Origin of the sequence: Synechococcus sp. CB0101, assembly GCF_000179235.2 — a bacterium.
Taxonomy (GTDB): Bacteria; Cyanobacteriota; Cyanobacteriia; order PCC-6307; family Cyanobiaceae; genus Vulcanococcus.
In genome coordinates this window covers 2,581,062-2,635,399 of record NZ_CP039373.1, presented here as the reverse complement: position 1 = coordinate 2,635,399, position 54,338 = coordinate 2,581,062, and the positions used below count along the sequence as shown (strand labels likewise).

Genomic DNA, 54,338 nt, shown 5'->3' with positions numbered 1-54,338 from the left:
GATTCCGGTTCACGAATCAGCGGCTTGATGCGCTCTACCCAGCCGCGACGCGTCTCCGATTGCAACCAGCGATCGAGATTCTTGCAGGTATCAAATTGCACCACGATGACGTGGTCCTCTGTCACGCCCAGCTCGGGCCGGAGGATATGGGCGCCAAGGTATCCGTCGAAGCGGCGTGCATCGACGGAAATACCTTTGATCCATGTTTCGTAGCCCGGCTCTCGGCCTGGCCGGACTCGATGGGTGATCACTGCCGTGACATGAACGCTTGGGTCCAGCACGGGCTGATCGTCGACAACGTTTTTACAATATGGCCCCTTAAGTGATCACGGTTGGCTGATCCATGCCGGTTCGCGTTTTGATCTCCGCTAACGCATCGATGGCGGCGATCAGATCACCCAGCGCTTGCTGTGGATCCTGTTGCAAGTCACCACTTGGGGGGACATAGCTTTCGAGATAAACCCGCAGCGTTGCACCCTGCGTGCCGGTGCCAGAGAGACGCAGCACCACGCGGCTGCCGTCATCGAGCAGTAAGCGCAACCCCTGGCCGCTGGTGAGGGAGCCATCCACCGGATCGGTGTAGGCGAAGTCGTCGGCGGTGGCGATGGTGCGGCCGGCGAAGCTTTGGCCCACCAGCGTTGGCAGCATCTCCTTCACACGGTTGTAGAGCCCGTGGGCTGCTTCGCTGGCGATGGCTTCATAGTCGTGGCGAGAGTAGTAGTGGCGTCCGAAACGGCTCCAGTGCTCCGCCATGATCTGTGCCACGGGCTCCCGCCGCTTGGCCAGGATGTTGAGCCAGAACAGCACGGCCCAGAGACCGTCTTTCTCGCGGATGTGATCGGAGCCGGTGCCGAAGCTTTCCTCTCCGCAGAGCGTGATGCGGCCCGCATCGAGCAAGTTGCCGAAGAATTTCCAGCCGGTGGGGGTTTCGAAGCAGGGAATCCCGAGTTCTTTGGCCACCACATCAGCGGCAGCGCTGGTGGGCATGGAGCGGGCGACCCCGGCCAGACCGGAGGCATAGCCAGGCACGAGCGTGGCGTTGGCGGTCAGCACCGCCAGGCTGTCGCTGGGGTTCACGAAGCAGCGCGTGCCCAGGATCATGTTGCGGTCGCCATCGCCATCACAGGCGGCGCCGAAGCGGTAGGCGTCGCTGCCCATCAGCAGCTCGGCGAGCTCGTGGGCGTAGGTGAGGTTGGGGTCGGGGTGGCCGCCGCCGAAATCCTCCAGCGGTTCGGCATTGCGCACGCTCCCCGCGGGTGCCCCCAGTAATCCCTCGAGCAGCCGCTTGGCGTAGGGGCCGGTCACGGCATGCATCGCATCGAAGGCGATTGGGAAATCGCTTTGCAGCAGATCCCGGATCTCATCAAAATCGAACAGCTTCTGCATCAGGGCGACGTAGTCGTCGACCCCGTCGATCACCTCAACCTGCAGGTTGCCGAGGTTTTGCTGGCCAGGAGCATCGAGATTCAGGGCTACCTCATCCCAGATTCGGTAGCCATCGAGGTTCTGGGTGCAGGCGTAGATGGCATCGGTGAGGGATTCCGGTGCAGGCCCACCGTTGGCGCCATTCACCTTGACGCCGAAGTCGCCATTGGGGCCGCCGGGATTGTGGCTGGCCGAGAGGATGATGCCGGCAGTGGCCTGGCGCTGACGGATCAGGTTGGACGCTGCTGGGGTGGACAGGATTCCCCCAGTGGTGGTGATGATGCGGGCCACGCCATGGGCGGCGGCCATCCGGGCAATCACCCCGATGGCATGGCGGTTGCCGTAGCGGCCATCGCCGCCCACCACGAGCGTGCCGCCCGCGACGCCAGGCACCGTGCGCAGGATCGCTTCGACGAAGCTCTCCAGGTAGTGCGGTGTTTCGAATTGGCGGCTGCTTTTGCGCAGGCCGGAGGTGCCTGGCTTCTGGTCAAGGAAAGGCTGATCGAGCGGGATCTGCTGCACGCCGCTGGTCATGGGGGGGCTGCCGAGGCGGCACCAAGTTAGTCCGCTCTTCCGCTTTCTCTCGCTGTCGAGATCACCCCTCAGCGTTGGCTGCCCCCAAAGTTGATTCCACCGGCCGCGGGCTTGCCTGCAGGGGCTTCCGTCGCTTCAGGTTTTTCAGAGCTGCGGCACACCAGCAGCAGCCGTTCGGCGGGATCGCTGATCGCCTGGCGGCGAGCGAAGCTGTTGGTGGGAGCTGGTTGAGACTTCGCCAGCATCTGCCAGATCAAATCCTTGCAATTGGCCGGCAGACGTGGGTGGTCCATCAACGGATCACCAAGCTTGCGTGCCTGGTTGCAGGTTTCGCTGGTGTTTTCTCGGGCGCAGGCCAATGCCGCCAGTTGCACTTGCCGCAGGGTGTCTTGGCTGGGGAAGGGCACATAGGGGACGGCATAGCCGATGTTCGGCAGTGCAACACCAGACCCAAAAGCTAAGGAGGCCAATGCCAATGCAGCTGGCGAGGGCCAGCCCCGAAGAGCAGTCATCGCAACCGGAACGATGCCCCCATCATGCAATGGGTTCTATGGCTGTGTCGTAACCCAGGGCCTCCAGTTGATCGGCGTAGGGCTGCAGCAATTCGCGGTAGTGCTGCCACCGTCCCACGGAATGGCTGTTGATCGGTGCCCGGGCCTGCACAACACTCGCGGTGTGAATTTGGCGCCGGCCCCGTTCAGGATGCAGGTACGCCTCATCCCAGTTGAAACCGCAATGCTCGATTAAGCCGGGAATCACCTGCTCAGGCTGCCGCGTGAGCTGGTCATAGTTGAGGTGATAAATCTTTCCTGGCATCTGCTCCTCGTGGGCGGCCATCATCTGGCGATAGAAGTGATAGAAAGCCACTGAGTGGTCCAGGTTGTAGGTCCATTCATTGCCCGTGGCAAAGTGATTGGTGAAGGTGGACCACAGGTTGTCCATCGGATTGCGGTAAACGTGCAGGATTCGGCAATCCGGGAAGGCCGCCGCAAGCAGTGGTGCATAGGCAAAGTTGTAGAGAAACTTGTCGCTGCAGGCTTCTGCGTCGGCGCTGTAATCGGATCGGTTTTCGATTGAGGATCGATAGTGCTGGCGCACAGCCTCGAGATTCTCTGCGCCAGTCATGGCTTGATTGAGGTAAGCCACTTCGCCCAGGTCGATCAATCTGCTGTTTTGACTGAGGATTGTTTCCACCAAGGTGGAGCCCGATCGTGGCAACCCCACGATGAAGATCAGCCTGGGTTTGGTTGATGTAGGAGACGATTGATTGCTATGGGCTGCCTGCTGCTGCAGCAAGGTCTCGTTTTGCTGGAGCAGATCGTTCACATTCGGCAGGCTCCAGCTGCTGTCAAATTGTTCGGCTCGCATCCGATTGGCTTTGCAAAACCATTCAGCAGCTCCTGGATCCAGGCGATCCAGCTGGTATTTGCCGATGCAGAACGACAGGTGATACGCCTTCGGGTGATCTTGGAGCTCTTCTAGGCAGGCGCGTGCAGCTTGTTCCGGTTCAGCATCATCTCGCCCATGAACGCAATAGGCCAAATGCCGATGCGCTTCGGGGTAGAGCGGGTTGTAGTTCAGCGCTTGTTGGAAGCAGGTTTTGGCTTGATCAATACGCCCCTGCTCCATCAGCGCTAGTCCAAGGTTGGAGAGGATTTCGGGGTGCTCGGGGGTGAGTGCCAGGGCTTGCTCAAAGCAGTTCAGGGCCTCTTCGAGTTGCCCCGCTTCCTGCAGGCTCAACCCGAGGTTGTTCAATGCTTCGGGATAGGGGGATCGCTGATTGATGGCCTGCTGCAGCGATGCAATCGATTCGTTGATGTGCCCTTGTTTCCGCAAGGCCACTCCCCGTGCTGACAGCACCTCTGGGTAAAGCGGCTGCAGACTGAGGGCTTGGCTGTAGGCCTGCAAGGCGCCTGGCAGATCATGGATCGCTTGCAGGGCATGGCCAAGGTTGGCGTATGCCTTGGCCATGGTTGGTTTGAGGGATGCCGCCTGCCGAAAGCTCTCAACGGCCTTGGCGCTACGGCCGAGCGCGTGTTGCGCAGTTCCGAGATTCAGCCAGGCTTCAGCGTTGTTCGGAGCCAGCCGCAAGGCATGCTCTAGCAACGCAGCTGCGGCTTCAATGCGGTTGGATTGAAGTTCCAGGGCCGCCAGGTTGCTGTAAGCCGCTGCTGTGGCATCGCCTTGAGCGACAGCCTGCTGATAGAGCTCAGCTGCAACCGCATAGTTCTGAGCCCTGATCGCTTGCAGAGCCAGTTGCTCCAGTACGGCTGTTGGTTGCGCAGCGCCGGAGAGGGAGAACGTCATGCCGCAATGGGGCGTGCTGGGGGCTGCTCGTGAGGATGACTGATGCTCAGCCCAACTCCGTGAGCACCACCAACACAGGCATCAGCATCAGGGTGACCGCAGCAGCGGCAATCAGCGCAGTGGCAGTGAACATCGCCCCTCCGTTGGCTTCAAATCACCCTAGAAGCAAAAAAAGGGTCTGGTGTGGCGTCGGTCACGGAATGCGTCTGTCAGGCGCCTAGGTCCGCTGGATCCCGCTGCCACAGCGCCTGCGGTTCTCGTTCAGTTTCCGCTGCAGCTGCTCTGAGATCCCCAGCTCTGCGCCCTTCCAGAGGCGATCCGTCTCCCTGGTGAAGTGTGCCGCAACTTGCTCTGAGTGGATCAGCAGCAGCACCTCGTCGTTTTGGTGGGCGGCAGAGGGGCTCCAATTGAAGCTGCCTGTGATCACGGTCTTGCCATCGATCACGGCGAACTTGTGGTGCAGCTTGTCCCCACGTGCCAGTCGGGGGATGCCCACGCCTTCGGCAGCCTCCTGCAGCGGGCGGTTACCGGCTTCCAGCTTGCAGTGGCGATCCGCCATGGACACACCAAGCAGATCGAGCACTTCGGAAAAGGAGCGGCTGGCAAAGCCCGGGTCGGCCAGCAAACGCAGTTTCACGCCCTTGGTCTGCAAATCAGCGATCACGTCGGTGAGGGCTTGGGCTGAAAACACAAACAGCGCCAGGTCGACCCGCTGTTCAGCGGCGGCCAGGGCGCTGCCGATCAGCTGGAGGCCGTGGCTGGGATCACGGCGCGGATGAGGGGCAAACAGCACCTCCACGGGAATGTCGCCCACCAACACCCGCGTGGCATGGCCGGATTGTTTGGCCAGCCCGAAGCGGCTGTCGGGCTCTCCGCCGGGGCCATCGCCCCACATGCAGTTGAAGTCGCTTGCAAATAGCTCCGCCAGGGCTGCACTCTCCAGCTGGAGCAGATGGTTCACGTTGCCGCGGGTGCGCCGATCCGCGGCATCACCATGCATGCCGGAGGCGGTGAAGTTGGCCGATCCGGTGACCACCAGCCGGCGATCCACCACCACATATTTGCTGTGCATCAGGCCGCTGCCTTTGCTCCCATCGGCGGTGTCGTCGAGCCAGGGCACCCCTGCCGCGTTCAGCAGCGCCACGGCATCGCCGGCCTGTTGTTCCTCCAGGCTCACCACCCCATCACGGTTTTGATCGGCGAGTGCCATCAGCAGCTGACGCCGTTGGCGGGCATGGCCATCGAGCTCGGCGTCGTGTTGCTCACTCCAGGGGGAGCTGTAGGTGTTCTCGAGAACCACCTTCACGTGCACGCCCTTCCGGTGTTGACGCACCAGGGCCTGTGCGATCGATGGCAGTGATAGCTCCTGCACCGCCACCAGCACCTCCTGCTCGGCGGCCTCGATCGCACCGATCACGAAGGCTTCGAGGTTGTCGCCGTTGCGGTGCTCGGCGTGGATGGGGCTGCGGTAGTGGCGGTCTTCGCGGTGGTTGAACGCCACCTCAATCCCATCGGGCAGAGGCAGATCAGCTGCCTTGGCTCCCACCAGCCGCCCACTCTGGTGGCCGCAGGCTTGAAGCAAGCCAACACAGAGAGCCAGAACAGCCCGCCCGCGCAGCCGGTGTGCCATGGAGTTGCCCCTGCCACTACCAGGAGCATTCCCCGATGGTCTGGGGCTCAGCCGTGTTCTGGCAGCTCAGAGGTGCGCAGCATGGCCACAAACCACAGGCTGCTGATCACCACAGCTGCTGCAACGCCGGCGCCGATGCCCACTTTGGCCATCAAAAAAACCACCAGCAGCGGCAGGGCGACTGCACCGGTGATCGGGGTGAGGGCCACGAGTGCTTTCATCGCCGGGGCTTCAGAACCATTCGGCCACAGCCTGGTCGCTGGGATTGCTGTTGTCTTCCGGAGTGGAGCGTTCGAAATCGAGCGTGATGTTGCGCTTCTGCTCGCCATCGGCGGCCACGGCCTCAATGGCATACACCTGCTGGCCATCGCGGAAGGGCACCTGCACGCGGAAGGTGCCGTCGCTGGACAGGGGGACTTCCTCCCCACCGATGGTCAGCTTGGCGGAGGGGTCGGTGGCGCCGTAGACGATCAGCTCTGCATCGGCCACCAGCCAGAAGGAGCGCTGCCGCGGTGCCACCACGCCGGAGCCGGATTCGCTGCGGCCGCTGGCCCAGAGGCCTGCACCGGAGGCGTTCAGGCCAGCACCACTGCTCTGATCCAGCTCATGGAAGGCTTCGGAGCCACGGCCGAGGCGGCGGGTTCCAACGGTGGCGGTTTGGTAGAGCCGCTCGTGGAGGCCGTTGTCGCTGCTGGGAAGGGTCTGCGGGGTGATCGTGCTGGGGGGCGTATCGAGCGAGAACGGCACGAATTGATCGAGGATCTGCTCGCTGGGGTGCAGGGCCGGCACCCGGGCCACGGACGAAAAGGCCAGGGAGATCCAGCCACCACCGCTGACGCGATACCCCAACTCCACGCGGTAGTCGCGGTCGCTCAGGGGCACTGGCAGGTACCACTCGGTGGCATGGCTATCCACCGGCACCTCCTGGAGGGTGTGCGGATGGCTGGCGCCGTTGCTCATGCCGGTCACATCAGCCACCCGCAGGCAGAGCTGGCTGGCACCGGCCTTAAAGGCTTGCTGGCGATCGCGCTCGCTGATTTCCCAGAACACATAGGCCCACTGCGGATCGCGGGGCAGGAACACCACGCGGGTGTCATCAGCCTGTTTGCTGGGGGCGTGTTCTTGCTCCAGGCTGGAGAGGTCGGCTTGGCGTTCGCCGATCGCACTCACCAGTTCGTCTTTGGTCTTGCGGCTGTAGAGGGTCACACCCAGCTCGCTGGCCACCTGGCGCAGTTGGCGCAAGGTCATCCGGGCAAGCGATGACAGGGTCTGACTCACAGCGCCTCCGGATTGTGTTCGGGATCAGTCTGACCAACTCTCACAGGTCCGCCCTGATCTGTGATCCCGCAGTCAGCATCCCAAGACTGCGCGGCTGGCGGCGGGCACAAAAAAGCGGGGGTTGCCCCCCGCAGCGTGTTTCGGCCAGAGCGGCCTGAATGATCAGCGGCCGAGGCTGCGGTAGGGCACCTTGGCCAGGTAATCGATGTCGGCGCTGCCCGCGGCGCTGGCGCCACGCAGAGCAGGCAGGGTGCGCACCCAGGGCATGTAGTCCTGGGGGAAGCCGCCGCGGCGCTGCAGGGAGCGCTCGGGCAGTTTGCGGGCTGTGCCGGTGTACACGATCTGGGGGAAGCCCAGGATGCCGCGGTAGTAGGCGTCGTAGCGGGGGCTGGTGATGTTGAAGGGGGTTTCGCCAAGATCACGGCTGCCCACCACGCGGTTGCGGTGGTAGGGAACGGTGTCGTAACCGAAGGCGTTGAGGTACTCCTCGCTATCGAGGATGTCGTCAACCATGCCCTTCACGCCGCGGGTCATCAGCACCGCAGACCAGGCGATTTCCTCAGACTTGCCGTGGGTCTGGCGGCCCAGCAGCTTTTCCACCAGGTGGCGGGCCACCTTGTAGTTGCTGTTGAGGGTGTAGAAGCTGCGGTTGAAGGTGTCCGACAGACACAGCGAGCGAATGAAATCGCGCACGGTGATCTGGCCGTTCCGCAGCTGCGACTCCAGGGTGGCGTCGCGATCCACCTTGAAGGCGTGGAAGAAGATCTGGCGGTAGGCCGCCTCAATCACGAAGTTTTGGTCTTCGCGATCCATGGCCTTGTCCATGGACACGGCTTTGGGATCCTCGTCCGAGCCCACGCGAAGGGGATCCACACGCGAGTTCTGCGTTGTGGGCGCGTACTTCAGGAGGGGGAGGGCCACTCGAACTTCGGCATCCGTCGCTGTTGATCGTAGAAGTGCCGTCACGGCTCCACTGATCCGCCTCAGGCAGGACTCACAGTCCGTAACGTTCGAGACAGTGCGGGCCTACCAGCCCAGGAGCGAAAGGGCCGGTTCGCTGGTGCTGTTGCCGGCAGCGGCCGATGCCGTGGGCCGATCCTGCTGAACGTCGTCGCAGCGGGTTTCGATGCAGAAGGAGGCGTTGTTAGAGAGGCCCTCCACCGTGCTGCTGCGCACGCGCACGTTGGGTCCCTGGAAGGCGAAGCGCTCCCACACGTTCATCGTTTCGTACTCGGTGCTGAGCAGCAGTCCATCGCGCTCATCCATCGAGAAGCGTGAGCTGGCAGGTGCCTTCTCGGCGTAGCCGAGGTCGCGCAGCAGGATGCCTTCGCGGCCGCGTTCATCGGTGGGGATCAAGCCGATCACGCTCTCACCGGTGTGGTCTTCGCCGGCTTTGTCCCAGGCCATTGAGGCGCTCCAACGCACCCAGCAGCCCCCCACGAGCCCGGCTGGATCTTGCCCATGCAGCTGGGCCAGCTCCACGAGCCGTTGATCGCGCGGCTCTAGTTCTTCCACCACGATTAAGGAGCCACCGGCTTCGGCGCGGCGATGCAGCAGATGGTGCACGCTGCGCTGGGAGCGCCAGCGGCCGCAGCTCAGCTGAAAGAAGCTGAGGGCGTTCTCGAGGGAGAGGCTCACGGCGGCGCGGCGGGTGCAGCGATGATCGCAAGCCGCCACCGCCGGTTGAGGTTGTGCTGTTCGGTGCTTTGGCTGCCCTGGCTGCGGCCCTGTGCTGGACCCTGGCCAGCGGCCTGTGGCGGCGCCTATCCACCTCGTTGAGCGGCGCTGAGCTCAACCTGCTCAAGAACTGGCTGGCGCTGGTGATGTTGCTGCCGCTGGTGCTGGGTCGCCCCTGGCCGGCGGCCCCTGGCGCATTGGTGTTGTTGGCGCTCAGTGGTGTGTTGGGCATTGCGCTCGGCGACAGCCTTTATTTCGCCGCCTTGCGACGGCTTGGCACGCGCCGCACGCTCACCATCGACGCGGGCGGCCCTGCGGTGGCGGCCCTGGGGGGACTGGTGTGGCTGGCGGAGGTGCCGGCTCCTCTGCAGTGGATCGGGCTGGGCCTGATCACCTTGGCTCTGCTGCTGGTGGCGGTTCAGCGGCCGACCAGTGCTGCAGAAGGTCGCTTGCAGCTCCAGGGCGTTGCGCTGGCTGTGGGGGCTTTGCTCTGTGGCAGTGGTGGAGCTCTGATGTCGCGGGCGGCCTTGCGGGATGCCGCCCTGGATCCGTTGCAGTCGGCATGGGTGCGGCTGCTGGCGGCCGCGCTCGTGCTTCTCCCTTTGCTGCGCGGTTGGCGGCATCGGGGTTGGGGGCCGCGCCCCTCTGCTCGGCGTTGGCCCCTGGGCTTGCTAGCCACCCTGCTCGGCACGACGGCGGGGATTGCGCTGCAGCAGATGGCCCTGCAAAGGCTCCCCGGCGGAATTGCGGTAGCCCTGTTGGCTACAGCGCCGCTCATGGCCATTCCTCTGGCTCATCTGGAGGGAGATCAGCCTGGGTGGCGGGGCTGGCTGGCGGCCTTGCTGGCGTTGGCTGGGGTTAGTGCTCTGGTGGTTTGAGCGTGTCACCGATTCGTTGATCGGCCTGCTGCTGTCCCCAGCGCACCAGATCACTGATCTCGAGGGCCAGCGGTGCTTTGCCGGCGTCGACGCCGATGGCCTCCAGCTGCACAGCTGCTTTAGCCAGCTGTTCCACCAGCACAGGAATGAATGTGGGATCTACGGCCAGGTTGGGTTGCTGCTGGGCCCAGGTCATCAGCCCCTCTTGCGCAGGCATGGCGGTGCTGCCTTGGGCGGCTTGCTGCAGGCAGCGCAGGCTGTGAGCGAGTAGGCGCAGATGGTGGCGCTCCAGGGCTGGCAGCAGCGTGCTCTCCAGCTCTTGGAGATCCTGCTCGCTCAGCACGGCTCCAGCAGAAAGCCGCAGGCATGGCCGCCATCCAGCAGCCAGTGCACCCGTTCGACGGCGCAATCGGGGAAGGTGTGGCGGATCAGCTGAAGTTCCTGATCGCACACGCAGGGGAACTGTTCGGCGATCTTCATCACGGAGCAGTGGAATTCACTGATCACCCAGCCCTCGCCATCGGGGTTGGGGCGGTATTCGGCTACGTATCCCTCGCGCCGGCGCAGATCCACCAGCCGCTCGAGGCGCTCCTGGAGGGTGCCTTCACCGATCAGGCGCCGGTAGTCAGCCGCCTTTTCTGAAGCCTGACGCTGCAGCAGCTGATCCACCATCTCGGTGGGCAGGCTCGTGGCCATCGAACTGAGCAGCCCTAGAGCGAAGTGCTCGCTGCCATTGGGGAACTGGCGGCGTCCTGCTGCCGTGAGTCGCCAGCGGTTGGAGGGGCGCCCAGGGCCTTCGGTGGTTGGGCTGGCTTCCACCAGGCCCTCCTCTTCCAAGGAGCGCAGGTGCCGGCGCATCACCTGCACCGACACACCAAGGGAGTCAGCCAGCTGAGCCGCCGTGAGCTCCCCCTGACGCAACATCAGGGTGAGCGCTGCCTCTCGGGTGGGTGCCTGCGTGGAGGCGCTCATGACTAACTCTTTATCACCACACCATGCCACGCCTGGCCGTGGGGTGACGAGTTTCGGGTTGGGAGCGCCCACACGTCACAATGCAGCGTCACCCCCGGGTGCTGCCCGTGTGCTTTAGGGTCGACTTGCGAAACCAATCGGTTTCGTAACCGCTGGCCAAGCCTGCACAGGCATTTCGCTCCGCCTCGCCTTTGCCCTCATGTCTGAAGCTCCTGCCCCCCAAGCCAGCGACAGCCTTGAGGTGATCCGCAAATTTGCGGAAACCTATGCCCAGCGCACCGGCACCTATTTCTGCAGTGACCCCAGCGTGACGGCGGTGGTGTTGGAGGGTCTGGCTCGTCATAAGGACGAGCTCGGCGGCGCCCTGTGCCCGTGCCGCCACTACGAAGACAAGGAAGCCGAGGTGGCTCAGGCCTTCTGGAATTGCCCTTGCGTGCCCATGCGTGAGCGCAAGGAGTGCCACTGCATGCTGTTCCTCACCGAAGACAACCCCTTCCGCGGCGAGAAGCAGACCATCACGCTCGAAGAAGTGAAAGCCCACTGCGCCGGTTGAAGGTCATTCCATGAGCAACGCACAGGCTGTTGGTGATCTGGTGAGCCAGCCGTACAAGTACGGCTTCGTCACCGATATCGAAACCGAAAAGATCGCCAAGGGCCTCAGTGAGGACGTGGTCCGCCTGATTTCCAGCAAGAAGGAGGAGCCTGCCTTCCTGCTGGAGTTCCGGCTGCGGGCCTACAAGCAGTGGTTACAGATGAGCGAGCCCGATTGGGCTGCCCTCGGTTATCCACCGATTGATTATCAAGACGTCGTTTATTACGCCGCCCCCAAGCACCAGCAGAAAAAAGCGAGCCTCGATGAGGTGGATCCCAAGCTGCTCGAAACCTTCGACAAGCTCGGCATTCCTCTGAGTGAGCAGAAGCGGCTCTCGAACGTGGCGGTGGATGCGGTGTTCGACAGCGTTTCGATCGCCACGACCTACAAAGAGAAGCTGGCCGAGCACGGCGTGATCTTTTGCTCCATCAGCGAGGCGGTGAAGGAGCACCCCGAGTTGATCGAGCGCTACATCGGCACAGTGGTGCCCAGTAATGACAACTATTTCGCTGCGCTCAATTCCGCAGTCTTCAGCGATGGCTCGTTCGTGTTCATTCCCAAAGGTGTGGAATGCCCGATGGAGCTCTCTACGTATTTCCGCATCAACTCCGGCGATACCGGTCAGTTTGAGCGCACCTTGATCGTGGCCGAGGAAGGTGCATCCGTGAGTTACCTCGAGGGCTGCACTGCCCCGATGTTTGACACCAACCAGCTCCACGCGGCCGTCGTGGAATTGGTGGCGCTCGACGATGCCTCCATCAAATACTCCACTGTTCAGAACTGGTACGCCGGTGATGAGAACGGTGTGGGTGGCATCTATAACTTCGTGACTAAGCGCGGTCAGTGCCGCGGCGACCGCAGCAAGATCAGCTGGACCCAGGTGGAAACCGGATCAGCGATCACTTGGAAATACCCCAGCTGTGTGCTGCAGGGGGCGGATTCGGTGGGTGAGTTCTATTCCGTGGCCCTCACCAACAACAAACAGCAGGCCGATACCGGCACGAAGATGATTCATGTGGGGCCCCGCAGCCGCTCCACGATCGTGAGCAAGGGCATCAGTGCCGGTCGCTCCGCGAACAGCTACCGCGGTTTGGTGCAGATCGGCCCCAAGGCTGTGGGCGCGCGCAACTACAGCCAGTGCGATTCGATGTTGATCGGCGATCAGGCCGCCGCCAACACCTATCCCTATATCCGCTCCCAGCAACCTCAGGCGTCGGTGGAGCACGAGGCCAGCACCTGCCGCATCTCGGAAGATCAGCTCTTCTATCTACAAAGCCGTGGCATCGGCTTTGAAGAGGCGGTGTCGATGATGGTGAGTGGCTTCTGCCGCGATGTGTTCAATCAGCTGCCGATGGAATTTGCCGCGGAAGCTGACAAGTTGCTGGCCCTGAAGTTGGAGGGCTCCGTGGGTTGAGATTCGCCCTGTTGCCGCCTGGGCGTTGATCCGCCTGCTCCCCTTCCGTTTCTGATTCCCTTCTCGCTCGCTCCTCCGCCGTGATTCGCCCCGACGCTCCCGTATTGCTTGAGATCCGTGATCTCCATGCCCGGGTGGAGGACAAGGCGATCCTCAAGGGCGTGAATCTCACCATCCGCGCCGGTGAGATTCACGCGGTGATGGGTCGCAACGGCAGCGGTAAAAGCACCTTGTCGAAAGTGCTGGCTGGCCATCCGGCCTACACGGTGACCTCCGGCAGCGTGCACTACCGCGGAGAGAATCTGCTCGATCTGGATCCCGAGCAGCGGGCCCGGATTGGAGTGTTTCTCGGCTTCCAATACCCGGTGGAGATCCCCGGTGTGAGCAACCTGGAATTTCTGCGGGTGGCCACCAATGCCCGCCGCCAAGAACAGGGCCATGAGGAGCTCGACACCTTTGCTTTCGAAGACCTGGTGCGCGAGCGCCTCAAGGTGGTGCAGATGGATCCCGCCTTCCTGGATCGCTCGGTGAACGAGGGCTTCAGCGGCGGTGAGAAGAAGCGCAACGAGATCCTGCAGATGGCCCTGCTCGAGCCCCTGGTGGCGATCCTCGATGAAACCGATTCCGGCCTCGACATCGATGCGCTGCGCATCGTGGCCGGTGGTGTGAATCAACTCGCCAATGCCGACAACGCCACCCTGTTGATCACCCACTACCAGCGCTTGCTGGATGCGATTACTCCTGACTACGTGCATGTGATGGCGGCGGGGCGCATCCTGCGCACGGGCGGTAAGGAGCTGGCTCTTGAGCTCGAAGAGCGCGGCTACGACTGGGTGGATCAGGAGCTCGCCGCCCTGGCGGCGGAGGTGGCCTGATGGCTGCAAGCCTCGCTGCCCCAGCCCCTGCTAAGGGCGCTTGGTTGGAGACCTGGTTGGCGGCTGCGCCTGCCGCCAGCGGTGAGCTGGCCCTGTTGCAGCAGCGCGGCCGTGAGGCGCTGCGCCAACAGCCCATTCCCTCCAGCCGCAACGAAGACTGGCGCTTCACCGATCTCGCTTTGCTGCAGACGCTGCCGCTCACGGCTGCTTCCGCAGCGGCTGCTGCGCTGCCCGAGGTGGCTTCAGGCGCCCTGCGGTTGAACTGGAACGGCAGCGCTGATCCGCTTGCGGACCAAGCCCTGCCGGCTGGTTTGCAGCGGCTCAGCGCCGATGAAATTGCTCAGGGCCTGGGACACACCCTGGCGGCGGCTGGCTGTGAACAGCACTGGCCGGTGGAGCTCAATCACGCTGCTGCGGAGCGGGTGCTGGCGCTGCGCGTGACCAGCCGCAGCCAGGTGAGCTTGGAGCTGGTGAGTGCCGCCGGTGCTGGCCTGCAGGCCCTGCGGCTGCTGCTGTTGCTGGAAGAAAAAGCTGAGCTGGATCTCTCCCAGTGGATCGAAGCCCAGGGCTCTGGGTTGCACAGCTTGGTGATCGAAGCTCACCTGGCGCGCGGCGCGCGTCTCAGCCATGGCTTGGTGGCCTTAGGTCAGGCGGATGCGGCCTTGTTGGCGCATGTGGCCTTGGAGCAGGAGCCGGAAAGCGATGCGCAGCTCAGCAGTGTGAGCTCCGGTTGGGGCTTGGCACGCCTGGAACCCCGCGCGGTGCAGGTGGATGGCAGCGCCCAAACCACCTTGCGGGGCCTGCAGCTGGTGGATGGTCAGCGCATTGCTGACACCCACAGCTTTGTGGAGTTCAAGGGGCCTGAAGGGCAGCTCGATCAGCTGCATAAAGCAGTGGCGGCCGGCCAGGGCCGCAGCGTGTTCAACGGGGCCGTGCGGGTGCCCCGCGCCGCGCAGCGCACCAATGCCGCCCAGCTCAGCCGCAACCTCTTGCTGTCGGATCGCGCCAGGATCGATACCAAGCCGGAGCTGGAGATCGTGGCCGATGACGTGAAGTGCGCCCACGGCGCCACGGTGAGCAGCCTGCAGACCGACGAGCTCTTCTATCTGCAGAGCCGTGGCATCGGCGCTGATCAAGCGGCGGGCCTGTTGCAGCGGGCCTTCTGCGAAGAGGTGCTGCGCGAGCTCCCGGCCGCTGCCCGCCATTGGTGTTCGCTCGAGCGCTTACTGGAGGCGGCGGCATGACCAGCACCCTCTCGGCACCCCAATCCGCGGTAGCTGCCCAGGCCGGGGATCTGGCGGCGCAAACGCGTCCTGATTTCCCTCTGCTGGCCCAGACCGCCTGCCTTGGCCAGCCGCTGATCTACCTCGATCACGCAGCCACCAGCCAGAAACCGCGCCAGGTGCTCGAGGCGCTGCAGCACTACTACGACCATGACAACGCCAACGTGCACCGCGGCGCCCACCAACTGAGCGCCCGTGCCACCGAAGGCTTTGAAGGGGCGCGCGCCAAGGCGGCTGCGTTCGTGGGGGCTGCCAACCCCAACGAGATCGTGTTCACCCGCAACGCCAGCGAGGCGATCAACCTCGTGGCCCGCAGCTGGGGTGAGGCGAACCTGCGCCCTGGCGATGAGGTGCTGCTTACGGTGATGGAGCACCACAGCAACCTGGTGCCCTGGCAGCTGTTGGCCGATCGCACCGGCTGCGTGCTGCGCCATGCCGGCCTCACCGACACCGGTGAGCTGGATCTAAACGATCTACGCAGCAAGCTCAACGAGCGCACCCGCCTGGTGAGCCTGGTGCAGGTGAGCAATACGCTCGGCTGCCTCAACCCGATCGCCGAGGTGGCGGCCTTGGCCCATGCCGCCGGCGCCCTGGTGCTGGTGGACGCCTGCCAGAGCCTGCCCCACCTGCCGGTGAACGTGAAGCAGCTCGGTGCTGATTTCTTGGTGGGCAGCTCCCACAAGCTCTGTGGCCCCACGGGCATGGGTTTCCTCTGGGGGCGTGAGGCGCTGCTGGAGGCGATGCCCCCCTTCCTGGGTGGCGGCGAAATGATTCAGGACGTGTACCTCGACCACAGCACCTGGGCCGGGCTGCCCCACAAGTTCGAAGCCGGCACGCCCGCCATCGGCGAGGCGGTGGGCATGGGCGCAGCGCTCGATTATCTGCAGGCCATCGGCCTGGATCGCATCCACGCCTGGGAGCAGCAGCTCACCCGCCATCTGTTCGAGCGCCTGCAGGCCATCGATGGCCTGCGCATCCTCGGCCCCACCCCAGAGCAACAGCCGGATCGTGCTGCTCTTGCCGCCTTCCACGTGGAGGGCGTTCACGCCAACGACATCGCTGCTCTGCTCGATTCAGCCGGCATCTGCATTCGCAGCGGCCACCACTGCACTCAGCCGCTGCATCGCCACTACGGCATCAGCGGCTCCGCCCGCGCCAGCCTCAGTTTCACCACCACCACTGAGGAGATCGATCGCTTTGCCGATGAGCTGCAGGGCTCGATCAGCTTCCTGCGGGAGCACAGCTGAGCGGGTTCGCCTTGGCTCAGGCCGGCGTCAGCACGGCCATCGCCTCGGCTCGGTGCGCGCCGTTCCAGGCCCAGCGCCACTGCCATCCCGCAGCTGAGGCTATCGTTTCAATCGTGCCGCGATCCGCAGGGTTGTCGTAGCTAGCGAGGTGGCTGCTCACGTGCTCTTGCTGCTGGGCTGAGAGCTGGGGCCAGCTGCTGGCGATGCGCTGCAGGTAGCGCTTCACGTAGGCATCCCGGGCTTCGCCGGCTTCTCGGAACACATCCACCCAAATGAACAGTCCTCCCGGCGCGATCCTGGTGCGCAAGCACTGGAGCAGTGTCTGTTTCTCCTGGTCGCTGAGGTGGTGGATGGCGAAGGCGGAGTGAAAAATGTCGACCGGCTCCTCCTGCTCATCTGCTGCATCGCGCGCCCAACGGAGTAGATCTCCTTCCAGCCAGCGGCAGGGATAGGCCACAGTGCCGAGTGCTTGCTGAGCCAGCGGCAGCACCTCCGCTGTGAGATCGAGGCCTGTGTAGGAGCCCAAAGGCAAGCGTTTCAGCACGGGTGCCAGCAGGGCCAGATCGCCGCAGCCGAGGTCGACCATCCGCGGCGGTTGGGCATCAGCTGGACGCGCGACCAGCCAGTTCTCCAGGGTGGAGGCGGTGGTGGCCGCCACCGCTTGATGCTCCATCAGGTTGTGTTCCACCACAGCCCGATAGGAAGCCCACTGCTGCGCGAAGAGATCCATGCTGCTCAGCCTGCTGGTTGGTCGGTGGGCTTCATCCCTTGGGCTTGGTAGATGCTGATGCTGATCGCTCCTTCGGGTTGCTCTCCCAGCCGCGCGAACCGCTCCAGGCCAGTTTGGATCAGGGCTGTGGCGGAGGGGTTGGGCGCCGCCGCGACCAGGGCGGAGTGCTCCGGCTCGATGAAGGCGAGCAGATAGCGGCAAAACCCTTCAACGTGGCTGCGCCGACTGGGACACCAGTGGTGGATCCCCACCATGGTGTTGCGCACCTGATCGAAGCCGGCCAGCTCCAGCCAGGGGCCCAGCGCCGGGCCGGCGTGGGCATGGCCATGGCGGTTGAAGTGGGCAACGAAGGCGCTGAGCATCGCCTCGATCGCGGGATCCGGCGGGGAAACGCGCAGGCTGGAGTAATCGGTTTCGGTGATGTGAATCGTGCCCCCTGGCCGCAGCACCCGCAGGGCTTCACGCAGCACCGCCACTGGCTCCTGGAGGTGCTCCACCACCCACACCAACCGCACACGATCCATCGAGGCGCATGCCCAAGGCAGCGCAGCGCCATCCCCCACCGCAAGCTCCACCTGATCCAGGCCCAGCCCGCTGAGGTGCAGCCGCGCGGCCTCGATCTGGTCGGGGCTGATGTCGATCCCGTGCAGTTGGGCATCGGGGTGGCTCTTGCCGATCTGCCCCAGCACTGCACCAACACCGCAGCCGATCTCGAGGATCTGGTCGCCAGCCTGGTAATCCAGGTTCGCTGCCAGTAGCTCGGAGAGCAGCTCTGCTTGATCAATCAGACGCTCTTGTTCGCGGCGACTCGTTCCATGGATGTAGGGCCGATCCTTCATGGGCTCAGGTGTCGGGCAACAGTGGACGCGGCCAGCTCCCCGGCCTCGATGGCGCCTTCGAAATAGCCAGGCCAGCGCGGGGAGACCTCGGTACCGGCCCAGCACACCCGCCCATGGCTGGCGGGAGCCGGGCCACCCTCGGTGCCGGCAGCCAGGCGGGCATGGCTGGTCCAGCTGCCTGGTGCAGGAAAGCTGGTGAAGGCACCGCCGGTCCAGGCTTCGCCATTCCAGGCTTGTTCCACCAGATCGAGGGGGCTTGCGGCGTCGGGGCCCCAATAGCTCACCAGATCCTTGAGGATCAGCGCTCGCCGTTCCGCCTCCGGCAGTGCGGCCATGGTGATGGCCCGCTCGCCTGCCACAAAGCTGGCCAGCACGGCCGGTTGCTCGCCAGGGGGGCCGCTGTCGGCGGTGAGATCCAGCCAGGGCTGTTCACCGGTCCCCAGACCGTTCAGTCCCTGCTCACGCCAGAAGGGCTTGTTGTAGCGCGTGAGGATTTTGGTCATGCCGCCCATGGCTGTGCGTTGCAGCAGGGCTTGATGTGCCGGGGGCAAGGGCGGTTCAAAGCGGATCGCTTGCCGCTGCGGTGGTGGCACCGCCACGATCACCGCACGGGCCTGCAGCGGTTCGAGCCCCTCGGCCATCACGGTTGCCATGGCCTCGTTTTGCTGAATGGCCAGCACCGGGGCTTCCAGCATGAGGGCCTCCGGGCTGCGGGCCCGAAGGTCCGCCGCGAGCTGCAGGCTCACCGCTCCTGCCCCTCCCTGCACCAGCCAGGCTTCCGGAGTCTCGGTCTGCGGTGCCACCGCCTGGGTCCAGGCGAGGTGCAGGATTGAGGCTTCCCAGGGTTCAAAGCCGCCCGATCCCCCCACTCGGCAGAGCCAGTCGAGGGGGAGATGGGCCAGGGGCAGGTTGGTCTGCTGGGCAGCCCATGCCCTCACGGTGAGCCGATCCAGCCGTTCGGCATCGGGGGTGAGCCAGGGCTGGCGTGGGTTGATCTGGGCGACGAGGGCGGTGAAGGCCCGCTGCAGTGCGCGGGTTGCCTCCAGCTCCTTCGCATCCAGGTCGAGGGCCCCAGGCTCAAAGAACACCAGGCTGTCCTCAAAACGCTCCGCCAGTGGGGCCTTGATGCGCTTGCTTTGCCAACAGAAGATGCCGTCGCCTGCGTAGTAACTCGGGTAGCGATTCAGCCCGAGTTCCTGCAGTAGCGCCGCGAAGCGGTGGTGCGTGTTGCCTCCCCACTGGCCTCCCAGATCCACCACGCTGCCGTCGCTGAGGGTCTGGCTCACCATGCGGCCCCCCACCCGTGGCCGCGCCTCCAGCACGCGCACCCGCTGTCCTTGTTCGATCAAGCGGCGAGCGGCGATCAACCCGGAGAGTCCGGCACCCACCACCACCACATCGACGGCATCGTTCATCGCGCCAGCGTTCTCACAGCTGTTGGAATGCTGACCATGGAGCTCTTGGCTGACCACGCGCAGTTGTTTTTGGTGGTGCTGGGGGGGCGCACCGCCACCAGTCATATCGAGCTGCACGATGTGCGCTTTGTGGTGGGGGCTTCCATCGATGACACCCTCCCCGAGCTGCGGCGGCAGTGGTTCGGGAGGCGTGAGGGCCTGCACCTGGACAGCTACATGGCGGTGCGGGCGATCGATGGTTGGGCGGTGAGCCTCGTGCGCGAGCCGGCCGCGCCCCGGCCCGAGCGGCTCTGGTTTGTGAACCTGGGCGCCTACCGCCCTGATTCCCTGGCGGAGTTGCACCACTTCGGGCTGGTGGTGGCGCGCTCGCCTCAGGCGGCCAAGGCTGCGGCAAAGCGGCAGTGGCTGTCAGGCGCGCTGCAGCAGCACAAGGATGATCTCTGCGCCGTGGACGACTGCCTGGCGATCGAGCAGCTGGAGTTGCTCGGTGGTGAGCGCTGGCATCTGCAGCTCGATCCCCATCCCGAGGGGTTGAGCCAGCCCCAGGTGCCGGATTGGTTCGGCTACCGGCGGATTGATCGCGCCTGAACGTTGCGGTTGAGGCCGCCGGCGCGGCCCATCAAGGTGGCGGGTAGGCGGCTCCAGGCCACGGGTTGGCCGCTGGCCACCGCATAGGTGGTCTCCAGGAGGGAGTTGTCCTGCCAGTTGATGTCGAGGGTCGTGTAGGTCTGCTGGGGAGGGATGGCTCCCTGGAGGAGCCGTCTGGGGCCGCTGCCCATCGCCCCCAGATGAATCAGATCCAGCTGGCCGCGGCGTGCGGGGAACCAGGCGTGCTGGTGGCCGCTGATGTAGGCCTGCACGCGGCCCTGCTCCAGCAGGCTTTGCACGGCGGCAGCCTGATCGAGGGTTTCACCGGCGCGATCGCGCCCCTGGCTCACGCCCACGAGGGGCAGGTGCCCCACCACCAGCCGTAGCCGTGCCTGGCGCGCTTCAGGGCTGGCTAGCTGTTGACGCGCCCAGCTGAGCTGGCTGGCGGGGATGCGCCCGGAGCTGGCATCCCACACCAGCCAGAACACATCGTTCTGCAGGGCGCTGTAGTGGAAGGGGAAATCGCCCGCATCCATGAAGCGCAGGCCAAGGGCCTGGCGCCGCGGCGTCCAAAAGCGGCGCACGGCCGCCCGATCGGCTTCAAAACCGGGGGAGCCGTCGTGGTTGCCCACGGCGGGCAGGAAGGGCAGGCCGGCCTGGCGGATCGGTGCCAGCACGGTGCGAGCAAAGCTCTCCCACATGGCATCCAGCTGACCGGCGCTCAGGCCCCGTTTCTGACCGGCCACCATGTCGCCGGCGCAGACCACCAGGGCTGGTTTGCGGCTGAGGAGCTGCTGGAGGCCCTGGCTCACCTGGGGGATGTAGGTGGTGGAGCCGTAGCTGCTGTTGAGGTCGCTGATCAGGCCGATGCGCAGATCAGGGGTGCTGCTCGGGGCCGCCGTGGCCGGCTGCTGCTGTTGCCCGAGCAGCCACCAGGCACCGCTGCCTGCGCCGGCGGCGGCGAGCTGGAGCAGCTGGCGGCGACGCAGGGGCATGGGTTCTGGGGTGGCTGGAGCGGTCGACGGGCAGCATGGAGCATTCGCCACGGCAACGCACCCCATGAAGATCGACGGCAAGGCCTGGCGCACCATCTGGTTGGAGCCCGATGGCCGCTCGATCGGGGTGATCGATCAGATCCAGCTGCCGCATCACTTCACCACGCGCACGCTGCGCAGTTGCGACGAGGCGGCTGAGGCGATTCGCACAATGGTGGTGCGCGGCGCGCCCCTGATCGGCGTGACCGGCGCCTATGGGCTGATGTTGGCGCTGCAGGCGGATTCGAGTGATGCCGCACTCGCTGCTGCGTTCGAGCAGCTCAATGCCACTCGCCCCACGGCGGTGAACCTGCGCTGGGCCCTGGAGCGGGTGCGCGATCGCGTGACGCCGCTGCCCCCGGCTGAGCGGGCTGAGGTGGCGAAGGCGGAAGCGGCGGCCATCGCCGATGAAGACGTGGCCATGTGCGAGGCCATCGGCGAGCACGGCCTGGCGATCTTCCAGCAGCTGGCAGCGGCTCGGCCCGCCGAGCGCCAGGGGCAGCCCTTCAATGTGTTGACCCACTGCAACGCCGGCTGGCTGGCCACGGTGGATTGGGGCACGGCCTTGGCGCCGATCTACAAGGCCCACCGCGCTGGACTCAACATCCATGTGTGGGTGGATGAAACCCGCCCTCGCAACCAGGGGGCTTCGCTCACCGCCTATGAGCTGGGCCGCGAGGGTGTGCCCCACACCGTGATTGTGGATAACGCCGGCGGCCACCTGATGCAGCACGGCCAGGTGGATGCGGTGATCGTGGGCACCGATCGCACCACCCGCCGCGGTGATGTGTGCAACAAGATCGGCACCTATCTGAAGGCCCTCGCCGCCCACGACAACGGCGTGCCCTTCTATGTGGCCCTGCCCGCCTCCACCATCGACTGGACCATCGACGACGGCGTGGCTGAAATTCCGATCGAAGCGCGCAGTGCCCGGGAGGTGACCCACATCCAGGGTCGCGTTGACGACGGCCCGGCTGCCGGCCAGTTGGCCACCGTGCAACTCACCCCTGATGGCAGCGAAGGCTTCAATCCCGCCTTCGACGTGACCCCGGCCCGGCTGGTGACGGCGCTGATCACCGAACGCGGTGTGGCGCCCGCCAGCGAAGCCGGCTTGCGCAACCTCTACGCCTGATGCTGACCTCCATGAGCGAACAGGACCTGCGCGAGCAGCTGGTGACTGTGGCGCGCCGCATGCAGGCGAGCGGCATCAACCAGGGCACCTCCGGCAATCTTTCAGTGCGCATTCCCGGCGGAATGCTGATCACCCCCAGCTCATTGCCCTATGAGCTGATGCAGCCCAGCGATCTGGTAGCGCTGGATCTGGCGGGGAAACCGCTGCACCCCGCCGAGCCGGGCCGGCCCCAGCGGCGCCCCTCTTCGGAATGGCGGCTGCATGCGGATGTGCTCGCCAACCGGCCGGAGGTGCAGGCCGTGCTGCACTGCCACTCGATCCACGCCACGGCCCTGGCTTGTCACGGTCGCGGCATTCCACCCTTTCACTACATGATTGCGGTGGCCGGCGGCCACGACATTCGCTGCGCTCCCTACGCCACCTTCGGCACCCAGGAGCTCTCCGATGGGGTGGTGGAAGCATTGCAGGGGCGTCTCGCCTGCCTGATGGCCCAGCACGGCCAGGTGGTGGTGGGTCCCAACCTCGATCGGGCCCTGGCTCTGGCGGTGGAGGTGGAAACCCTCGCTCGCATCTACCTGCAGGCTCGAACCATCGGCGAACCGCCCCTGCTCAGTGCCGAGCAGATGGAGCAGGTGCGGCATCAGTTCCGCACCCTGCTCTACGGCCACTAAGCGTTAGGTCTGCTGGGCGCGGCGCCCGATCCACAGGCCAAAGGCGATCGATGCAACGGTGAGCAGCAACGCCACGGCGTTGAAGCGGGGTAGGCCCCAGCTGGCCAGCGCGATCGGCGCAAGGGCGGTGATCAGGCCGCCGCCGAGGAACGGTTCAAACACCAACTGTTTGAACGAGAAGCTCTCCATGGCCCGGCTGCGGCCCATCGGATCCGCCATGCGCAGCAGTAGCAGGCCCGTGGCGGTGACGCCGGTGCCCTGGCCGAAATCCGCGATCGCTCGCTCGAACCAGTGATCGCGAAAGAAGCGGCGCGCCAGCAGCAGGAAGGCCGCCACGTTCCAGGCCAGACCGGCCAGCGCCAGCAGCAGGAAGGGCAGCCAGTTGTCCTCCAGCATCGGCAGGTTGAGGCTGGCCATGGCCGCCGTGATCAACACGTCCATCGCCAAGGAGCCCACGCTGGCTTGCACCACCGGCGAGGCCAGATCGTTGTGTCGGCGCCACTGCAACAGCAGCTGCACCATCAGACCTCCCAACATCGCGAGGGGAAAGACGGGGATGGCATTCAGCAGGTCGGCGGTGGCGGCCCCACCGAGCACGCCTCCGAGGCGGGTGATGCCCTCCTTGAGCAGGACGCCCAGGCCAACAGCGGCGCCCGCCAGGGCCAGGTTCACCGTGAGCCCATCGATGGTGACGGAGGCAGATGCCGTTGGATCGCTCAGGCCGGCTGCCTCTTCTTGCGCCAGCTTGGCTTCCGCTGACATCGGATCGCTGTGGGCGGCCCGTTGCAGCAGAGAGCCTGCCGAGGGCTGGCTCTCCTCGGCGCTGAGCCAGGAGCGGCCGCGGCCGATGACCACCAAGGTGCTGCCGATCAGCACAGCACTCACCACGCCCACCGTGGCCATGGCCAGACCGAGGGCTTCGCCGGAGGCCAGGCCCAGATCGGCAAAGGTGTCGCCCATGCCGGCGGCGGTGCCATGGCCGCCTTCGAAACCCACCTCAATCAGGCAGGCCATCAATGGGTTGGTTCCGAACAGCGGTTGCAGCACGAGCCACACCAGTAGGGCACCCACCAGGTATTGACCAAATCCGAGCGTCATGCCGAAGGCGGTTTGGCCGGCTGCCCGCTGCCACAACTGCCGCGGGCTGGGCAGGCGTTGGCCCAGAAACAAGGTGGCGAACACCAGTGAGATCAGCACGCCCGGGGTTTGGGCCCACACCGTGTAGACCTGCTCCGGGAAGATCCGCAGCGGGCCAAAGGGACCGATCAGCAGCCCCAGCAATCCGGCCACCAGCGCTTCGGGGATGCCGAGCTGCCGCAGCCAGCGCAGCTTGCGGCGCAGGGTGATCCCGGCCAGCAGCAGCAGGCTCAGGCCCGCAAAGGCCACCAGCACGTCAAACAGCTTCATGGGTGGGCGGCAGATGGTTCAGTGTTGCGTCCGGCCTGGGCCAGCAGCAGGCCCGCGCCTCCGGCGAACAGCACCAGACCCAGGCAGAAGGCGGTCCAGGTGGGCAGCCCCCAGCTGGCCACGGCCAATGGGGCCACCACCGTGACCACCCCGCCCGCCAAAAAGGGCTGCAGCAGCAATTGCTTGAGCGAAAAGGCCGGCAGCGCCGCACTGTGGTCGTCGGGATCGGCCATGCGCAGCAGCAGCAGGCCCGAAGCGGCCACGCCTGTGGCCTGGCCGAACTCCAGCACAGCCCGCTCGAACCAATCGGCCGGCAGCACCCGGGGCGCCAGCAGCAGGGTGACCGCCAAGTTCCAGGTGAGCCCCGCCACGGCCAGCACCGTGAGCGGTAGCCAATCCGCGGCCAGCAGGGCCAGGTTCAGGCAGGCGGTGGCCGAGGTGATCAGCAGATCCGCGGAGAGGGTGCCGATTTCGCTCTGGATCGGAGCCGACGCCCAGTGGCTGCGGCCAGTGCGCTCCAGCAGCCAGCGCATCAACAGCGAGCCGATGATCGCCAGTGGGAACACCGGTAGGGCGCGCCCCACCTCGGCCACACCACCGCCGATGGCATCGGTGCCCAGGCGCAGCAGCTGCAGCAGCACCACGCCGATCAGCACAGCGCAGCCCGCCAGGGCAAGGTTCACGGCCCAGTCCGCCCAGGCGGGGCGCTCGGGTGCTGCGGATGCAGCGGTGGGCTGCACTGCGGCAGTGCTGGGTGTGGGGGTCCCCTGGGCCAGGAGCCAGCCCCGTTGACGACCGATCACCACCACCACGCCCCCCACCAGGGTGGAGCTGAGTAGCCCCACGGTGGCCATGGCTAGGCCCAGATCCTGGCCGCCTGGAAAGCCGAGGGCCGCATAGCTCGGACCCATCGCGGCTGCGGAGCCATGACCGCCTTCGTAGGCCACTTCGATCAGGCAGGCCATCACCGGGCTCACCCCCAGCCATGGCTGCAATACCAGCAGTACCGCCAGGCCTCCCACCACGTACTGGCCAAAGGCGAGAACGAGTGCCAGCGACACCTGCCCCCCCACGGGGCGCCAGAGCCCGCCCAGTTGAGGCAAGGGTTTGCCCAGCATCAGCGACCCAAACACCAGGGTGAGCAGCACGAGCGGTAGCTCGCCCCAGAGCTCCATCAGGTGAGGCGGCAACAGGGGCAGTGCTCCGCTGGGTGCCACCAGCAGGCCGATCAGCCCCGCCACCAAGGCTTCTGGAACACCCCAGAGCCGCAGGTTCAGCCGCCGGCCGATGCGGCGCCCAGCGGCCAGGATCAGGGTGAGAACGGAACCGGCCAGGGCCAGCCAAGCCAGTCCGAGCAGCCTCTCGGGAGTCCAGAGCGCGGGCAGAAGGTCGTTCATGGCAGCCCCCTCACAGCTGGAAGTGGCGGCGGAAGAAGGCTTCGGTGGCTTCCAGTACCTGGATCTGGGTGGCGCCATTGCGGAAGCCGTGTCCCTCCTCCGGGAAGAGGTGCACCTCCACCGGGATGCCATTGGCCTTCAGCTCCGCTGCCATCCGTTCGGTCTGCTCCGGCGGCACCACCACATCCTCAAGACCCTGGAAAAAGATCACCGGACAGCGGATGCGATCGGCATGTTGCAGCGGCGAGCGCTCCTCATAGGTGGCCTTCGCTACGGGCCAGGGCCCCACCAGGCCATCGAGGTAGCGAGCTTCAAACCGGTGGGTGTCGCTCGCCAGGGCGGTGAGGTCGGCCACGCCGTAACGACTGGCGCCGGCCCGGAAGGTGTCGGTGAAACAGAGGGCCGCCAGGGCGGTGAAGCCACCCGCGCTGCCCCCTTCGATCGCAATGCGCTCGGCGCTGGCCAGCCCGCGGGCCACCAGCGCTTGCGCTGCGGCAGCGCAGTCGGCCACGTCCACCACACCCCACTGGCGATTGAGGCGCTCGCGGTAGGCGCGGCCAAAGCCGGTGGAGCCGCCGTAGTTCACATCCACCACGCCCCAGCCGCGGGATGTCCAGAACTGGATGCCCAGGCTCAGTCCCGTGCGCGCCATGCTCGTGGGTCCGCTGTGGCCTTTCACCAGCAGGGGCGCTTCCGGGTGGCCGCCACCGGCTGGCGGGTAGTACCAGGCATGGGTGGGCTGGCCGCCGTGGCCGCTGAACCACAACGCCTCCGGCTGGCTGATGGCCTCAGGCTTGAGTGGGCACGGTGCGGCGCTCTGATGGCGCCAGCGGCCGCTGCTCAGCTCCAGCTCCAGCAGGCCGGAGGGTTCGCGGGCGCTGCTGGCCACGCAGGCCAGTTGGCCTTGCTCCGCACAAAGCTCGGCCAGATCGGTGAACGGTTGGGGCAGCACCTGCCATTGGCCGGCGCTGCCGGGCTGCTTGGGCATCAGCACCTGACCCAGCTCCCAGCTGCCCTGGCGGCAGGCCAGCGCCAGCAGCTGTTCTCCGTCCCAGGCCAGGGTGCTCATGCCGAACACCCATTGGGGCATGGCGTAGTCCGCCTCCATCGGCAGCAGCGGCTCCCACTTGGGTGCGGCGCTGGCGCTGGCCTGGGCAGCTTGCCTCCAGCACTCCAGGTTCCAGAAGCCGCTGCGGTCGTTGCTCACCACCAGCTGATCGCCGGCCCAGAGCGGTTGAAACACCGAGCATGCTTCCGCATCGCCTGGGGCGGAGCCGGCCACGGGCCGAGGGGAAGCCAGGCTGCCATCGGGATCGACTGGGGCCAGCCACACCTGGCTGCGCTCCCAGGGCATGCAGGGCTGCTGCCACTCCACCCAGGCCAGCTGGTTGCCGGCGGGGCTCAGAGAGGGGTAGCCGCAGAAATCGGCTGGTGCGTGCAGCGGTTGAGGGGCGCCCCCCGTGAGCGCTACGGCCACCAGGGTGTCGCGTCCATCGGCTTCCATCACGCCGATCCAGCGGTCGTGACGGGGATCGATCACCCCGCCGCCGAGGGCAGCCGGGAAGCGGCCGTTGTCGCTGGGGGTGGTGAGGCGCCGCGGCGTGCTGCCAGGAGCGTCGAGAGGTAACAGCCACAGGCAGCGATCGCTGTCGTGCACAAACACGGCCACCGCGTCGCCAGTGGCCCGGCGACCGATCGCGCAGGCACCGCCGCCGTATTCATGCACGCGGCAGCGCAGATTCCAGTCGCCTGGCGTGAGCTCCACGGCGGCGGCGGTTGGGCCGCTGCGGGCCATCAAGGTGGTGCGCCCGCGCTCATGGGGGCGCTGCTCCAGCCAATAGAGAACACCGCCCAGCAGGTGGGGCTCCTTGAGGCTGGGGGTCTTGCCCAGCACCAGCGCAGCGGAGAGGGGGGCTGAGCTGGATCCAGGCGAAGCCATCTCCAAAAGCGCTCGAGAGAAGCCTCCTAGAATCGCCTGAACGACCCCGCCAGCGAGGACACGCCTTGGCCAGCAGCTTCGCCCGATTGGCCCGTTCTGCCGAAAACGCCGGCCGGCTGCAGGTGTCGAAGGAGCCGGTGGATCACCCTCCCTACGACATCCACACCCTGGGTGACCAGGTGCTGCGCACCCCTGCCAAGCGCATCGGCAAGGTGGACGACAGCATCCGTTCGCTGGCCCGCGACATGTTGGTGAGCATGTATGCCGCCAAGGGCATCGGTTTGGCTGCTCCGCAGATCGGTGAGCCGCTGCAGCTGCTGGTGATCGATCTGGAGATCGAAGACCCCAAAAGCCCGCCCCTGATCCTGATCAACCCCGAGATCACCTCGGTGGGCGGCAGTCTCTGCACCTACGAGGAGGGGTGCCTGAGCATCCCCGGGGTGTACCTCGATGTGGTGCGGCCGAGCGTGGTGGATGTGAGCTACCGCGATGAGATGGGCCGTCCCAAGCGGCTCAAGGCCGATGGCCTGATGGCTCGCTGCATTCAGCACGAGATGGACCATCTCAATGGTGTGCTGTTCGTCGACCGCGTCACCGATCACGACAAGCTGCGCGAAGGCCTGGGGGAGAAGGGCTTCAATCCAGCCGATGTGCACGCAATCGCCTGAGGCCCATCCGTCATGCCGATGAAACCCCTGGCCGGAGTGTTCCTGGCCCTGGCCTGTCTGCTCGGAATTGCGGCGACCGGTTCGGTGTTTGAGCTCGCCTACGGCGACCCCGATCTGGGTGTGTCCACCACCCGCCTGATCCTGGGCCTGGCCCTGCCGGGCACCGTGCTCAGCCTGCTGGTGGCGATCCGGATCAATAAGCCGGCCTGAGGGGCTGGCATTGCCGCGCGGCACTTCTACGATCGCCAGGCTGCATGCCCGCGTCTGTGATTCATTCGGTCCGCACCCTCGCTGCACTGCTGCCCCTGGCTGGTGCCCTGGCACTGCTCTCGCCTGAGCCTGCTGCTGCCAAGGCGCTGTTTGAAGCCGTGGAGGTGGATCAGAGCAAGTTTGTGATCGTGGCGGCGCCGATCGGTGATGGCAGCCGCGCTCAGCTCAACATCTATGAGCAGCGCTCAGCAGCGAGGCCTTGCTACGCGGTGCAGGGGAGCCAGCCAGGGGTGGTGGACCCGCTGCTCTCCACCTTCGACTTCACCGGCATCTGCAACCGTTTCATCGACGGCAATGGCTACTCGCTCAGGATCGGCGATAACGACCTGGGCACCGTGTATCGCCTCAGTGTGGTGAAGGAGTCGGGCGACACCCTGCTGATGGCTCTTCCCACCAAGCCTGGGGTTGGCCCTGAATTGGTGGTGGCCCGCAGTGGTGGCAGCGCGAACGGCTTTCTCTTGCTCGTGCCGGAGCCCGGCTGGAAGCTGATGCGGCGTCAGTTCGGTGGCCGCACCCTCGGCCATGTGTACGTCTACCGCGCTGATTGGCCCGATGCCGGGGCGGCGGCGGCCCCTGACGCGGCGCCTGCCCTGCCTGCAGAAGGCAGCTGAAGGGCTGACGAGGCGCTTGCTACCATCGTCAAACTGCACAGATTCTTGATCGGTTTATGACCCAGGTCACCGTCGGCGAAAACGAGGGCATTGAGTCGGCGCTGCGCCGCTTCAAGCGCCAGGTGTCCAAAGCCGGGATCTTCGCCGACCTCAAGCGCCTGCGTCACCACGAGACTCCGGTCGAGAAGTACAAGCGCAAGGCTCAGCAGCGTCGTCGTCGTCGCTGATCGCATTCAGCTTTTGCCCACAGGGCGTTCGCGGAAACCGGTGTTTCTACCGGTTTCCGCTTTTTTGTGGCCTGCTGATGATGAGATCACCCCCGCGGAGGTCTCCCATGAAACAGCTGATGCAGGTTCTCAATCGCTGGATCGGCTCGAGCGTTGGCAACGCCTTCGGTAACCCCCTGGAGGAGCGCCAGCATCAGCCACCGCTGGTGGGTGTGCAGCCCTATCGCGACCAGCCCCTGCGCCACTGAGCTGATCGAAGCTCCGGTAACTGAGGGCCTCCGCCACCGCTGAGGCGTTGACGTGGCTGTGGCCCCCCAGATCAGCAATGGTGCGGCCCACCCGCAGCACCCGTTCGGCTGCGCGTGCGCTGAGCCCCCGTTGATCAATGGCCAGTTGCCAGAGGTCGAGCGCTTCGCTGCTGATGGCCCCGTGTTGGCGTAAATCCGTGGCGCTCAGCTGGCTGTTGCTCACCCCTTGAGGGTTGCGGCTGCGCATGCGCTCCCGTGCTGCATGCACCCGCGCGCGCACCACGGCACTGGCTTCCGCGGCGCTGGTGCCCCGGAAACCTGCCCCCAGGGTGCTGCCCTCCAGGCGCCGCATCACCACCTGCAGGTCGATGCGATCCAGCAGGGGGCCTGAAAGCCGGCCCCAATAGCGCTGCTGTTGGGCCGTGCCGCAGCTGCAGGTGCGCTCCGGATCTCCCGCCCAGCCGCAGGCGCAGGGATTGGTGGCGGCCACCAGGTTCACCGCGCAGGGAAACCGCAGGCGCTGCCGGGCCCGGCTCAACCAAAGCTCGCCTTGCTCGAGAGGCTGGCGCAGCTGATTGAGTACATCGCGGCGGAATTCCGCCAGTTCATCGAGAAAGAGCACCCCGCGGTGTGCCAGGGGCAGTTCCCCTGGCCGCAATTGCGCGCCGCCTCCCACCAGGGCTGCGCTGGAGCAGCTGTGATGGGGGCTGCGGAAGGGGCGTTGCTGCAGCAGGCCCCCCTGGGCGCCGAGCAGTCCCGCCACCGAATAGAGCTGCGTGAGTTCCAGTTGTTCCGCCCGGCTGAGCTCCGGTAAGAGGCCTGGCAGGCAGCGCGCCAGCAGGGTTTTGCCACTGCCGGGCGGACCCACCAGCAGCAGGTGATGGCCCCCCGCGGCGGCGATTTCCAGGGCGCGCCGGCCATGCAGCTGCCCCTGCACGCTGGCTAAATCGCCGAGTTGGGGGGCGTCTGCCCCGAGCCCGGTTGCCTGGGCTAAGGCCGGCTCAGGTGCTTGATCGGGGTGCTGCAGCCAGTGCAGCGCTTCGCTCAAGCTGTCGGCCACCACCAGCGGTAGCTGCTCCACCAGTGCGGCTTCGTGGTGGTTGGCCCGAGGCAGCAGTAGGGCCCGCGCTCCATGGCGCTGGGCGGCCAGGGCCAGGGCCACCGCACCGCGCACCGGCCGCAGTTCACCCCCCAGGCCCAGCTCCCCGGCGCACCAGATTCCCTCCAGCTGGCGGGGATCGAGCTGGTCACTGGCGGCAAGGACCGCCAGGGCGATCGGCAGGTCGAAGGCCGGTCCCTCCTTGCGCAGATCGGCCGGGGCCAGATTCACCACCACCCGCGTGAGGGGCATGCGCAGCTGGCTGTTGCGGATGGCGGCCCGCACCCGCTGCCGCGACTCCTGCACGGCCGCATCCGCCAAGCCCACCACCTGCAGCCCCGGTAGCCCGGGGGCGATGTCTACCTCCACGGCCACGGCCCGGGCTTCGAGCCCCACCAGGGTTGCTCCGCTGCATCGTGCCAACATCGGCCTTACGGAAACCTGCAGTGGTGAAGTGCCACCGCTGTTTCATCGCTCCCCTCAGCTCACGCCCTTCACGCGATGGTCGATCCCGCTGGCACCCCGCCGAACGACACGATTTTCGGTCGCATCCTGCGCGGTGAGATCCCCTGCGATCAGGTGTATGCCGATGAGCAGTGCCTCGCCTTTCGCGACGTGGCGCCCCAAGCGCCCGTGCACATCCTGGTGATCCCACGCGAGCACGTGGTGAATCTGGCGGAGGCCGGTGAGCAGCACGAGGGCTTGCTCGGGCACCTGCTGCTGGTGGCCGCGAAGGTGGCGCGCGAGCAGGGCCTGGAGGGATTCCGCACGGTGATCAACAGCGGCGCCGAGGCGGGGCAGACCGTGTTTCACCTGCACGTGCATGTGATCGGCGGGCGCCCGCTGGCCTGGCCGCCGGGCTGAACCTGAACCGGTGAGAATGGCGGTATCTGAACGCTGTCATGAACCCCCTGCAGGCCTTCCGCAGTCAGCTCGGCAAGCTGCGGCGCCTCGCCCAGCCCTATTTCCTGCCGGTGGAGGACACCAGCGCCTGGCAGTTTCTGCTGCTGATCGTGGCGCTGATCACCGTGGTGGTGGGCAGCACGCTGTTGCTGCTGAGCGGGGTTGTAGCGGCCAGTGGAGCTCTCATCCCTGAGCTGCAGGCCCGCTTCCTGCCGGGGGTGCCGCAACAGGTGAACGCCATCTGGGCCAGTCCGGCAGGGCCGGTGGTGATGGTGCTGTTTGTGGCTGGTCTGATCTGCTTCGGGGCGCTGCGCAGCAAGCTGCGCCAGGGGCGTTGGCTTCCCTGGTTGCTGATGGGTTTGATCACATTGTTGATCTTGGTGATCAACGGCATCAACGTCGGCATCAGTTTTATTGCACGCAATATTGAGAATGCTTTGGTCGCCTACCAGGTTGAGCAATTCTGGGAGATTGTTGCTATCTATGCATTTTGCCTGGTACTTGCCCTTCCGGTCCGTGCGATTCTCACTTACTTAAATAAATGGATAGGCCTTCTTTGGAGGGAGTGGCTCAGTGGCAGATTGCTTAGTCGTTATCTTTCGGGACGCGCTTATTACGTCCTTAATCCAAATGACGAGATGGCGGAAGAGATAGATAACCCAGATCAGCGAATCTCCGACGATGCCAAAGAGTTCACCAGGACAAGTGTGGAGGTTCTTGTTGAGGTTGCCTATGCGCTGCTCACCTTTTCCAGTTTTATCTTGGTTCTTTGGAGTATCAGTTCCTCGTTGGCTGTTTATCTGCTTTTGTATTCTGTTTTGGGTACGGCTATTGTTGTCTACGCAAGTCGCAAACTTGTTGCTTTGAACTATGGTCAGTTGAGGTTGGAAGCCGATTTTCGTTATGGCTTGGTTCATATTCGCGATAATGCCGAGTCAATTGCTTTCTATCGAGGAGAGCAGCAGGAGGGCAGGGAGGCGTCCAGGAGGCTGAAGGGTGTTATTTCGAATTACAATAAGCTTATAGTCTGGGAGGCCCTTATTGGTGTTATCCAGCGCTCTTACGATTACTTTTCTCGGTTTCTGCCTTGGCTCATAATCGCGCCTATTTATTTTGCCAAGGATGTCGATTTCGGGGTGTTTGGTCAGGCCGGCATTGCCTTTTCACAGGTGCTGTCATCTGTGAGTTACATCGTAAATAACATTGATCGCCTGGCGGCGTTTTCCGCCTCGATCAGCCGACTCGAAGGCTTCCAGGGCAAAGTCGACGCGATCAGTCGCTCTGAAGCGCAGCGCGATCTGCTGGCTGATGAAGCCTCGGCTGCTTCTCGATCGCTCGTGGTGCGTCATGTGGATCTGGTGCCGCCCCAGAGCGATCGCCGCCTGATTCACGACCTCAGCCTGGAGGTGGGCACCAATCAGCGGGTGCTGGTGGTGGGCCCGAGCGGCTGCGGTAAAACCTCCTTCCTGCGCCTGGTGAGTGGCCTCTGGCCTCCAGCAGCCGGAGAGGTGGAGCGCCCTCCGGTCTCGGAGCTGCTCTTCATTCCCCAGAAGCCCTACATGCTGTTGGGCAGCCTGCGGGAGCAGCTCTGCTACCCCCAGGATCCGCAGCGCTTCAGCGATGAGCATCTGCGCAGCGTGCTTGAGGAGGTGCGCCTCGGCGCCCTGGTGCAGCGCTACCCCGACTTCGACATCAAGCAGGACTGGCCCCGTCTGCTCTCGCTGGGTGAACAACAGCGCCTGGCCTTCGCTCGCCTGCTGCTCAATTCACCGCGTTTTGTGGTGCTGGATGAGGCCACCAGTGCCCTCGATGTGAGCACCGAGCAGCACCTCTATGCCCTGCTCACCCAGCGGGAGATGGCCTTTGTGAGCGTGGGTCACCGGCCCACCCTGAAGGCATTCCACAACCTGGTGCTCGAGCTCGATGGCCTGGGCGGCTGGAAGCTGATGCCGGCCACCAGCTATACCTTCAACTCCGGCGTCTGATCCGCGATGACCACATCCCCCGAGACCGAGGCCACCAGCGCCATCCCCGCCACCAGTGCCACCACCAATGACGTGCCTGCTTTTGGGTGGAGCGGCTACGCCGAGCGGGTGAATGGTCGCTTCGCCATGGTGGGCTTTGCGGCGATCCTGCTGGTGGAGGCGATCAGCGGCGACACCTTCCTGAGCTGGGCCGGTTTTGTGGGCTGATCCACTGCGGGCAACCCTCGGCTCCGGGCTCAGGGCAGCTCCAGGAGATCCACCTGCCAGAGGCCTGAGCGACTCACCTCCACCGCCAGCACCCGGCCGTCGGCGCTGAGGCTCACCCGTTGCGGTACGCCCGCCGGTTCGATGGGGATGATCTGAGAGGCCTGTAGGGAGCGCCGGTGCAGCACCAGTTCGCTGCGGTCATCCCGTTGGCGCACCACAGCGAGGCGCTCGCCCCGTTGATCCACCGCCACATGGATGGGCAGGCTGTCGGCGCGGTTCAGGCCGGGCAACGGCACCGGTGCATTCCGGCGGCGATCGATCAATTGCACCTGAGGGCGGCTGCCGGTGCGGGTGCTGATCAAGGCCAGCCATTCGCTGCTCAGGGAGGGGCTTTGGCTGTCGCCCAGGCGGTTGAGCGGTTGATTGAGCCCCTGAATCGGTCGCATCCCGCTCTGGCAACCCGCCAACAACAGACTGATTAGGCCGACCGCACCGCCCAACATCCAAGCGCGCCGGCTCATGGCTGCTGCTCCGGGCCGCCGCCGCTTTCGCGTAAACCGGGGGCGCGATCGGGTTCGAGCAGGCCGGCGAGGCTGAACACCTGGATCTTGCGGCTGCCGCCCTGGATCAGTTCCAGGGCGATGCTCTGGCCATCGGGAGCCAGGCTCAACCATTGGGGTTCCTGGCCGGCGGGCAGCCACAGCGGGTGCTGCTGGCCGGTGGCCCGGTCTTCGATCACGGCCTGGCGCCGGCCCCCTTGCTGCACCAGCAGAGCCAGGTAGCGGCCGTTCCAGCTCAGTGATGGGGCGCTGTGGGGTTGGCGATTGCGCAGATGCCGTAAGAGGAGTTCTCGGCCACTGCGCCGGTCCTGCAGCAGCACGGTGGTGCGGCCGCCGCGATCCACCAGGCTTGCCAGTAGCCGCCCGTCGCCACTGAGTGCCGGTTGTTGACGCGACTCGGCCCCAAGCCCAGTTGGTGCTGCTGGCTGACGCCGCAAGGGCAGCCAGCTGCAACCGCTCAAGCCGAGCAGCAGGAGCGCAGCAGAAGCGAGAAGGCGCTCAGTCGTCGAAACGGGAGCTGTTGTCGCGCGGACCGGAGGGGCTGGGACCCTTGGGGCTGGCCGAGGTGCTGCCGGGGCCGTTGTTGCGGCTGGAGGGAGGAACAGGGCGGAATTCTGCATCGCTCACGCCGGGGTCGCTGGCGGTGCTGGAGGCGGCAGCGGTTTGGCTGCCCTGCGGGCGGTAAGGGGTGCCTTCAGGGCGATCGCTTGGGCCTGGCCGGCGGCTGGAGCGTGGCATGGGCTCGCTGCTGGTGGCAGGGCGGGTGCCGCGGCGGCTCTCATCGCGGTCCTGGCGACGGGAGCCGAATTCGCGGCCGGGGCCTTCGCTGGGGCCGCTGCCGGCGCGGAAACGGCTTGCGGTCGGTGGTGCTTCGCGCCGCTCGCTACGGCCATCCCATTCATCTCGGGAGGCGGCGCGCTCGGGAATGGCTGCGCGGGCTGGTGCCCGGCGGGGGCGATACAGGTCGTCCTCATCGCGCTCGCCGTAGCCGTCTTCGCGGGAGCGGATGCGGCGGCGCAGCGGCTGCGGTTCGTCGAAACGATCGACGTCATCGCGCCAGTCGCGGCCACCGCCCATGCGGGGTTTGGGCATCGGCTCGTCGTCATCGAAGAACGATGAGCGGCGGGCTTGCTCGGTGGTCACGCCCCGGAGCCGCACGCTTTCGTAGCCGAAAAAGATGGTGGTGGCGGCGAGCAGGAACTGACCGAATTGCAGGATCGGGTCGAGGCGCCAGCCCTGGAAAAACAAAATGCCGCCGCAGAGCAAACCCACGGCGGCGAAGAACACGTCGTAATCGCGGGCCAGGGCGGGCTTGAAACTCCTCATGAAGTAGAGGAGTGCTCCGCCAACGGCCAACACGATCCCAACAATGCTGGCCCAATTCAGGCTGGCGTTGACCACGGATCGCAGCTCCCTTTCAAGCCACTGTAGGGCGGGAGTCGAGGGCGGCCTGGGGAACGCTGGCCGCTTCAGCGATCAGAGCTTGCGGTCGACGCGGTCGTTCTGGCTGATCAGGATCACCGCGATGGTGATGGGGATGACCACGATCACCGCGCCCCAGACGAGGCTGCTCAGAAAGTTGGCGAGGGAGGGGGTCATGGCTGTGACGAATCCGCCCGGGATCCTAGGCAGTGATGGCCGCTTCCTACGATCAAGCCACTGCTGCTTAGAGCTTTGTGACGGGGAGCCTTGCCACGGCGGGATCGCAGGCCGACACCCTGGCGCTGCTGCGGCAGGTGCTGCCCCCTGTGCACTTGGTGCTGGGGTTGCTGCTGTCGGCCTGGACGCTGCTGTTCCTGTTCCGCATCGTGCTCACCTGGTATCCCCAGGTGGATCTCAGCCAAGGGATTTGGCGCGTTGTGGCGGTCCCCACCGAACCACTGCTGGGGTTCACCCGTCGGCTGATTGCGCCGATCGGTGGCGTGGATGTAACGCCCGTGATCTGGCTGGGCTTGATCAGCCTGGTGCGTGAGCTGCTGGTGGGTCAGCAGGGTTTGATTACCCAGGTGATGATCCGCGTCAGCGTGCTGCCGGCTTAAGCCGGGGGCAGCATCTCCTGCTCCACAAATTTGGTATGCACATCACCGGCCTGGAACTCAGGCCGATCGAGCAGCTGCAGGTGGAAATCGATCGTGGTTGGAATGCCCGTGACGGCGCATTCCGAGAGCGCACGGCGCAGCCGCTTGAGGGCATGGTCGCGGTCGGTGCCCCACACGATCAACTTGCCGATTAGGGAGTCGTAGAAGGGCGGGATCTCGTAGCCGGTGTACACGTGGCTGTCGAAGCGCACGCCGGGGCCGCCGGGCGGTAGCCAGCCGGTGATCTTGCCTGGGGCTGGGCGGAAGTTCTGGCGCGGATCTTCGGCATTGATGCGCACTTCAATCGCATGACCGCGCAGTTGGATCTCCTCCTGGCGCAGGGAGATTGGCTCACCGCCGGCAATGCGCAGCTGTTCGGCAATCAGGTCGACGCCGGTCACCATCTCGGTGACGGGGTGCTCCACCTGAATGCGGGTGTTCATCTCCATGAAATAGAAGTGCCCGGTGCGATCCACCAGGAACTCCACGGTGCCGGCGCCCTCGTAGCCAATGGTGCGGGCTGCAGCCACAGCTGCATCACCCATCTGTTTGCGGAGATCGGCATTGATGGCCACGCTGGGCGCTTCCTCCAGCAGCTTCTGGTGGCGCCGCTGAATGGAGCAGTCGCGCTCGCCCACGTGCACCACGTTGCCGTGGCGATCGGCCAGCACCTGCACTTCCACGTGCCGGGGCCGGTCGATGAATTTCTCCATGTAGAGCCCAGGGTTGCCGAAGGCAGCTTCCGCTTCGCCCTGGGCGGCCTTGAACAGATTGTCGAGTTGATCTGGGGAGGGCACCAGGCGCATCCCCCGCCCGCCGCCGCCGGCGGTGGCTTTGATCATCACGGGATAACCCATGGACTCAGCCAGGGTGCGGGCCTGATCCACGTTCTCCAGCAGACCTTCGCTGCCGGGGATGGTGGGCACGCCCACGCTCTGCATCGTGGCCTTGGCCGTTGACTTGTCGCCCATCGAGCGGATCGATTCCGGCGAGGGCCCCACAAAGGTGATGCCGTGGGCGGCGCAGATCTCAGCGAACTTGTCGTTTTCCGCCAGGAAGCCGTAGCCCGGGTGGATGGCATCGGCGCCGCGGGATGTGGCGGCCGCCAGGATGTTGGGAATGTTGAGGTAGCTCTTGCTGCTGGGTGCATCGCCGATGCACACCGCCTCATCAGCGAGCTGCACGTGCAGGGCGTTGCGATCCACCGTGCTGTACACCGCAACGGTGGGAATGCCGAGTTCGCGGCAGGTGCGCAGGATGCGCAGAGCGATTTCGCCACGGTTGGCGATCAGCAGTTTGCCGATGGGCATCCAGTGGCAGGCCGGCAGATCCGGCAGCGCAGGCCGCAGGGGACTGTATCAGTGCTCACCAGGGCGGATCACGCTGGGTCGATGGGTATAGTTCCGGGGCAGTGCATCAGCGCTGTTCGCCCTCACGCCTGTCGCCAAGGTCATTTTGGCCCCATGCACAGACGACCAAAACCGAGTTCCGTCAGCACTCTGCTGCGATCTCAACAACCACGCGGATGTGGTGGAATTGGTAGACACGCACGTTTGAGGGGCGTGTGACTTCGGTCTTGCGAGTTCAAGTCTCGCCATCCGCATTGATCCATTCACCGATCGAGGCCAGCGTGTGACGCAGCTCGGCGGTTCTTTGGATCCGGTGAACTTGGAGCCATTTGCTCCGCCTGACGCGGCCATCGTGCTGGTCTGCAACGGCCCAGGCGAGCTCAGCACCTGGGTGCGGCCGCTGGCTCAGCGCTTGCATCGGGAGCTGGCGATGCGGCCCGTGGCTGCTCAGTCGCCCATGGCGCTTCGGCTGGTGCTTGTGCCCTGCCCCAACGCCACAGGCAGCGAACACCGAGTTGCTGAGGGAATGGGTCTGTTTGAGCGGATCCTGCCGGCGGCTCGCTTCTGGTGGCTGCTGCTGCGGCCCCGCCGCTATGGCCCCTGGCCGGCCCGAGGCGTGGTGGTGTTTCTCGGAGGCGATCAGTTCTGGACGGTGCTGCTCTCGGCCCGCCTCGGCTACCGCCACATCACCTATGCCGAGTGGGTGGCCCGCTGGCCCCGCTGGAACGATCGGATCGCGGCGATGGGCTCGGCAGCGGCTGATCGGCTGAGTGCCCGCTGGCAACCCCGTTGCCGGGTGGTGGGCGATCTGATGGCGGATCTCTCGGAATCAGCCCGCAGCGATCAGCCCTTGCCTGAGGGGGAATGGGTGGCGTTGATGCCGGGCTCCAAGCGGGCCAAGTTGCAGGTGGGGATGCCGTTTCTGCTGGAGACGGCCGATCGCCTCGCGGGGCTGCGGCCCGCTTGCCGCTTCCTGCTGCCGGTTGCTCCCACCACGAGCGTGCGCGAGCTCCTGGCCTATGCCGGTGCGGCTAATCCGATTGCGGCGTTCTATGCGGCCGGCGAGCCGCAGTTGCTGCAGGGGCTGGATGGGACGGAACTCTGCACACCGGCTGGCACGCGCATTCGCCTGATCGAGACGCAGCCTGCCCATGGGGTGCTGAGTCAGTGCCGCCTGGCGCTCACCACGGTGGGTGCCAATACCGCCGAACTCGGGGCTCTGGGGGTGCCGATGATTGTGCTGGTGCCCACGCAGCACCTGCATGTGATGCAGGCTTGGGATGGCGGTTTGGGGATCCTGGCGCGGCTGCCGATTCTGCGCTGGCTGTTGGGTGCTGCCCTCACGGCCTGGCGGATGCGCCATCACGGTTTTTTGGCCTGGCCCAATATTTCCGCGGGCCGCGGGGTGGTTCCCGAGCGGGTGGGAGCGATCACGCCCGCCCAGATCGCGGAGGAAGCGGCCGATTGGCTCGCTCACCCGGATCGCCTGGCCGGGATGCGCGACGACCTGCGCAGCCTGCGGGGCCAACCCGGTGCCGTGGCGGCATTGGCGGGCATGGTTCGGGAGCTGCTGCCGCCGGCGTAGGGCGCTCTTTAGGTTGTGGGCCAGCCCATCTCCGCATTGCATGGCTTCCGCATCCCCCGCTGATCACGAGCAGTGGCGCGATCAGCTCAGCCCTGAGCAGTTCCAGGTGGCGCGCTTGGGGGGCACTGAGCGCGCCTTCACCGGTATCTACTGGGATAACAAGGCCAAGGGGATGTATCGCTGCGTCTGCTGCGGCAGCGAGCTGTTCAGCTCCGACACCAAATACGACTCGGGCAGCGGCTGGCCCAGCTTCTGGGAAGGGGTGAACCCCGAGGCGATCACCACACTCGAGGACCGCAGCCACGGCATGGTGCGCACCGAGATCAAGTGCGCCAAGTGCGATGCCCACCTGGGGCATGTGTTCAACGACGGCCCCAATCCCACCGGCCTGCGTTACTGCGTGAACTCGGCTTCGCTCAATTTCGAGCCCAAGTAGGGCTGGTCGGTCTGGCCGGCTGCCTTACCAGCGATCGGCATCGCGGGGGTCCATCGGTTCCACATCGACGGGCCCCTCATCGCGCACGTAGCGGCGGCGGGTGGGTGGCTCCTCGTCGTAGTGACGCCGCGGTGCGGCCTCCATCGGTTCCTCATCGAGGTAGCGGCGCTGGCGCAGCGGTTCGCGCTCGCGGCGTTGCTCCACTTCCACGTAGTCGTAGTCCTCGTCGCTCTCGAAGCGGCGGCTGGTGGCGGGCTCGATGCGGCGCTGTTGCTCCTGCACCGATGGCTGCCCGGCGGCTAGCTGGTTTTCCACCGGCACCATGTTGAGGCGATAGCGCTCGCGCTCCTCTTCCTCCCAGCTGGGACCGCCCACGCCCAGCTTCTCCAGCAGGCCCGTGCCCAGCTGTTTGAGCTTCTCTTCGGCGCCCTCGTACACGATGATTCGGTCGGGGCCGCTGCTCACGATTTCCTCCACCGTGAGCTCCCAGGTGCTCAGCACGCCTTCGCCGAGCAGGGGAATGCCCAGCGCGCCCAGCACCAGGGTGGTGAGTTCACCCGTTTCGATATCGAAGCTGAAGCCGAGCACCTTGCCCAGCTGCTCGCCCGCTTCGGTGATCACCTGGCAGTTGATCACGCGGGAATAACGATCGGGGTTGAACCCCTCCGCCAGCGAATCGGCGGAATCCACCAGGATCACGTCGCCCACCTGACGGATGCTTTGCAGCGGCATCCAGCGCGGCAAGCCCGGAAGGAAGCGGGTGAGTGGGTTGTCGCGTAGGCCCAGCGCCACCACCTCACGCCGGTCGATATCCACGACCACTTCGCCCACCACACCCAGCCGGCGGCCGGAGTCGCGGGTGATCACCTGGGTGCCCATCAGCTCCGAACGCAGCCAGAGGCGATCACTGGGTGTGGCGGTCGGGTCGCTGCCGGGAGGTGTGCTTGTCATGGGCGCATTGTGGCCGAGCGGCAAGGTGCTGCCCTCAGGCCGCCGGTGGTAATCCCACCACCTGGGTGTGGGCGCCGCGGGCCTGGGTCACGCCAATGGTGCGTGTGGCGGCACCGATCATCGGTCGGCGGTGACTCACCACCAGAAACTGGGCGGCTTCGGCTTGCTGGGCGATGAGGGTCGCCAGGCGCTCCACGTTCACGCCATCGAGGAAGCTGTCCACCTCGTCGAGGGCATAGAAGGGCGAGGGGCGGAAGCGCTGCAGCGCAAACAGGAAACTCAAGGCTGTGAGCGATTTCTCGCCGCCGCTCATCGACGCCAGACGACGCACCGCTTTGCCCTTGGGGTGGGCCACCAGGCTGAGGCCGCCATCGAGGGGCGATTCCGGGTTTTCCAGCTGCAGGTGCCCTTCGCCATCGGAGAGGCCGGCAAAGATCTCGCGGAAGTGACCATCCACAGCCTTGAAGGCCTCCATGAAGGCCTCTTGCCGCAGGGTGGCCACCGTTTCGATGCGCAGCAGCAGCTCCTCGCGCTCCTTGCAGAGCACATCGAGCCGCTCCTGCAGATCGGCGAGGCGGGCTTCCAGCTCTTCGAGCTCCTGCAGGGCGAGCATGTTCACCGGCTCCAGGGCTTCCATGCGGGCTTGGAGGCTCTTGAGTTCGGCCTGCAGCGCTTCAAGACCGTTCTCGCGAACGTCTTCGGGAATCTCCGGCAGCGGATCGGGCAGCTCCCGTTGCAGTTGCTCAAGCCGCAGGGCGCCGCTGCGTTCCTGCTCCGCCAGGGCGGTTAGTTCCTCGCCGAGGCGCTGCAGTTCCCATTCCTGCTGCTGAAGCGTTTGGCGTTGGCGTGAGAGCTGCGCTTCCGCTTCATCACGGGCGCGCCGCCGCTCGCCGAAGCGCGCCTGCAGCTCCTGTTGCCGCTCTTCCAGCTCGCTGCGTTTGGCTTGATCGGCCTGCTGCTGCTCCTTCCAGGCCGCCCGCTCAGCCACCAGGGCATTCACGGCTTGCACCAGGCGCTGCTCCTCGCCGGTGAGGGCTTGCAGTTGGCTGGCCACCCGCTCGGCTGCCAGGCCCCGTTCCCGCCGGGCGGCGAGCAGGCCGCGTCGCGTTGCTGGCGGGCGGCGGTGAGGGCGGCATCGGCGGCCTCCAACTCCTGCTGTAGCCCCTGCCAACGCTCGCTGTCGCCGCTGGCCTGGGCGCTGGCTTCCTGCGCCTCCAGTTCCTGCAGGCTTTGCTGCAGGGGTGCCAGCTCGCTCGCAAGGGTTTGCAGCCGCTGCTGGCCGCTGCCCAGATCCGCCTCGATCTGCTGAATGCGCGTGAGCATTTGGTCGCGGCGCTGCTGCAGGGGGCCGTGGGCCCGCTGGGCGGCGCTGCGTTCGGCATCGAGGGCAGCGCGGCGCTGCTCGAGGCGGCTCAGCTGCGGGCGCAGTTCTTCCAGTTGGCGGCCCAGGTCGGCTTCTTTGCGGCGGCTGGCGGCGAGGGTTTCGCCCAGCTCCAGCAGACGCCGGCGCAGGGGCTCGGCTTCATCGGCGTCGCTGGCGGCCCCGAAGCTGAGCTGGTTGCCCCGCTGCTGGAAGCTGCCGCCGGTCATGGCACCGCTCTTCTCGAGCAACTCGCCATCGAGGGTCACGGCGCGGGCGCGGCCCAGTTCACGGCGGGCGCTGGCCAGATCCCGGAACACCAGCGTGTCGCCGAACACGTAGCGGAACACTTCGCCGTAGACCGGTTCGAAGCGCACCAGCTCCACTGCCCGGCCCACCAGGCCATCGCCACCGCTGCCACCTGGGTTGCTGCCGCGCTGGAAGGCCGCGCTGTTGCCGCTGGAGCTGGCGCCGCCGCGGATTTTGTTGAGGGGCAGGAAGGTGAGGCGACCAGCGCGGCGACTCTTGAGCAGCTCGATCGCTCGCGCGGCGATGCGGTCGTCGTCGACCACCACCTGGCCGAGCCGCGCTCCGGCCGCCACCTCGAGTGCCAGCCGGTGCAACTCTTCCACTTCACCCAGCTGGGCCACTGGGCCATGGATGCCGTCGAGACCGGCTTCCAGCAGCAGGCGCAGGGCGCCGGTGCCGCGGCTCTCCTGGATGGTTTCGCGGCGCGATTCGAGGCGGGCGATCTCGCGCTCAAGAGTCACCTGCTCCTGCTCCAGCCGTTGGCGGGTGCGCTGCTGCAGGGCGAGGGCCTCTGCCAGCTCCTGGGCCCGGCCCTGCTGCTGTTGCAACTCGGTGAGCAGCTGCTGCCATTCGCGCTCCAGCTGGCTGAGGGCGCTGGCCACACCATCGCTGCTTGCGGCGTCATCGGCCTGCTCCTGCTGCAGTTCGCTCAGCCGCTCCTGCTCCTGCTGCAGCCGCGCCGCCAGCTGTTGCTGCTCAGCCTGCAGGGGTGAGAGCCGGGCCTGCAGCTCCTGGCGCCGCTGGCTGCGCTGCTTCTGCTCCTCCATCCAGCTGCCGCTGCGGCCGGCCACTTCGCCGAGGCGGCGGCGCGAGAGTTCCACGGCTGATTCGGCGCTGCGGCAGCTGCTTTCGGCCTGCTCCAGGGCGGCTTCATCGTCGGGAGCGGCCAGCTGGTTTTGCTGCTGGCGCAGCTCGCCCTGCTGGCGTGCCAACTGCTGGCGCTGGCGCTGCAGCTCTTCAGCGCTCAGTTGATGCTTCTCGGCTTGGCGGGCCAGCTCGCGGCCGCTGGCCTCCAGGCCGGCCAGTTCCGATTGCACCGCCAGCAGGCTGTCTTCCCCGAGGGCTTTCACCTCGGCCTGCAGCGCTTCCAGCGCTTTGGCCGATTGCTCCAGGGCGGTTTTGGCTTCGCTGATGGCGGCGCGTTCGCTCTGCTGCTGGCGGCCCAAGGCCTCCTGGCGGCTCTGCAGCTGCCGCTGCTCCTCCTGGGCCTGCTCAAAGCCCAGCACCTGCTCCTGCAATCGGCCTCGCTGGAAGCGCTCGCGCAGGTCTTGGTAGGTGCGGGCTTTGGCGCAGTCGCGCTCCAGCTTCTGGCGCGATACCAGCAGCTCTTGCTGCACGATGGCGCAGCGCTCCTCGCGGTCCTGCACCTCTGCGAGCTTGCTGCGGGTCTGCTCGATGCGGGAATCGAACAGGGCCACACCGGCCAGTTCGTCGATGATGCCGCGCCGCTCCTTGGCGCTCATCGACACGATGCGGGTCACGTCGCCCTGCATCACCACATTGCTGCCCTCGGGATCCACCCGCAGGCGGCGCAGCTGGGTTTGCAGCTGCTGGAGGTTGCAGGCCACGCCATCGGCGCTGTAGCTGCTGGCGTAGGTGCCGCCGGGGGCGATGCGCAGCCGGCGGGTCACCGACCATTCCTGCTGGCCTGGTTGGATCCAGGGCCCCTCCTCGGGGGCTTCCAGCCCTGCTTCCGCCTCATCGGGCTGCCAGTCGCGCAGGTCAAAGCGCACCGTCACCACGGTTTCAGCCGCCTTGCCCTGCTTGAGCATGGCGCTGTTGACCAGATCGGGCAGGCGTTCGGCCCGCATGCCGCGGCTGCTGGCCAGGCCCAGGCAGAACAGCACGCCGTCAAGGATGTTGCTCTTGCCGCTGCCGTTGGGGCCGGTCACCACCGTGAAGCCCTGCTCGAGGGGGATGGTCATCGACCCCCCGAACGACTTGAAGTGCGTCAGCTCTACCTGATTGATGTGAACCAACAGGCCCGAGCGCCGAGCAGCTGCAAAGTAGCGGACCCCCTGACGTTTTCAAGACGCCGTCCTTAGGTTGGGCGCAGCTTCCAGCCATCCAGGCTTGTTTCGCCATGGATCCAAATCCCGCCGGCGACACCACCGCTGAGCCTCAGGGCCCCGCTCCAGCCGTGGACACTCCCGCGGCCGCGGCGCACCAGTTCCGCGATCGCTTCGAGAGCCTGCTGCCCTCCATTCAGCGGGAATGGCCTGAGGTGGCGCGGCACACCCTTGAGGCGACCCGCGGCAGTTTTGACACGGTGGTGGAGGTGATCGCCCGTCAGACGGGCCGCACCAGCGAGGGCGTGAAGGAGCAGTTGCTGGAGCTGGTGCAGGTAACGGGCGATCAGGCCCATCACCTCGCGGATTCACTGCGGCCCCTAGAGGAGCAGCTCGAGCAGTTGCTCGACGATCTCAATGCCACCCTGCGCCCCCGGATTGAGAAGCCTGTGCGTGAGAGGCCGCTGATGGCCCTCGGCATTGCCGCGGGTGTGGGGGTGTTGCTGGGTGTGCTGCTGGCCTCGGGCCGGCGTTCGGCATGAGCGAGAGCAGCGGAAACGGCCGCGAGCAGCGCCGCCGGGGGCTGCCGCTGGAGGCGGCTTCACGCATCACGGGGTTGGTGACCTCCGTGATGGATCTGCATGTGCGCATCGCCCTCAAGGAGGTGGATCGGGAGAAGCGCCGCCTGATCATTGGCTTGGTGCTGCTCGGCGGTGGGTTGGCGGCTCTGCTCACGGCGCTGCTCGCTGGGGAGATTGCGCTGCTGTGCTGGCTGGTGTTGGTGAAGAGCTGGAGCTGGATGGCGGCGCTGGGGGCGTTTGCGGTGGTGAACCTGGTTCTGAGTGGGGTGATGCTGCGTATTGGCGGTCAGCTCACCAAGGGGCCTTACCTGCCGGAAACGATGGCTGGCCTCACGAAGACGACGCGGGCGCTGGTGGGGCGTTGAGCCAGCGGCAGATCGGGGGCAGGGATAGCCCCTGGATCAACAGGTTGGCCATCACGGCGATGAACACGATGCTCTGACAGTTCTGCGACAATTCGGTGCTGATCGCTGGGTCCAGCCCCTTGAGCGTGGGGATCGCAACACTCACTTGAAATGACAGAGCCAAAGGAACGGCACCGCGCAGGCCGCACCAGGCAATCAGGGTTGAATCGCGCCGATTGAACGGCGAGAACCGTTGGAAGCAGGCCACGCTGAGGGGGCGAGCCAGCAGCATCAGTGCGGCGGCGGTGCCCAGACCCGCAGGCAGGCAGGGCAACAGATCGGCGGGATTCACCACCAGGCCGAATAGAAGGAAGATGCTGATCTCCGTCATGGTGTTGAAGGGGAGAAGCACCCTGTGGATGGTTTCGTGATTGAACCGGGGGTCTTTGTAGTGCAGGTTGGTCATGAACACGCCTGTCACATAGACCGCTACGTACCCTGATCCGTCGAGGAAGTGGGCGCAGCCGTAATCCATGAATGCCAGCGACATCGCAACGATCAGCAGCTGCTCTTTGTCAACGACAAAGCGATTAACAATGATTTTAGCGATGTAGCCAAACCCCACGCCAACCAGTAGCCCTGAGCCGAGCTTTTGCAGCAGGTCGCCGAAGGCGTCCACCACCATGCCATGCATGGAGCCCGTTAATGGCTCTGTTTGGCTGTGGCTCACAGCAAATAGGCTCAGGCAAATGCTGTACAAGATGAGTGCGGCGGGGTCATTCACCGACGACTCGAACTCGAGGAGATGGCGAACGCGTTCGGGTACGAGTCGTTGCACCTGGCGCAGAACGCTCAGCGTGGCTCCCGCATCGGTTGACCCCAGGCATGCCGCCACCAGAAAAGCGGCGCCGATCGGCATGGTTTCGTTGAGGCCAGGGGCCAGGGTGAGGCCGGTGGCCGAGCACAACCAGAAAATGGCGGTTCCCAGCACCAAGGTTGAAATGGCCACGCCGCCAATGGCCAGGATCAATCCATACTCCACAAAGCCTCGAATTGCTTGGATGTCGGTGGTGAGGCCGGCGTAGAACAGCAGCAGTGCGAGTGCAAAGGTATGCACGCTCTCCACCTCGGTGTGGCCAACATCGAGCCCCTGGATGTTGATCATGAGCCCTAAAACCAGCACGCCAAGCACTGCCGGAATGCCGATTCGAATCGAAAAGCGGCTGATGATCAACGTGCCCAGAAACACAACGCCGATGAACAGCAACTGGGCTTCCAAGGGGATCGCCTGCAGCGCTGGCCTGGCTGCCTCAGCGGTGCTGCCGAGAAGCAGCGCGAAGAGCTGTGGCATAGAGCGAGTGCACGTGAGTGGATTCTCGGGCCTTATCGGATGGCGTAGTGCAGCCAGCGGCAATCAATGCCGCCGTTGCTCACCGGAATGCGCCGGCTGGCTTTCATCCGCAAGGCACCTGTGAGCTCCGGGTTGCCGCTGAGCAGCCAGAAATCCCAGCCGCTGCAGCGCTCCTTCACCATCTGCCCCAGGTCGGCATAGAGCTGCTCCAGCTCATCGCGCTCGCCGATGCGTTCGCCATAGGGGGGATTGCACACCACCACGCCAGGGCCAGCAGGCGGATCGAAGCTGCGGAAGTCGCCGCACTGGAGGCTCACCGCGTTGCCCACGCCAGCGGCTTCGGCATTGCTGCGGGCCTGATCGACCACTGCGCCATCGAGTTCCAGGCCCACGACGGGGGCCAATGGCGTGCCATCGGCCAGCTGATCGCGCTCTGCTTGGCTGGCTTGCTCCAGCGCTTGGCTCCACAGCCGGCCATCGAAGTCGGGCCAACGCTCCAGGGCAAAGCGATGCTCCATGCCCGGGGCGCGGCCCAGGGCCATGCAGGCCGCTTCGATCAGCAAGGTGCCTGAACCGCAAAGCGGATCGGCCAGCGGCAGATGGCCATCCCAGCCGGTGAGCCGGATCAATCCGGCAGCCAGGTTTTCTTTCAGCGGTGCCAGGCCCATGCGCGGGCGGTAACCGCGCCGGTGCAGGCTCTCACCGCTGCCATCCACGCTCAGCCGCGCTTGCCCGCCCCCAAGGTGCACATGGATGGAGAGATCGGGGTCGTCCAGATCCACAGACGAGCGCTCGCCCCAGCGCTGCCGTTGCCAATCCACCAGGGCGTTTTTCACCTGGAGTGCGCTGTAGTGGCTGTGGGTGAGGCCCGGCAGGCTGCCGCTGGCATCCACGCGGAAGCTGAGCTCTGGAGGCAGCCACTGTTCCCAGTCGGCGGCGCGCTGCACGCCGGCGTAAAGCTCCTCGCGGTTGCGGCAGGGAAACACCGCCAGCTGGCGCAGCACCCGGAAGGGCAGCCGGGCTTGCAGTTGCAGCCGGTAGAAGCCGGCCAGATCGATGCGAAAGCCCACGGCGCGATGCAGCGCCTTCACCCCGGTGGCGCCGAGCTCACTCAGCTCCTCGGCGCCGCAGGCCTCCAGCCCTGGAGGCAGCACCGCGGTGCACTGGATCAGCTGCTGTTCGGTCATGCCCACCCCTGCGCCCTGCACTGGCTACTGCCACAATGAAGGAGTCCGGTTTCGGCCGGACTAGGTGGCTCACACCAGTGTTTCGGACAGCGGTTCGATTCCGCTCAGCTCCACTTTTCGGGGCTGCAATGGTTTCGACGGGGCATGAGGAGGGTGACTGAAGCCTGCTCGGTCAGAGCAAACACGTAACAGCGAACAACATCGTTCGTTTCTCCCGTCAGACCGCCCCTGTGGCCGCCTGACCCTAATAAGGGAGATGGGGTGAGATCAGCCTTATCAACCAAATGATCCATTGGGGCTGGAAGGCCCCTTTTAAGTTTCAGTCGATGGGCTGCAAATCTGCAGCTGTGGCCTGTCGACCCCTGTCGATCTGCGCAGGTTGTCCTCTATGGATCCTTCGCGCCGTCGGCACCTCGCTGAGCTCAGCCTGCGCGACTTTTGCCTCTACCGGGCTATTTGCATTGAGCTGGACGATCTGCAGGAGACGATCCAATTCGATGGCTTGTTAGGGCGCGACTTTCTGGCCCTGTCGGTGGCCATGCGTGATCGACGGCTGCTGGTGGAGTGGTTGCGGGATTTGCGCTTTCCTCCCTCGTCGCTGTATTCCGATCACGGCATCAGCGAAGCGGTGGAAGAGCAGTTGTTGGCTCATCCGCTCGATTGAGGCCTGGAGGGAATGGGTTGGCGGACCCAGGCTGGGGCTGCATGCTGTCGCTAGTGGAGCGCCCAATCCCGATGGCTCGTCCTCTGCCCGTCACCACGACCTTCGAGCTGCCCGGCCATCGCATCCTCGAGTGCCGCGGTGTGGTGCGCGGGATCGTGGTGCGCTCGCCCACGCTCCTGCAGGGGTTTCTGGGAGGCTTGAAAACGATGATCGGTGGCCGCATTGGGGCTTACACCGCCATGTGTGAGCAGACCCGCCAGCAGGCCTACGACGAGATGGTGGATCACGCCCGTCAACTCGGCGCTAACGCCATCGTGGGGATGCGCTACGACGGCTCCACGGTGGAGACCGGTTCCACGGGGGCAACTGAGGTGCTCTGCTACGGAACAGCCGTGTTGGTGGAGCCGCTCTTGGCTGGAGGGCCGCCGGTCTGAGAGCATCGCTGGCAGGTCCCTGCCCTGCTGCTGTGTCTGTTGCCAATCTGAAGGCGTTCCTCGAGAAGGCTCAATCCGACGAGGACCTGCGTCAGAAGCTCCATGCCGCCACCGGTATGGACGACATCGTCGACCTGGCTGCAGCCCATGGCCACAGTGTGGACAAGGCTTCGGTGCTGCGTGCCCACGGCGAAGCCCTCAGTGGCGCCAGTGACAATCAGCTCAAGGCCATCAACAGTTGGGGTGATGCCCTGATGCACTGCTTCGGAGCCACCGAAGAGGAGTGAGCTCCGGCTCAGCGGCTACCGCTTGATCCCGAGTTGTAGCCGCTCCAACTCTCCAATTCTTCAAGGCTGAGCACGCCAAGACGTCGCTCACCGTTGAGATCCCACGTGGGATAGCCCCTCACCTGCGCGTCCTGGCAGCGCTTGCGGCCAGCGTCGTCTTTGTCGCACTCCACATAGGGCAGCAGTTCGATCGCTTCGACCCCGAACAGCTCCTTCTGATGCGTGCAATGGGGGCACCACCAGGCCCCGTACACCACTGCACCTTTGAGCTTGAGGTGCCTGGCCAGTGCTTTTTGGCGGCTGGAGGAGGCTTGGCTTGTGCTGTTCGCGGTGCTGCTGCCACTGCTTTCGGCTGCAGGAGCGGCCGATCCAATCGCCAGCGAGCCTGCCGCGATCAGGACCAGCGCCCAAGGGAGGCTTGTGCAGGACTGGATGGCTTTCAGGGGGCGCAGGAGACGATCGGAACCACCAGGCATGGCGAGGCGCGCGCTTCGCCACGACCCTAAACGTGCTGCAGCGTTCGGCCTTCCGCCCCGAAGCACCGCACCAGTCACCCCTGATGGCTGGGAGACTGGCACTGCCGGCCACGGTCTCCCCCAGCAACTGCGATGAGCGCCAACGGATATCGCGATTACTTCAAGGTGCTTGGGGTGGAGCGCAGCGCCGATGCCGACACCGTGAAGAAGGCCTTCCGCAAGCTGGCCCGGCAGTACCACCCGGATGTGAATCCAGGAGATCAGGGCGCCGAGGCCAAATTCAAAGAGATCAGCGAGGCCTACGAGGTGCTCTCTGATCCCGATAAGCGCAAGCGCTACGAGCAGTTTGGCCAGTACTGGAATCAGGCCGGTGGAGCTGGAGGCGCCGGCGTTGATGTGGATTTCGGCCGCTACGGCAATTTCGACGACTTCATCAACGACTTGCTCGGTCGTTTTGGCGGCCCCGGTGGCGGTGGTTTTGCCGGTGGGCCCAGCGGATTTGGTGGTTTCGGATCAGGCTTCCCCGGCGGTTTTGGTGCCTCAGGGTTCCCGGGCGGTGGCTTCGCCGGAGGCGGAGCTCAACGGGCTCAGGCTCCCAATCTCGATGCAGAAGCCAACATCACCCTCAGCTTCTCTGAAGCCTTTCGCGGCTGTGAGCGCACCCTGGCCGTGAATGATGAACGGGTGCAAGTGCGCATCCCGGCTGGTGTGAAGCCCGGCAGCCGCTTGCGGCTGAAAGGCAAGGGCAATCTGCAGCCCGGTACGGGCCGCCGCGGTGATCTCTATCTCAACCTGCAACTGCAAGGCCACCCGGTGTGGAGCCTGGATGGTGACCAACTCAAGGCTGATCTTCCCCTCAGCCTTGATGAGCTCGCCCTCGGTGGCGAGGTGCGCGTGGCCACGCCTGATGGTGAAGCCACGGTGACGGTGCCGCCTGGCATGGCGGTGGGCCGGAGCTTGCGGCTGAAGGGCAAAGGTTGGCCCAGCAAAGGTGGTCGAGGGGATCTGCTGCTCAGTTTGAGCCTCAAGCAACCTGCCAGCTACAGCGACCAAGAAAAGCAGCTGCTGGAGCAGCTACGCGCCGCTCGCAGCGTGGATCCTCGTGCTGATTGGATCAGCGCTGCGCGGCTCTGAGCCTGATTCAGCCAGGCATCTGGGGGAAGGTGATTCTGTCAGCCTCGGGAATCGGTTCAAAGTGATTGAACGGAGCTGGACCAGGGCCACCGGTCGAGACACCATCAATCGTGACGACTCCTCCATCGAGGCTGATCGTCGGTTGCATGGATCGAATCTGCCTCTGTGCTTTGCGCGCTTTTCGTTGAGCAGAACGATCTCTCCGGCCTCCGACCACTCCCTGCAGGTCTGCATCTGACAGGTCGAAAGTGTTCTTGTCGGTCACTGTGGTGACGGTTTCGATGGTCATGGTGCTTCTGATTGTTTTGGATCGCTGAGGTGTGTGGGGTGCTCCCCTTCACCTCTTCAGAATCCTTCAACCTTCACTGGATCACCAGAAGAAACCTCAGGGAGGATCTGGGGAATTGTTGGTGAGATCAATCAACAGGTGGCCGTTGAAGGCCTGCCTCGCTGGAAACGCCCTCTGATGGATGCGAACCATCGACAGGCTGCTCAGAAGGCGGTTGGTATCTGGGGGTAAAAACCCTTTGGGGACTGGACTGGGTCTAGTGGTGTGCGAGAAATTGTGCGAAATACTGCGGCATCCGAAGTATCCCCGTTCGCACGGGGTTGTGACGTGCACCCCAAAAACTGAACCAGTCCTTATGAGAGCTTCCCAAGCGGCCAGACTTGGCCAGGAGAAGCCCCATGAAACGCAAGCGCCACACACCCGAGCAGGTCATCCGCAAGCTGCGCACCGCTGAGCAGCTCCTCAACCAGGGCCAGAGCGTCGCCGATGTCTGTCGTGCCCTGGAGGTGTCGGCCCCGACCTATCACCGATGGCAGCAGCTCGACGGCGGGATGAAAGCCACCGAGGCGAAACGCCTCAAGGAATTGGAGCAGGAAAACGCCCGCCTCAAGAGGCTTCTAGCTGATGCTGAATTGGATAAGGCGATGCTCAAGGAGTTGGCCGAGGGAAACTTCTGAGCCCGGAGCGACGTTGCGCTGCAAAGCGCACCTTGCGGCGCGACAGAGCCGTGTGTGTTTGGCGTGGCCCCTAAAAATCGGTCCAGGGTGAATGAGAGTCCTCATCCGGCCAGACTGGGCCGGGGACTCCACCATGAAACGAACCCGCCACACACCCGAGCAGATCATCCGCAAGCTCAAAACGGCTGACCAGTTGCTTGCCCAGGGCCAGACAGTTGCGGACGCCTGCCGAGTTCTCGAGGTCTCCCAGCCCACCTACCACCGCTGGCGGCAGCTCTACGGCGGAATGAAGGCAGAAGAGGCCAAACGGCTCAGCCAGCTGGAGAAAGAGAACGCCCGGCTCAAAAGGCTTCTGGCGGAAGCAGAGCTCGACAAGGCGATGCTCAAGGACCTCGCTGAGGGAAACTTCTGAGCCCGGAGCGTCGCCGGCGGGCCGTCACAGTCCTGCAGGAGCGTTACCGGGCATCCCAGCGGAGGGTCTGCCGATTGGTGGGCCAGCACCGCAGCAGCCAGCGCCATGTCGGCAAGGTCGCCGATCTTGAGGAGGCCAAGCTGAGGCATCGTCTCCGCGAAATCGCAGCTGAGCACATCCGCTGGGGCCGGCGCATGGCCCACCGCCTGTTGCGGCGGGAAGGCTGGACGGTGAACCACAAGCGGGTGCACCGGCTCTGGCGCGAGGAGAACCTGCAGCGGCCCACCCCCGCAAGCAGAAGAGGGCACGCCCGGCTGACGGCTCGGTGCGACGTCACCAGGCTGAGCACCCGCACCAGGTCTGGGCGATGGACTTCCAATTCGACGCCACGGCCGATGGCCGGCGGCTCAAGTTCCTCAACGTGATCGACGAGCACAGCCGTCTCTGCCTGGCCATCCGGGTGGGCAGGCGCTGCAAGTCCAGAGACGTCGTGGCGGTGCTGGAGGAGCTCACCAGCCTCTACCCAGCCCCAGCGTTCATCCGCAGCGACAACGGGCCCGAATTCATCGCCCACGCCCTCAAGCGCTGGAGCGAGAACAGCGGCACCACCACGGCCTACATCGAACCAGGATCACCGTGGCAGAACGGGTTTGCCGAGTCGTTCAACAGCCGGTTCAGGGATGAGTTACTGAACACCGAGCTGTTCACCACCGTGAGCGAGGCCCAAACCTTGGCTGATCGCTGGCGCTGGGAGTACAACACCTTGAGGCCGCATTCAGCCCTCCAGGGGCGTACGCCCCTGGAGGCAGCTCAACCAGCTGCTGCATAACCACCCACTCTCATTGCGCCTGGACCAATGAAGGGGGTCACGTCATGTTCTGCAGGATCGATTCCGTGTATCCCAGCGCCGTGCTTGCCGGTTGGCCGGCCAAAACCGCAATACCCAACGCCGGCCGTTAGCGGTCACCGCAATTGAGGAGCAGAAGCTGCGCCGCCGTATCCGCGAGCTGGCCAGGCGTCATGTGCGCTGGGGCCGGCGGCTTGTGTACCGGAGGCTCAGGCTCGAGGGCTGGAGCGTCAATCACAAACGGGTGCAACGGATCTGGCGGGAGGAGGGGTTGCAGCGCCCCCTCCCGCGCCGGCGCAAGCGATCACGTCCTCCCGGAGACAAACGGGAGCTGCTGCGTGCTGAATACCCCCATCACGTCTGGGCGATCGACTTCCAGTTCGATCAGACCATGGATGGGAGAACCCTCAAGATCCTCAATGTGATCGACGAATACAGCCGGCTCTGCCTGGCGATTCGGATCGGCAGACGCTGTAGGGCTGCTGAGGTAATTGACACGTCGAGGAGCTGCTCAAGCTCTATCCACCGCCTACGCATGTGCGGATGGATAACGGCCCGGAGTTCATCGCCAATGCCTTGCAGGAGTGGTGCACTGCGAGTGGCTGCAGCACGGCTTACATCCCACCGGGCTCGCCCTGGGAGAACCCATTTGTGGAGTCATTCAACAGCCGGTTCAGGGATGAATTCCTGAACATCGAAATGTTCACCTCGGTGCAGGAGGCCAGGCTGTTGGCTGAGCAGCACCGACTCGAGTACAACACCTACAGACCGCATTCGGCGCTCCAGGGGCGTACGCCCCTGGAGGTCATCCAGCAATGGAAAGCGGCCTGACTACCCACCAGCTCTCAGAAGAACTGGACCAGCAAAGGGGGTCACGCCACCCGCCAACAAGGCTCATTTCGATGCAATGGTGCCAGTTATTGACGACTGAATGAGGGGTCTTGGTGGGCTGTTGAAGAGGTAGAAAGCCCCTGCGGTCACAGGGGCTCTGGGGGAATATGATCTAAGGTCAAGACCTTACGAACCTCCATCAAAATCAGCGGCGTACTCACCCCTGTACATCCTTTCCTTAATTAATCTAGCTTCTGTTTCGCGCTCAATTTCATCAGATAACCGCCCAACAACCCCTTGCCAGTATGCATCCTTGTCAAAACCACCGGCCACAACAGCCAACTCTTCATCCGAAGGCTCTACTGGTTGATGAGGGAGGTCGGTAGTTTGAGGGTTGAGACCACGGTCTGCTTTGTTAGTCATGATTGAAACTCCTTAATGTGTGAGGTGCAGTCGGAGGTGTGTCCCTCTCGATGTATTCACCATCGCAGGGTTGACTGCGACAAGCCAGATGAGGGGCCGGGGAGGTTTCGGGGAGTTTCGAGTGAAAGAGTATGCATGAAAAAAGCCCGCTGTACAGCCGGGCTTTTCTTGTTGCGGACGCTTACGCAGAGTGACTACTAAGAGAAGACTACCTGAATATATTCACATCGCGCTTGATTGCTAGCCCCTAAGAGCCCGGAGTCAAAATCGGCTTTGTAGCCC

Annotated in this window: 57 protein-coding genes, 1 tRNA gene and 4 pseudogenes (2 of these 62 cut by a window edge); 30 read left to right on the top strand and 32 right to left on the bottom strand. The window is 65.1% G+C overall.

Features of this window, described 5'->3' with window-relative positions; genetic code table 11:
• From CB0101_RS14320 to CB0101_RS14285, 9 genes are all read right to left on the bottom strand, one after another.
• Window positions 1-281, bottom strand: the 5' portion of a protein-coding gene (locus CB0101_RS14320; protein WP_029552771.1) for an antibiotic biosynthesis monooxygenase. Its footprint begins 271 nt before the window's first position; only the first 281 of its 552 coding nucleotides appear in the window; it begins with the start codon at window positions 279-281; its stop codon lies off the left edge, out of view.
• 37 nt (window positions 282-318) lie between these two features.
• Complete coding sequence (locus CB0101_RS14315; protein WP_010304631.1) at window positions 319-1,959, bottom strand: alpha-D-glucose phosphate-specific phosphoglucomutase; 1,641 nt, start codon at window positions 1,957-1,959, stop codon at window positions 319-321.
• A 68-nt stretch (window positions 1,960-2,027) separates the two neighbouring features.
• Window positions 2,028-2,471, bottom strand: coding sequence for a hypothetical protein (locus CB0101_RS14310; protein WP_029552770.1), 444 nt, complete (start codon window positions 2,469-2,471; stop codon window positions 2,028-2,030).
• A gap of 22 nt (window positions 2,472-2,493) precedes the next feature.
• Window positions 2,494-4,266 carry a tetratricopeptide repeat protein gene (locus tag CB0101_RS14305; RefSeq protein ID WP_010304626.1) on the bottom strand — a complete coding sequence of 591 codons (1,773 nt, stop codon included), beginning with the start codon at window positions 4,264-4,266 and terminating at the stop codon, window positions 2,494-2,496.
• A gap of 217 nt (window positions 4,267-4,483) precedes the next feature.
• Window positions 4,484-5,896 (bottom strand): phosphatidylserine/phosphatidylglycerophosphate/cardiolipin synthase family protein, encoded by a 1,413-nt coding sequence (locus CB0101_RS14300; protein WP_010304624.1) that lies wholly within the window; start codon window positions 5,894-5,896, stop codon window positions 4,484-4,486.
• Window positions 5,897-5,943: 47 nt separating this feature from the next.
• Window positions 5,944-6,117: a hypothetical protein gene (locus CB0101_RS15515; RefSeq protein WP_010304622.1), complete on the bottom strand. Its 174-nt coding sequence runs from the start codon at window positions 6,115-6,117 to the stop codon at window positions 5,944-5,946.
• Window positions 6,118-6,127: 10 nt separating this feature from the next.
• Window positions 6,128-7,174 carry a DUF4912 domain-containing protein gene (locus tag CB0101_RS14295; RefSeq protein WP_010304620.1) on the bottom strand — a complete coding sequence of 349 codons (1,047 nt, stop codon included), beginning with the start codon at window positions 7,172-7,174 and terminating at the stop codon, window positions 6,128-6,130.
• Between the two features lie 162 nt (window positions 7,175-7,336).
• Entirely contained in the window at window positions 7,337-8,095 is a 759-nt protein-coding gene (locus CB0101_RS14290; protein WP_029552768.1) for a phycobilisome rod-core linker polypeptide, read from the bottom strand.
• Window positions 8,096-8,200: 105 nt separating this feature from the next.
• Window positions 8,201-8,812, bottom strand: coding sequence for a phycobiliprotein lyase (locus tag CB0101_RS14285; RefSeq protein WP_029552767.1), 612 nt, complete (start codon window positions 8,810-8,812; stop codon window positions 8,201-8,203).
• Between the two features lie 53 nt (window positions 8,813-8,865).
• Here CB0101_RS14285 and CB0101_RS14280 point away from each other — a divergent pair, with 53 nt between their 5' ends.
• Complete coding sequence (locus CB0101_RS14280) at window positions 8,866-9,729, top strand: EamA family transporter (RefSeq protein ID WP_010304615.1); 864 nt, start codon at window positions 8,866-8,868, stop codon at window positions 9,727-9,729.
• On the opposite strand, the gene CB0101_RS14275 is transcribed toward CB0101_RS14280, so the two are convergent.
• Window positions 9,710-10,072, bottom strand: a complete 363-nt coding sequence (locus CB0101_RS14275; RefSeq protein ID WP_010304613.1) for a hypothetical protein — start codon at window positions 10,070-10,072, stop codon at window positions 9,710-9,712. The two genes, CB0101_RS14280 and CB0101_RS14275, sit on opposite strands and share 20 nt — an antisense overlap.
• The gene (gene sufR / locus CB0101_RS14270; protein WP_010304611.1) at window positions 10,066-10,701 is read right to left on the bottom strand and encodes an iron-sulfur cluster biosynthesis transcriptional regulator SufR; all 636 of its coding nucleotides are present in this window, start codon (window positions 10,699-10,701) and stop codon (window positions 10,066-10,068) included. Before sufR ends, CB0101_RS14275 begins: the two co-directional genes overlap by 7 nt.
• 199 nt (window positions 10,702-10,900) lie before the next feature.
• Between sufR and CB0101_RS14265 the strand changes: the two genes are divergently transcribed.
• The 5 genes from CB0101_RS14265 to CB0101_RS14245 all read left to right on the top strand — a co-directional run bounded on the left by CB0101_RS14265 (window position 10,901) and on the right by CB0101_RS14245 (window position 16,112).
• A complete protein-coding gene (locus tag CB0101_RS14265; protein WP_010304579.1) occupies window positions 10,901-11,254 on the top strand; it encodes a ferredoxin-thioredoxin reductase catalytic domain-containing protein in 354 nt (117 codons plus the stop codon).
• A gap of 10 nt (window positions 11,255-11,264) precedes the next feature.
• Window positions 11,265-12,707 (top strand): Fe-S cluster assembly protein SufB, encoded by a 1,443-nt coding sequence (gene sufB / locus CB0101_RS14260; RefSeq protein ID WP_010304576.1) that lies wholly within the window; start codon window positions 11,265-11,267, stop codon window positions 12,705-12,707.
• 80 nt (window positions 12,708-12,787) lie between these two features.
• Window positions 12,788-13,582: a Fe-S cluster assembly ATPase SufC gene (sufC, locus tag CB0101_RS14255; RefSeq protein WP_029552765.1), complete on the top strand. Its 795-nt coding sequence runs from the start codon at window positions 12,788-12,790 to the stop codon at window positions 13,580-13,582.
• Window positions 13,582-14,826, top strand: a complete 1,245-nt coding sequence (sufD, locus tag CB0101_RS14250) for a Fe-S cluster assembly protein SufD (RefSeq protein WP_010304570.1) — start codon at window positions 13,582-13,584, stop codon at window positions 14,824-14,826. The genes sufC and sufD overlap by 1 nt, the downstream gene beginning before the upstream one ends.
• Complete coding sequence (locus CB0101_RS14245) at window positions 14,823-16,112, top strand: SufS family cysteine desulfurase (RefSeq protein WP_010304567.1); 1,290 nt, start codon at window positions 14,823-14,825, stop codon at window positions 16,110-16,112. The genes sufD and CB0101_RS14245 overlap by 4 nt, the downstream gene beginning before the upstream one ends.
• A 16-nt stretch (window positions 16,113-16,128) precedes the next feature.
• Here CB0101_RS14245 and CB0101_RS14240 read toward each other — a convergent pair whose 3' ends face one another.
• From CB0101_RS14240 to CB0101_RS14230, 3 genes are read right to left on the bottom strand one after another with little or no spacing between them, the layout of a single operon-like run.
• Window positions 16,129-16,842 carry a trans-aconitate 2-methyltransferase gene (locus CB0101_RS14240; RefSeq protein WP_010304564.1) on the bottom strand — a complete coding sequence of 238 codons (714 nt, stop codon included), beginning with the start codon at window positions 16,840-16,842 and terminating at the stop codon, window positions 16,129-16,131.
• Between the two features lie 5 nt (window positions 16,843-16,847).
• Window positions 16,848-17,681: a methyltransferase domain-containing protein gene (locus tag CB0101_RS14235; protein ID WP_010304560.1), complete on the bottom strand. Its 834-nt coding sequence runs from the start codon at window positions 17,679-17,681 to the stop codon at window positions 16,848-16,850.
• Window positions 17,678-19,096: an FAD-dependent oxidoreductase gene (locus CB0101_RS14230; protein ID WP_010304558.1), complete on the bottom strand. Its 1,419-nt coding sequence runs from the start codon at window positions 19,094-19,096 to the stop codon at window positions 17,678-17,680. The genes CB0101_RS14235 and CB0101_RS14230 overlap by 4 nt, the downstream gene beginning before the upstream one ends.
• Window positions 19,097-19,132: 36 nt before the next feature.
• On the opposite strand from CB0101_RS14230, the gene CB0101_RS14225 reads away from it, so the two are divergent.
• Window positions 19,133-19,684, top strand: coding sequence for a DUF1543 domain-containing protein (locus CB0101_RS14225; protein WP_010304557.1), 552 nt, complete (start codon window positions 19,133-19,135; stop codon window positions 19,682-19,684).
• Here CB0101_RS14225 and CB0101_RS14220 read toward each other — a convergent pair.
• On the bottom strand, window positions 19,660-20,679 hold the full coding sequence (locus CB0101_RS14220; RefSeq protein WP_010304555.1) for a metallophosphoesterase: 1,020 nt from the start codon (window positions 20,677-20,679) through the stop codon (window positions 19,660-19,662). The two genes, CB0101_RS14225 and CB0101_RS14220, sit on opposite strands and share 25 nt — an antisense overlap.
• 64 nt (window positions 20,680-20,743) lie before the next feature.
• On the opposite strand from CB0101_RS14220, the gene mtnA reads away from it, so the two are divergent.
• Both mtnA and CB0101_RS14210 read left to right on the top strand, forming a co-directional pair.
• Window positions 20,744-21,850 (top strand): S-methyl-5-thioribose-1-phosphate isomerase, encoded by a 1,107-nt coding sequence (gene mtnA, locus CB0101_RS14215; protein WP_010304552.1) that lies wholly within the window; start codon window positions 20,744-20,746, stop codon window positions 21,848-21,850.
• Window positions 21,851-21,861: 11 nt separating this feature from the next.
• Window positions 21,862-22,521: a class II aldolase/adducin family protein gene (locus CB0101_RS14210; RefSeq protein ID WP_010304549.1), complete on the top strand. Its 660-nt coding sequence runs from the start codon at window positions 21,862-21,864 to the stop codon at window positions 22,519-22,521.
• Between the two features lie 3 nt (window positions 22,522-22,524).
• Here CB0101_RS14210 and CB0101_RS14205 read toward each other — a convergent pair whose 3' ends face one another.
• The 3 genes from CB0101_RS14205 to CB0101_RS14195 are packed head-to-tail and all read right to left on the bottom strand — an operon-like array spanning window position 22,525 to window position 27,264.
• Window positions 22,525-23,928: a sodium/glutamate symporter gene (locus tag CB0101_RS14205; protein WP_010304546.1), complete on the bottom strand. Its 1,404-nt coding sequence runs from the start codon at window positions 23,926-23,928 to the stop codon at window positions 22,525-22,527.
• Window positions 23,925-25,325 (bottom strand): sodium/glutamate symporter, encoded by a 1,401-nt coding sequence (locus CB0101_RS14200; protein ID WP_010304543.1) that lies wholly within the window; start codon window positions 25,323-25,325, stop codon window positions 23,925-23,927. Before CB0101_RS14200 ends, CB0101_RS14205 begins: the two co-directional genes overlap by 4 nt.
• 10 nt (window positions 25,326-25,335) lie before the next feature.
• Complete coding sequence (locus tag CB0101_RS14195) at window positions 25,336-27,264, bottom strand: prolyl oligopeptidase family serine peptidase (protein ID WP_010304540.1); 1,929 nt, start codon at window positions 27,262-27,264, stop codon at window positions 25,336-25,338.
• A gap of 65 nt (window positions 27,265-27,329) precedes the next feature.
• Here CB0101_RS14195 and def point away from each other — a divergent pair, with 65 nt between their 5' ends.
• Genes def through rpsU form a run of 4 tightly spaced genes read left to right on the top strand, consistent with a single transcriptional unit; the run spans window position 27,330 to window position 29,040 of the window.
• Window positions 27,330-27,932 (top strand): peptide deformylase, encoded by a 603-nt coding sequence (def, locus tag CB0101_RS14190; RefSeq protein WP_010304538.1) that lies wholly within the window; start codon window positions 27,330-27,332, stop codon window positions 27,930-27,932.
• Window positions 27,933-27,944: 12 nt separating this feature from the next.
• Window positions 27,945-28,142 (top strand): hypothetical protein, encoded by a 198-nt coding sequence (locus CB0101_RS14185; protein ID WP_010304536.1) that lies wholly within the window; start codon window positions 27,945-27,947, stop codon window positions 28,140-28,142.
• Between the two features lie 56 nt (window positions 28,143-28,198).
• Entirely contained in the window at window positions 28,199-28,813 is a 615-nt protein-coding gene (locus CB0101_RS14180) for a DUF3747 domain-containing protein (protein WP_010304534.1), read from the top strand.
• Between the two features lie 56 nt (window positions 28,814-28,869).
• Entirely contained in the window at window positions 28,870-29,040 is a 171-nt protein-coding gene (gene rpsU, locus CB0101_RS14175; RefSeq protein WP_010304532.1) for a 30S ribosomal protein S21, read from the top strand.
• 129 nt (window positions 29,041-29,169) lie between these two features.
• Here rpsU and CB0101_RS14170 read toward each other — a convergent pair whose 3' ends face one another.
• Complete coding sequence (locus CB0101_RS14170; protein ID WP_010304529.1) at window positions 29,170-30,813, bottom strand: YifB family Mg chelatase-like AAA ATPase; 1,644 nt, start codon at window positions 30,811-30,813, stop codon at window positions 29,170-29,172.
• Window positions 30,814-30,888: 75 nt separating this feature from the next.
• Here CB0101_RS14170 and CB0101_RS14165 point away from each other — a divergent pair, with 75 nt between their 5' ends.
• The 3 genes from CB0101_RS14165 to CB0101_RS14155 are packed head-to-tail and all read left to right on the top strand — an operon-like array spanning window position 30,889 to window position 33,482.
• Window positions 30,889-31,251: a histidine triad nucleotide-binding protein gene (locus CB0101_RS14165; protein WP_010304527.1), complete on the top strand. Its 363-nt coding sequence runs from the start codon at window positions 30,889-30,891 to the stop codon at window positions 31,249-31,251.
• A 38-nt stretch (window positions 31,252-31,289) separates the two neighbouring features.
• Entirely contained in the window at window positions 31,290-33,275 is a 1,986-nt protein-coding gene (locus tag CB0101_RS14160; RefSeq protein WP_029552763.1) for an ABC transporter ATP-binding protein/permease, read from the top strand.
• Between the two features lie 6 nt (window positions 33,276-33,281).
• The gene (locus CB0101_RS14155; RefSeq protein WP_010304521.1) at window positions 33,282-33,482 is read left to right on the top strand and encodes a chlorophyll a/b-binding protein; all 201 of its coding nucleotides are present in this window, start codon (window positions 33,282-33,284) and stop codon (window positions 33,480-33,482) included.
• 29 nt (window positions 33,483-33,511) lie between these two features.
• Here the strand turns inward: CB0101_RS14155 and CB0101_RS14150 are convergent, their stop codons facing one another.
• From CB0101_RS14150 to psbX, 4 genes are all read right to left on the bottom strand, one after another.
• Window positions 33,512-34,003, bottom strand: coding sequence for a hypothetical protein (locus tag CB0101_RS14150; protein WP_010304519.1), 492 nt, complete (start codon window positions 34,001-34,003; stop codon window positions 33,512-33,514).
• Window positions 34,000-34,503: a hypothetical protein gene (locus tag CB0101_RS14145; RefSeq protein ID WP_010304517.1), complete on the bottom strand. Its 504-nt coding sequence runs from the start codon at window positions 34,501-34,503 to the stop codon at window positions 34,000-34,002. Before CB0101_RS14145 ends, CB0101_RS14150 begins: the two co-directional genes overlap by 4 nt.
• A gap of 37 nt (window positions 34,504-34,540) precedes the next feature.
• Window positions 34,541-35,443, bottom strand: coding sequence for a Ycf66 family protein (locus CB0101_RS14140; protein ID WP_010304515.1), 903 nt, complete (start codon window positions 35,441-35,443; stop codon window positions 34,541-34,543).
• A gap of 75 nt (window positions 35,444-35,518) precedes the next feature.
• Window positions 35,519-35,641: a photosystem II reaction center X protein gene (gene psbX, locus CB0101_RS14135; protein WP_010304513.1), complete on the bottom strand. Its 123-nt coding sequence runs from the start codon at window positions 35,639-35,641 to the stop codon at window positions 35,519-35,521.
• Window positions 35,642-35,718: 77 nt separating this feature from the next.
• On the opposite strand from psbX, the gene CB0101_RS14130 reads away from it, so the two are divergent.
• Window positions 35,719-36,081 carry a YggT family protein gene (locus CB0101_RS14130; protein WP_010304511.1) on the top strand — a complete coding sequence of 121 codons (363 nt, stop codon included), beginning with the start codon at window positions 35,719-35,721 and terminating at the stop codon, window positions 36,079-36,081.
• Here the strand turns inward: CB0101_RS14130 and accC are convergent.
• A complete protein-coding gene (gene accC / locus CB0101_RS14125; protein WP_010304509.1) occupies window positions 36,078-37,430 on the bottom strand; it encodes an acetyl-CoA carboxylase biotin carboxylase subunit in 1,353 nt (450 codons plus the stop codon). The two genes, CB0101_RS14130 and accC, sit on opposite strands and share 4 nt — an antisense overlap.
• Before the next feature lie 211 nt (window positions 37,431-37,641).
• Here accC and CB0101_RS14120 point away from each other — a divergent pair.
• The 3 genes from CB0101_RS14120 (at window position 37,642) to msrB (ending at window position 39,490) form a co-directional block, all read left to right on the top strand.
• Window positions 37,642-37,723, top strand: a tRNA-Leu gene (locus CB0101_RS14120).
• Between the two features lie 50 nt (window positions 37,724-37,773).
• Window positions 37,774-39,054, top strand: a complete 1,281-nt coding sequence (locus tag CB0101_RS14115; RefSeq protein ID WP_010304507.1) for a hypothetical protein — start codon at window positions 37,774-37,776, stop codon at window positions 39,052-39,054.
• A gap of 40 nt (window positions 39,055-39,094) precedes the next feature.
• Window positions 39,095-39,490 (top strand): peptide-methionine (R)-S-oxide reductase MsrB, encoded by a 396-nt coding sequence (gene msrB / locus CB0101_RS14110; RefSeq protein WP_010304505.1) that lies wholly within the window; start codon window positions 39,095-39,097, stop codon window positions 39,488-39,490.
• Window positions 39,491-39,514: 24 nt separating this feature from the next.
• On the opposite strand, the gene CB0101_RS14105 is transcribed toward msrB, so the two are convergent.
• Together CB0101_RS14105 and smc are read right to left on the bottom strand one after the other, a co-directional pair.
• The gene (locus CB0101_RS14105) at window positions 39,515-40,441 is read right to left on the bottom strand and encodes a PRC-barrel domain-containing protein (protein ID WP_010304502.1); all 927 of its coding nucleotides are present in this window, start codon (window positions 40,439-40,441) and stop codon (window positions 39,515-39,517) included.
• 34 nt (window positions 40,442-40,475) lie between these two features.
• A pseudogene (smc, locus tag CB0101_RS14100) lies at window positions 40,476-44,089 on the bottom strand (chromosome segregation protein SMC).
• A gap of 104 nt (window positions 44,090-44,193) precedes the next feature.
• Between smc and CB0101_RS14095 the strand changes: the two are divergent.
• Entirely contained in the window at window positions 44,194-44,661 is a 468-nt protein-coding gene (locus CB0101_RS14095) for a DUF883 family protein (protein WP_010304435.1), read from the top strand.
• A complete protein-coding gene (locus CB0101_RS14090) occupies window positions 44,658-45,065 on the top strand; it encodes a phage holin family protein (RefSeq protein WP_010304433.1) in 408 nt (135 codons plus the stop codon). Before CB0101_RS14095 ends, CB0101_RS14090 begins: the two co-directional genes overlap by 4 nt.
• On the opposite strand, the gene CB0101_RS14085 is transcribed toward CB0101_RS14090, so the two are convergent.
• Window positions 45,031-46,395 (bottom strand): cation:proton antiporter, encoded by a 1,365-nt coding sequence (locus CB0101_RS14085; RefSeq protein WP_010304431.1) that lies wholly within the window; start codon window positions 46,393-46,395, stop codon window positions 45,031-45,033. The two genes, CB0101_RS14090 and CB0101_RS14085, sit on opposite strands and share 35 nt — an antisense overlap.
• A gap of 32 nt (window positions 46,396-46,427) precedes the next feature.
• Window positions 46,428-47,582, bottom strand: a complete 1,155-nt coding sequence (locus CB0101_RS14080; RefSeq protein WP_010304428.1) for a class I SAM-dependent RNA methyltransferase — start codon at window positions 47,580-47,582, stop codon at window positions 46,428-46,430.
• A 388-nt stretch (window positions 47,583-47,970) separates the two neighbouring features.
• Between CB0101_RS14080 and CB0101_RS14070 the strand changes: the two genes are divergently transcribed.
• The 3 genes from CB0101_RS14070 to CB0101_RS14060 all read left to right on the top strand — a co-directional run bounded on the left by CB0101_RS14070 (window position 47,971) and on the right by CB0101_RS14060 (window position 48,967).
• On the top strand, window positions 47,971-48,246 hold the full coding sequence (locus CB0101_RS14070) for a hypothetical protein (RefSeq protein WP_010304426.1): 276 nt from the start codon (window positions 47,971-47,973) through the stop codon (window positions 48,244-48,246).
• Window positions 48,247-48,317: 71 nt separating this feature from the next.
• Complete coding sequence (locus CB0101_RS14065; RefSeq protein WP_010304424.1) at window positions 48,318-48,680, top strand: YbjQ family protein; 363 nt, start codon at window positions 48,318-48,320, stop codon at window positions 48,678-48,680.
• Between the two features lie 32 nt (window positions 48,681-48,712).
• A complete protein-coding gene (locus tag CB0101_RS14060; protein ID WP_010304421.1) occupies window positions 48,713-48,967 on the top strand; it encodes a Nif11-like leader peptide family natural product precursor in 255 nt (84 codons plus the stop codon).
• An 8-nt stretch (window positions 48,968-48,975) separates the two neighbouring features.
• On the opposite strand, the gene CB0101_RS14055 is transcribed toward CB0101_RS14060, so the two are convergent.
• Window positions 48,976-49,443: a hypothetical protein gene (locus CB0101_RS14055; protein WP_010304419.1), complete on the bottom strand. Its 468-nt coding sequence runs from the start codon at window positions 49,441-49,443 to the stop codon at window positions 48,976-48,978.
• Window positions 49,444-49,575: 132 nt separating this feature from the next.
• On the opposite strand from CB0101_RS14055, the gene CB0101_RS14050 reads away from it, so the two are divergent.
• The gene (locus tag CB0101_RS14050; protein WP_010304416.1) at window positions 49,576-50,577 is read left to right on the top strand and encodes a DnaJ C-terminal domain-containing protein; all 1,002 of its coding nucleotides are present in this window, start codon (window positions 49,576-49,578) and stop codon (window positions 50,575-50,577) included.
• 7 nt (window positions 50,578-50,584) lie between these two features.
• Here CB0101_RS14050 and CB0101_RS14045 read toward each other — a convergent pair whose 3' ends face one another.
• Window positions 50,585-50,866, bottom strand: a complete 282-nt coding sequence (locus CB0101_RS14045; RefSeq protein WP_136644184.1) for a hypothetical protein — start codon at window positions 50,864-50,866, stop codon at window positions 50,585-50,587.
• Window positions 50,867-51,264: 398 nt separating this feature from the next.
• On the opposite strand from CB0101_RS14045, the pseudogene CB0101_RS14040 reads away from it, so the two are divergent.
• The 4 genes and pseudogenes from CB0101_RS14040 to CB0101_RS14025 all read left to right on the top strand — a co-directional run.
• Window positions 51,265-51,584 (top strand): annotated as a pseudogene (locus CB0101_RS14040) (transposase); the annotation flags it as partial.
• 92 nt (window positions 51,585-51,676) lie between these two features.
• Window positions 51,677-52,784: pseudogene (locus CB0101_RS14035) on the top strand (IS3 family transposase).
• A 91-nt stretch (window positions 52,785-52,875) separates the two neighbouring features.
• Window positions 52,876-53,088: pseudogene (locus CB0101_RS15900) on the top strand (IS3 family transposase); the annotation flags it as partial.
• Between the two features lie 221 nt (window positions 53,089-53,309).
• Complete coding sequence (locus CB0101_RS14025) at window positions 53,310-53,633, top strand: integrase core domain-containing protein (protein ID WP_083798516.1); 324 nt, start codon at window positions 53,310-53,312, stop codon at window positions 53,631-53,633.
• 186 nt (window positions 53,634-53,819) lie between these two features.
• Here the strand turns inward: CB0101_RS14025 and CB0101_RS14020 are convergent, their stop codons facing one another.
• Entirely contained in the window at window positions 53,820-54,056 is a 237-nt protein-coding gene (locus CB0101_RS14020; RefSeq protein ID WP_136644182.1) for a hypothetical protein, read from the bottom strand.
• Between the two features lie 197 nt (window positions 54,057-54,253).
• A protein-coding gene (locus tag CB0101_RS14015; protein ID WP_029552759.1) for a ComC/BlpC family leader-containing pheromone/bacteriocin crosses the window boundary here: on the bottom strand, window positions 54,254-54,338 show its end. It continues 95 nt past the right edge of the window; 85 of the gene's 180 nt are visible here — the last part of the coding sequence; the start codon falls outside the window, past its right edge — the gene reads right to left on this strand; its stop codon occupies window positions 54,254-54,256.

Coding starts and splice junctions, on each gene's coding strand:
- CB0101_RS14315 (WP_010304631.1), bottom strand. CDS start 1,959: ATGACCAGCGGCGTGCAGCAGATCCCGCTCGATCAGCCTTTCCTTGAC.
- CB0101_RS14310 (WP_029552770.1), bottom strand. CDS start 2,471: ATGACTGCTCTTCGGGGCTGGCCCTCGCCAGCTGCATTGGCATTGGCC.
- CB0101_RS14305 (WP_010304626.1), bottom strand. CDS start 4,266: ATGACGTTCTCCCTCTCCGGCGCTGCGCAACCAACAGCCGTACTGGAG.
- CB0101_RS14300 (WP_010304624.1), bottom strand. CDS start 5,896: ATGGCACACCGGCTGCGCGGGCGGGCTGTTCTGGCTCTCTGTGTTGGC.
- CB0101_RS15515 (WP_010304622.1), bottom strand. CDS start 6,117: ATGAAAGCACTCGTGGCCCTCACCCCGATCACCGGTGCAGTCGCCCTG.
- sufR (WP_010304611.1), bottom strand. CDS start 10,701: ATGAGCGCCTCCACGCAGGCACCCACCCGAGAGGCAGCGCTCACCCTG.
- CB0101_RS14265 (WP_010304579.1), top strand. CDS start 10,901: ATGTCTGAAGCTCCTGCCCCCCAAGCCAGCGACAGCCTTGAGGTGATC.
- sufB (WP_010304576.1), top strand. CDS start 11,265: ATGAGCAACGCACAGGCTGTTGGTGATCTGGTGAGCCAGCCGTACAAG.
- sufD (WP_010304570.1), top strand. CDS start 13,582: ATGGCTGCAAGCCTCGCTGCCCCAGCCCCTGCTAAGGGCGCTTGGTTG.
- CB0101_RS14245 (WP_010304567.1), top strand. CDS start 14,823: ATGACCAGCACCCTCTCGGCACCCCAATCCGCGGTAGCTGCCCAGGCC.
- CB0101_RS14240 (WP_010304564.1), bottom strand. CDS start 16,842: ATGGATCTCTTCGCGCAGCAGTGGGCTTCCTATCGGGCTGTGGTGGAA.
- CB0101_RS14235 (WP_010304560.1), bottom strand. CDS start 17,681: ATGAAGGATCGGCCCTACATCCATGGAACGAGTCGCCGCGAACAAGAG.
- CB0101_RS14230 (WP_010304558.1), bottom strand. CDS start 19,096: ATGAACGATGCCGTCGATGTGGTGGTGGTGGGTGCCGGACTCTCCGGG.
- CB0101_RS14225 (WP_010304557.1), top strand. CDS start 19,133: ATGGAGCTCTTGGCTGACCACGCGCAGTTGTTTTTGGTGGTGCTGGGG.
- CB0101_RS14220 (WP_010304555.1), bottom strand. CDS start 20,679: ATGCCCCTGCGTCGCCGCCAGCTGCTCCAGCTCGCCGCCGCCGGCGCA.
- mtnA (WP_010304552.1), top strand. CDS start 20,744: ATGAAGATCGACGGCAAGGCCTGGCGCACCATCTGGTTGGAGCCCGAT.
- CB0101_RS14210 (WP_010304549.1), top strand. CDS start 21,862: ATGAGCGAACAGGACCTGCGCGAGCAGCTGGTGACTGTGGCGCGCCGC.
- CB0101_RS14205 (WP_010304546.1), bottom strand. CDS start 23,928: ATGAAGCTGTTTGACGTGCTGGTGGCCTTTGCGGGCCTGAGCCTGCTG.
- CB0101_RS14200 (WP_010304543.1), bottom strand. CDS start 25,325: ATGAACGACCTTCTGCCCGCGCTCTGGACTCCCGAGAGGCTGCTCGGA.
- CB0101_RS14195 (WP_010304540.1), bottom strand. CDS start 27,264: ATGGCTTCGCCTGGATCCAGCTCAGCCCCCCTCTCCGCTGCGCTGGTG.
- CB0101_RS14185 (WP_010304536.1), top strand. CDS start 27,945: ATGCCGATGAAACCCCTGGCCGGAGTGTTCCTGGCCCTGGCCTGTCTG.
- rpsU (WP_010304532.1), top strand. CDS start 28,870: ATGACCCAGGTCACCGTCGGCGAAAACGAGGGCATTGAGTCGGCGCTG.
- CB0101_RS14170 (WP_010304529.1), bottom strand. CDS start 30,813: ATGTTGGCACGATGCAGCGGAGCAACCCTGGTGGGGCTCGAAGCCCGG.
- CB0101_RS14165 (WP_010304527.1), top strand. CDS start 30,889: ATGGTCGATCCCGCTGGCACCCCGCCGAACGACACGATTTTCGGTCGC.
- CB0101_RS14160 (WP_029552763.1), top strand. CDS start 31,290: ATGAACCCCCTGCAGGCCTTCCGCAGTCAGCTCGGCAAGCTGCGGCGC.
- CB0101_RS14155 (WP_010304521.1), top strand. CDS start 33,282: ATGACCACATCCCCCGAGACCGAGGCCACCAGCGCCATCCCCGCCACC.
- CB0101_RS14150 (WP_010304519.1), bottom strand. CDS start 34,003: ATGAGCCGGCGCGCTTGGATGTTGGGCGGTGCGGTCGGCCTAATCAGT.
- psbX (WP_010304513.1), bottom strand. CDS start 35,641: ATGACCCCCTCCCTCGCCAACTTTCTGAGCAGCCTCGTCTGGGGCGCG.
- accC (WP_010304509.1), bottom strand. CDS start 37,430: ATGCCCATCGGCAAACTGCTGATCGCCAACCGTGGCGAAATCGCTCTG.
- msrB (WP_010304505.1), top strand. CDS start 39,095: ATGGCTTCCGCATCCCCCGCTGATCACGAGCAGTGGCGCGATCAGCTC.
- CB0101_RS14105 (WP_010304502.1), bottom strand. CDS start 40,441: ATGACAAGCACACCTCCCGGCAGCGACCCGACCGCCACACCCAGTGAT.
- CB0101_RS14095 (WP_010304435.1), top strand. CDS start 44,194: ATGGATCCAAATCCCGCCGGCGACACCACCGCTGAGCCTCAGGGCCCC.
- CB0101_RS14090 (WP_010304433.1), top strand. CDS start 44,658: ATGAGCGAGAGCAGCGGAAACGGCCGCGAGCAGCGCCGCCGGGGGCTG.
- CB0101_RS14085 (WP_010304431.1), bottom strand. CDS start 46,395: ATGCCACAGCTCTTCGCGCTGCTTCTCGGCAGCACCGCTGAGGCAGCC.
- CB0101_RS14080 (WP_010304428.1), bottom strand. CDS start 47,582: ATGACCGAACAGCAGCTGATCCAGTGCACCGCGGTGCTGCCTCCAGGG.
- CB0101_RS14070 (WP_010304426.1), top strand. CDS start 47,971: ATGGATCCTTCGCGCCGTCGGCACCTCGCTGAGCTCAGCCTGCGCGAC.
- CB0101_RS14065 (WP_010304424.1), top strand. CDS start 48,318: ATGGCTCGTCCTCTGCCCGTCACCACGACCTTCGAGCTGCCCGGCCAT.
- CB0101_RS14055 (WP_010304419.1), bottom strand. CDS start 49,443: ATGCCTGGTGGTTCCGATCGTCTCCTGCGCCCCCTGAAAGCCATCCAG.
- CB0101_RS14050 (WP_010304416.1), top strand. CDS start 49,576: ATGAGCGCCAACGGATATCGCGATTACTTCAAGGTGCTTGGGGTGGAG.
- CB0101_RS14045 (WP_136644184.1), bottom strand. CDS start 50,866: ATGACCATCGAAACCGTCACCACAGTGACCGACAAGAACACTTTCGAC.
- CB0101_RS14020 (WP_136644182.1), bottom strand. CDS start 54,056: ATGACTAACAAAGCAGACCGTGGTCTCAACCCTCAAACTACCGACCTC.